Raw genomic sequence first — 55,970 nt, 5'->3', positions numbered from 1 at the left:
CGCGCGACCCCAGGTAGCGCACCAGCTCATAGGACGTGGCCCCGGTGGTGAAGAGGATGAACGGCCGGGACGCGGAGGACGCGGGGGGATGGGTGGCCATCGTGGGTGACGCTCCTGACGAAGAGGCGCTTCCCGGGGGTGGGAAGGCATGAGGAACTCCTCACGCCCGCGTCCTACCACCCGGGTCAGACATCCCCATCCGACCCCACCGGGCATCTCCCCGACTCAAAAGGAAACGGCCCCCACCGCGAGGGTGGGAGCCGCCGCCTTCAAGTATTCTCCCCAGTCCGAAAAGACAGAGGCGCGTGAGGCGCGGGGATTACTTGTCCAGCTTCTTCACCGCCGCCACCAGGGTGACGTCGCGGGCGACCATGTCCTTGCCGTCCATCACGTAGGAGGCGCGCACCTGCGAGCCTTCCTTGATGTCGTCCAGCTTCACCGCGCGGCTGCCGTTGTCCATCAGCGCGGTCCGGTCATTGGTCTTGATCTTCAGTTCCTTGTTGGTGCTGTCCACCAGCGTCAGCGTGTCACCGGACTTGCCGATCACGCGGCCGTTGACGGTGGTCGCCGCCGCGGCGCTGGTGGTGCCGGCCATGCCGGAGCCACCCGCGGCCAGGTCCTCATTCCGGTTGGCCTGGGCCTCGGCCAGGTCCTGCTCCTCGTCGCGGACGTCCTCGTTGGCGCTGGCGATCTTGTCGTTCGCGTCCTCACGCGCCTCCGCGATGTCCTCGTTGGCGTCATGCTGCGCCGACGCCATCTCCTGGTTCTCGTCCTGACGCGCCTCCGCCGTCTCCTGCGCCGCTTCCTGACGGGCCTCGGCGACATCCTCGCGCTGCGCCTGGACGTCATCCTTCTTGCAGCCGGTGACCATCGTCAGACCCGCGACCGCCGTAACCGCAATCATGAGCTTCCGCATGTGTGACCGCCCCCTGTGAGTGTGTTCTGGATGCCGGAGGATTTGTTCCCCGGCGTTGGGCAGAAACTGGTCGCTCCCCCCGTACCTGCACAGCGCTTGGCAACAAATGGAGGCATGAGCAGGGGCGGCCCGCGCACGAGGAAGGCCCTGGCCGCTCGCCTGCTGGGGAAGCGGAACAAAACGCATTCGAGCGCGAAAAATCCGTTCCGGTGCGCTGAAGCAGGCCTTTTGCGTGGGGGAGGCTGTGCGTTGACAGGGCAGAACCGCCCTTGTACTGGCACCGGCGGGTCCCGACCGAAGGGGACCGGAAGGAGCCGTGAGGCCGTGAACGTGTGGGTCAACGGAGAAGCGCGGACGCTGCCGGAGGGCAGCACCCTTTCGTCCCTGCTGGCGCTGTTGGAGCTGGGCAGCGGCCCGGGGGTGGCGGTGGAGGTGAACGCGGAGGTGGTGCGCCGCGCCCGTCATCCCGAGCACCGGCTCCAGGACGGGGACCGGGTGGAGATCGTCACCTTCGTGGGTGGCGGGTGAGTGCAGGCCCTGGAGAGGAGACGGTCATGAGCGGCATCGCGGACAAGCCTTTCACGCTGGCGGGGGTGACGTTCACCTCGCGGCTCATCGTCGGGACGGGGAAGTACCCCAGCCACGAGGTGATGAAGCAGTGCCACGAAGCGTCGGGCGCGGAGCTCGTCACGGTGGCGGTGCGGCGGTTGGACCTGAAGGCGACGGGAGAGGCGTCGCTGATGAACTGGATCGACCGCAACAAGATGCGCCTCTTGCCCAACACGGCGCTCTGCTACACGGCGGACGACGCGGTGCGCACGTGCCGGCTGGCGGAAGAGCTGGGCATGAGCAAGTGGGTGAAGCTGGAAGTGCTTGGCGACGAGAAGACGCTCTACCCGGACGTCGAGGAGACGGTGAAGGCCGCTCGCATCCTGGTGAAGGAAGGCTTCACGGTGCTGCCGTACACCAGCGACGACCCCATCACCGCGCGCAAGCTGGAGGACGCGGGCTGCGCGGCGGTGATGCCGCTGGCGGCTCCCATCGGCAGCGGGCTGGGCATCCGCAACCCGCACAACCTGCGGCTCATCCGCGAGGTGGTGAAGGTACCGGTCATCGTGGACGCGGGCGTGGGCACGGCGTCCGACGCGGCCATCGCGATGGAGCTGGGCGTGGACGCGCTGCTCATGAACACCGCCATCGCGGGCGCGAAGGATCCGGTGCGCATGGCCGTGGCCATGAAGAAGGCAGTGGAGGCCGGCCGCGACGCGTTCCTGGCGGGCCGCATCCCGCGCAAGGCGTACGGCTCCGCGTCCAGCCCCATCGAAGGGCTCGTGGAGTAGCGGTGCCCGTCCTGCCCCGCCTCGTGGTCATCACGGACTGGCGGCTGCCCCGGGCGCGGTTGCTCACCGCGCTGGAGCAGGCGCTGGAGGCGGGGCCGGACGTCGCAGTGCAGCACCGTCACCCGGAGGCCTCCGGGCGGCTGTTCCTGGAGGAGGCGCGGCTCCTGGCGGACGTGTGCCGGGGCCGGACGCTGTTCGTGAACGGGCGGCTGGATGTCGCGCTGCTCGTGGGCGCGCACCTGCATGTGCCCGCTTCTGGCCCTTCTCCCCGCGACGTGCGCCCGTTCCTGCCCGCGGACCGGTGGGTGAGCGTGGCGGTGCATGACGCGCGCGAGGCGGAAGGCGCGGTGGGCGCGGACCTGGCGCTGGTGAGCCCCGTGTTCGCTCCGGGGTCCAAGCCGGGGGATACGCGCGACACGCTGGGGCCTCATGGATTCAGGGGGCTCGCGGAGCGGTTGCCCTGCCCTGCCCTGGCGCTGGGGGGGATGACGCCGGAGCGGGCTCGGGAGGTGCCGGGGGCCTGGGGCGTCGCGGTCATCTCCGCCGTGCTGGAGGCGGAGGATCCGCGCGCGGCGGCCCGGGCGCTGCTGGACGCATGCCGGCCCCCGCGCGATTGAGGCGGCGCTATGCTGCGCGGCCGTGACGCCATCCCCGACCTCCGTTGAGCTGCGCCCCCTCGCCATCGGAGAAATCATCGACCGCGCGGCGACGTTCTGGCGCGCGCACCTGAAGCCCTTGTTCGTGCTGGTCCTGGGGTTCGACCTGCTCAACTACATCGCGGTCAAGGCGTTCACCGTCGCGATGACGCGCACGGTGGGCGTGCTGCCCGGATTGGGTGGGGCTCCCGCGGGCACGGACCCCACGCAGGCCCTGACCCAGTCAGGCATCGTGATGGGGCTGATGCTCGTGCTGTACACGTTCCTGGTGTGGAACTTCTGGGTGGCCACCACGGCGGCGGCCCGGTACGTGATTCCCGCGCGGCTGGGTGAACCGGTGCGTCCCTCGGAAGGTCTGCGGCGGGCCGTGTCGCGCCTGGGCACCCTGACCGCGACCTACCTGCTGTCCATCGCTTGGGCCGCGGGGGTGACACTCCTGCTGTGCCTGCCCGGATCGCTCGTCATGGGGATGGGCGTGGTCGCGGCCGTCACCGGGAAGGGCACTGGCGGAGGCACGGCGCTGAGCATCGCGCTGATCATCATCGGCGCCATCGTGCTGGGCCTGGGCGCGTTGGCGGCGGTGCTCTGGTACTTCCTGCGCTTCATGCTCCTGCCCCCCGTGCTGGCCATGGAGGACGTGGGCGCGTGGGCGGCCTTCAAGCGCTCCGGGGCCCTGCTGAAGGGCCGCGTCGAGCCGGGCTTCATGGGCCGGGGCACGGTGCGGGCCATGGTGCTGTCCACGGTGGTGGGCGGCATCCTCATCGCGGTGAGCCTGGTGTCGGGGCTGCCCGCGTGGATCGTCCGGCTCGCCTACGGTGGCAACCTGTTGGATCCGGCGTCCCAGGCGGCCATTCCGCAGGCGCTGCTCGTCCCCGCGGAGCTGCTGCAGGTGGTGGGGCAGTCCTTCTTCACGCCGCTGAGCTTCGTGGTGTCCGCGTTCTTCTACGTGGACATGCGCGTGCGCCGCGAGGGCCTGGACCTGGAGCGGCGCATCGCGACCGCGGAGCCGGCGACGCCGTCCCCCTGACAACCCGTGCCCGCCCTCCCTCTGCTCCTCCTGCTGGCTGCCCTGCCCCCGTGCGCTGACCGGGAGGCCGTGTCGCGCCGGCTCGAGGACACGGCGCGTTCGCGGCCCGCTGCGTTCAACGCGGAGGTGAACCGGCTGATGGAGGCGCTGGACGGCGTGCCCCTGCCGCCCGGGACCTCCGGCCAGACGGAGCCCGACCGTGCCCGGCAGCTCACCGTGTACCTGGAGGCCGTGTGCGGCCTGGACGTGGAGCCGGCCGTGTCGCCCGGAGTGACGAGCGAACCGGAGCGGCTGCGCGCCATCCTCGACCGGCCGGAGTTCGCGAGAGCCCGGCAGCGCAACAGCGACCTGCTGACGCGACTCCTGCGCGAGCTGCAGACCTGGCTGGAGGGCCTCTTCGAATCCAAGGGCGCGCAGGGCTTCGCGGTCGCCACGCGCGCGGTGATGCTGGGCCTGGCGCTGGCGGTGGTGTTGTTCGGCGTGCTTCGGGTGCGCTGGCGCCGAAGCAGGAAGACCGTCACCGCGCAGGGAGTGGAAGGTGAAGCCGCGCCCCTGGAGCTGGATACGCCTGGAGAACACCTGGGCCGGGCGCGCACCGCGCTGGAGACGGAGGACGCGAGAGAGGCCATCCGCGAAGGATTGCTGGGCCTGCTGTCCACGCTGGAGCAGCGCAAGCTGGCGCGGCCGGACCGCGTGAAGACGAACCGCGAGCTCGCCGCGGAGCTGCCCACGCGAGGCGCCCCCGCGCGCGTGACGGGTGAAGTGGAGCGGCTGGTCGGCTGGTACGACCGGGCCTTCTATTCGCTGGAGCCGGTGTCGCGCGAAGAGGCCACCCGCTTCGTGGAGTCCGTGGAGCAGCTGCACGGCTCGCTCGTGGAGGTCCGGCCGTGAGGAACGCGCGCGTCGCGGTCGTCCTGGGCTTGATGATCGCCGTGGCATTGGCGGTGGGCCTTGCCTCGCATGAGGCCCCGCCGGACTCCCCCGTGCCATCCATCACGAACCCGGGCCCGCTGGGGCTCAAGGCCCTCTTCGTCTACCTGGAGGAGCGCGGACGGGACGTCAGCGCGCAGACGACATCCCTGGACTCGATTCCCGCCGGCACGCGCACGCTGGTCATCGCCGCGCCGCAGGCCCAGCCCGTGACGAAGGAAGAAGTCGCCGCGTTGGAGCGCTTCGTCCGGGGCGGCGGCACGCTGGTGTATCTGTCTCCGCATGCGCTGGCGGAACACCAGCCAGGCATGGAGGACTGGCTGCACATCACCTCGGGCGCACTGCCCGGCACGAACCACCAGGGCCTTGCCTCCGAATGGGTGGATCCCGCCGGCGTCACCGTGGACGTGTGGCTGCCCGCGGGCGCGCTGCGCGACCTGTCGCTCCTGCGCGTGGCCCGGGACCGGAGCCTGAGGGTGGAACACGGGGACGCGGTGCCGCTGGCGGGCCTGGGCGGCGCGAGCGTGCTGTGGCGCTGGGGCCTGGGCCAGGGCGAGGTCTATGTCGCCGCGGGCCCGGACCTCGCGGAGAACCGGCGCCTGGAGCTGCTCGACAACGTGCGTTTCTGGGATGCGCTCGCCGCGCGCGGTCCCCTGCGCTTCGACGAGTTCCACCACGCCGTCATCACCCGCCCGCCCCTGTCCCAGGGCCTCTGGGTCTTCATCGCGCAGAGCCTCGCCGTGGGGCTCGTCTACGTCGTCTCCCGAGGCACCCGCTTCGGCGCGCCCCGCCCCGTGCGCGTGGAGCGGCACCGCTCGTCGCGCGAGTACGTGCGCTCCCTGGGCTGGCTCATGCGCCGCGCGAAGGTGGAGGCAGAGCTGCTGCCGGAGCTCGACACCGGCCTGCGACGCCTGATGCAGGAGCGCCTGGGCATCGCCACCTCCCTGCCGGACGCGGAGGCCGCGCGCCTCCTCGCGGAGACCTGCGGCATCCCCGCGCGCGACTACCTGGACGCGAAGGAGGACCTCGTGCGCACGCGAGAGCGCACGCCCATCCGCCCCGCCGACTACACCCGCCTCGCCCGCCGCTACGCCCTGCTGGAGCGCCGCGTGACGGGTCGCGCGGGCGACCTCCAGGAATGACGAAGGCGCGGTGTCCGGCGCGCTCACACGCTCCGGACCCGCGCCCTCCTGCCGCCCGACCGGACCTACAGCTTCTTGCCCGCCGCGAGCATCGCCTCACCCACGTGCTGGCGGATCTCCGTGACGCGCGCCTCCCAGCTCTCGTGGAAGATCTTCTCCGCGCGCTCCCGGTTCGGACCCGGGTTGTCCGCCAGCGCCGCGTTGACCTGCTTCACGTAGTCCTCCGGCGTGGTGGCGATGCGGCACAGGCCCACCTTGCGGACCTCCGGCAAATCCGACGACACCACCGGCAGGCCGGACGCCAGGTACTCGCGCACCTTCAGCGGGTTGGAGTTCAGCGTCAGCTCGTTGATGACGAACGGGTTGAGCGCCACGTCGAACGCCTTGTTGTAGCCCGGCAGGTCCGCGTACGGCTTGCGCCCCAGCATGTGGATGTTGGGCACCGCGCGCAGGCGGCTGTCGTCGCAGTCCGGCGTCGTCTTGCCCACGATGACCACCGAGCCCTCCGGGTGCGCCTTCGCGCACGCGATGATGGCGTCCTGATCAATCCAGTCCGCCACCAGCCCGAAGAAGCCGATGATGGGCTTGGGCAGCTTCGCGATGTCCTCCGGAATCTTCGTCGCCGGGTCGCACGCCTTCACGAAGTGCGAGAAGTCCGTGCCGTGGCGCACCAGCACCGTGCGCGGGTTCATGCGCTTCTTGTTCTCATACAGGCGCTCCGCGGACGTGATGCACATGTCCGCGCGGCGCAGCAGGCGCTCCTCCAGCTCCGCGATGTGCTTGCCGTTGGTGTCGCTGAACGCGGAGAACTCGTCCACGCAGTGGTACACGACGAAGTCCTCGCCCAGCGTGCCGGACACCGGCGCGGACGCGGGCAGGAAGCTCCAGGAGATGGGGCGCTCGAACTTCAGCTGCTTCATCGCGCGCAACACCTGAAGCCGCAGCAGGTGGCGGTTCGCCTGGCGCACCGTCTCCGAGCCGTAGAACGGAATCGCCAGCGGCGCGAGCACGTGCAGGTTGGGCTCCACCTCGCGGATGCCCTGGGTGAACGTCTTCAGCTTCTTGATGATCCGCTGCGCGTCGTGCGCGTTCGCCTTGGGCGCGCGGTTGCCGATGCTGTTCACCCACAGCACACGGTTGTCCCGCGCGAGGATCTTCATGATGTGGACCTTCGACAGCGGATCCCCGTCCCAGTCGTTGGAGAACACCACCAGGTCCCGCCCGCGAAGGGCCCGCTTCGACAGGTCCATCTCTTCACTGCGCCGCATCGTCTTCTCCTGAAGTCAAAAGTTCCGTGCTGAAAGCCCTGAAGCGCGCCCTCTCACTCGAAGGCGCCCCAACCCGTCCCCACTCCGTCACGCCGCGTTCACGGTTCCTGCACCTGCCATGCCGGACGGCAGCAACTCCGCGTACATGTCCAGCATCACTGGCCCCGCATCCGGAGCCGTCACCTTCGCCGGGCCCGCCGCCAGCGCGTCGCGCACCGCCTGCGCCAGCGCCCGCTCGTCCCCGGCCTTGAACAACCGCGTGCCCTCCGGCCGCGCGCACACGTCGCTGGCCACGCACGGCACGCCCAACGCCAGCGCCTCGCGCACGGAGATGGAGTCCCCGTCGTGCGTCGTGGGCCGGATGAAGACATCGCTCTGGGACAGGAGCCCCAGCGCCTTCGCGTGCTCCAGCTCGCCCAGGTCCTCCAACAGCCCCGCCACGCCCAGCTCGCGCGCGTCGCGGATGAACTCTTCAGAGCGCGTGCCCGGGCCGAACAGCGCCAGGCCCACGCCCGGATGCGTCTCCGCCACGAGCTTCAGCGCGCGGAACATCGCCTTGCGCCCGTAGACGGGCGACGGGTGGTGCGCCATCGCGAGCAGCGGACCGCGCCGGGACCGCGCGGCCTCCACCTCCGGCGTCACCGGACCGGGCCGCACCTGCGAACCACAGAAGGCCGGATGCACCACGACCTTCTCCTCCGGCACACCGCACGCGACCACCGCGTCGCGCACCGCCGGGGAGACCGCCACCACCCGCGCGTAGCCCGCCAGCGCCGTGCGCGCGAACACGCGCCGGGCCTGCGACTCCGCCAGGTAGTCAGGGATCAGCCCCGAGTGCAGCGTGATGACGCGCGGCGAGCGCGGTCCGGGCATGGTTCCTACCAGCGCCGCCAGCACCCACGCCTTCGGGTTGTTGCCGCTGGTGTGCAGGTGGACCGTCCAGCCCGCGGAGGTGAATCCCGCGAGCCGCAGGCCGAAGGCGGCGGCGCCATGTACGGGGAGGACGTCCGGAGCCGGCCGGCCACCCTTCCCGATATCAAGCACCTTCGCCTCGACCTCGCGGTCGCGCAGAAATTGATGGAGTTGACGGACGTGGATGGCCACGCCCCCGTACGGCGGCGGGTAGTCCCCGACGAGCAGCACGCGCATGAAGGAAGTCCCCTTCTCCAACGAAGCCAAGTGCCTAGCGCGAGGAAGCCTGCGCGGAGGACCGTGGGACCTGGGTGAGCTTCGGCGGCGCACGCGTGGGCAACAGGCCCATCTCGCGCTGGTAAGTGGTGAGCGGATCCGCGTCCTGGCGGATGAGCTTCGCGGGCACGCCCGCGACCACCGCGCCCGAGGGCACGTCCTTCACCACCACCGCGTTGGCTCCAATCACCGCGAAGTCGCCCACGTGGATGTTGCCCAGCACCTTGGCGCCCGCGCCGATGCGCACGTAGTCGCCAATCACCGGCGCGCCCTCCAGCCCGGAGCGTCCGCCAATCGTGACCTGCTGCGAGATGAGCACGTGACGGCCCACCTTCGCCGCCCTGTGGATGACCACGCCGATGCCGCCGTAGCCCAGCTGCGTCCCCTCGCCCAGCTCCGCGTCTTCAGGGATGTAGGAGCTGTGCAGGTAGTAGATGGCCTTGCGCAGAACGGCGGGCAGCAACGGCACCCCTCGCTTCTTCAGCCCATGCGCCATCCGGTACAGCGTCATCGCGTCGAATCCCATCACGCCTCTCCTCGCCCTCACCCGAACTCCGTGACGCCTGGAAGGTAGGTACCCACGCGTGGGGAGGGAAGTGCCCCCCACGCGTGCAATACCCGACGGTGGATCAGGCCGCCCGGCGGGGACGGAGGGACTGCAATGCGCTCCATGGGCGAACGCCTTGCGCATACAGGCCCACCACGTACCCCACCACGAAGAGCAGCCCCGCCACCGCCAGTGGCAGCACCCGCCACAGGAAGCCCGCGGGCAGGTTCACCCACGTGTCGTGCACACCGGAGCGCAGCAGGAAGATGCTCCCGCCCGCCGCGAACGCCGCCAGCGACGCCTGCGCCAGCTCCCGCCACGGGATGACGTCCTTGAGCCCCAGCTTCCGCTCGGGCGTGGACAGCGCTCGGGGCACGCGGATGAGCAGCATGCCCTTGCCCACCACCTCCGCCAGCGCCCAGGACGCGATGCCGCCCATCATCCCGAAGTGCCTCACGCCGAACCACAGGAGCGGCACCGTCACGACTGCCTTGACCAGGTACGACGCGAAGATGGCTCGCGTCTGTCCCCGGGCCCGGAGCGTCCCGTCCATGGGCAGGATGGACAGCACCACGCCCAGCACGCTCACCCGGAAGATGGGGACCGCGGACAGGAACTTCTGGCCGAACATCGCCCCCACGAACTCCGGCGCCGCCGCGAAGAGGAACGCCGCGAACGGCAGGAACACGTACGCCAGCTTGCCGGCCGCCTCCCGGAAGGCCTCCACGCCCTCCTCCAGCCGGCCCTCGCGCTCCAGCTCGCCCAGGCGCACCATCAGCACCTCGCTGGTGGGCGTGTAGAGCAGGTCCACCACCGGCAGCTGGAAGCAGCCCACCCGGTAGAGCGCGTACACCGCCGGGGCCACCACGCCCGCCACCGCGTACATGTGCGCGTTCTGCTGGGGGATGGCCAGGCACATCGCAGCCCCGAAGGGCGCCGCGTACACCAGCTGCTCCTTGAACAGCTTCCAGTCCACCAGCGGCCCGGTGGACCCGCGCAGCGACACCACCCACGTGGCCACGTAGCGCAGGCCCGCGAAGCAGGCCACGGCGATCATCATCCCGTGCAGGGAGAAGCCCAACAGGGGCGGCAGCACCATCACGCCCGAGCGCACCGCGTCCGACGCCAGGTACACCACCGCGGACGCCTTCGTCTTCCCCTGGCTGGTGAGCGAAATCTCCAGCGGGTAGCTGCCCAGGAAGAACGCCGTGTAGAGCGCCAGCGCCGCGCGGTGCTCCATCAGCGCCGGGTTGTTGAAGTAGGCCGCCACGTGGCCCAGGAAGGCCCACACCAGGCCCGCCGCCACGACGCCCGCGCCCGTGACGAAGAGCAGCGCGTGGCCCAGGTACGGCCGCTTCGCCTCCGCCCGGGGCAGGAAGTAGTAGAGGCTCTGCGCCACGCCGAACGGCAGCACGTACGACAGCGTCGTGGCGATGAGGAACAGCTGGTAGTAGGTGCCGTACTCGTCCAGGCGAAGCACCCGGGCGAGCACGAGCGGAATGGACAGCGTCAGCCCGGCGGTGAACAACCGGGCCAACACCAACGGGCCGGCCCGCCCCAGGAACGACGGGGACGGGGCCGGCTTGGGTGACGCACTCACTGGAGCTCCTCCGGCTGCGCCGCCTCCGGGGCAAGGGCCACGTTCGGCGCCACCACGACCTGCGCACCCGTCACCGCGGCCGCAACCCGCGGGTCCGTCACGATCACCGGCGCTGTCACGTCCACGACTTCCACCGGCGTCACCCGGGCGAGCGCGGCCTCCGCGGCGGCCGCTTCCTGGACCAGCACGTTGGTGGTGCCGCTGACGGCTGAAGAGAGGATGTGCGGACGGTGGCCCAGCACCGGGTGGCTCATGCCCAGCACGCCGAAGCAGTCGTCGAACTGGCACACCGTGAGCGCCGACGAGTAGTCCCCCATCATCCCCAGGCTGAAGTTCTCCCACATCACCTTGCGCTTGAGGGCGAACGGGTCGCCGCCCACGCGGTTGGGCAGGTCCTCCGTGGTGACGCCCGAGCGGAAGCCGTTCTGCTTGAGCACGCGGATCATCTCATCCGAGTACCAGCCGTTGCAGTACGCGAAGTCCTTCACCTGGACGCCGACCTCGCGCTCGATGGTCTGCTTGGACTCGACGATCTCCTTCTCCACCACCGCCGTGGGCTCCAGCGTCAGCACCGTGTGGCCCAGCGTGTGCGCGCCGAACTCGAAGCCGTCGCGCGCCATCTGGCGCACCTCGTCCCAGTTCATCACGTCGCCCTGCTCGGGCATCAGGTCCGAGCCGCCGCCCAGCTGCTGCTCCAGCGCGTCGATGATGCCCGTGAGCACGCGCGTGGGGTGCTCGCCGATGAAGTCGTCCAGCGCCGCGGACGTCGTCTTCAGCCCGGAGAGGATGGGCCCCAAGAGCTGCACGGACGGGCCCGGCATGGTGGAGTAGTCCGGACGGAACCGGCGCTCCTGCACGCAGCGCAGCAGGTGGAACAGCCGGTCGTGGTTGAAGCGCTTGTCCGTGTTGATGAACGCGGTGGGCAGGTAGGTGATGGCCGGCACGCCCATCTGCTTCAGCACCGGGTACGCATACCGGTACACGTCGCGGTAGCCGTCATCGAACGTCACCACGAACAGGTCCTTCTTCGCGGTGCGGCGGCCCTCCATTACGTCCACCGCGTCGCCAATGCTCGCCAGCTCGAAGCCCGCCGCGTGCGCCTGCTCCAGGTGACGACGGAACGTCTCCTGGGAGATGAGCAGCCCCGGGATGGAGCGCTGCAGCTCCCCCGTGAAGTCGCTCACCACGCGGTGGTAGCTCACGATGAGGATGCGCCGGCCACCCGACTGCGAACGGCGGTACGCCGCCATCGCCTTGCGCGCCCCGCTGTAGTGGAGGAATCCCGCCGCCGCCGCCTTCGCCGCCCGCCGCAACACCCTGCCTGCCATCACGCCTCCCTCGCGGCTTTCGCCGTCTGCCCGCTCCCCCCAATGGAACGGGCCCCGCGCCGCCTGTGTGCATGCTGGATGCCAGGGCAGGAAGGTGGTGGAAATCACCCGTAAGCCCGGAAAACCCCGTGCCCCCGAGGGCAGGAACGCCCCTTTGGAGGTCGTACCTGGGTGTACCAGGGCAGTCGGGCGCCCACCCGTGGCGAAAACCTTTCAGTCCCCCGGCGAAAGCGGCGGAAGAAGCAGGCGTAAAATCTTCTTGTCCTCCGGCGGGCGACCCCAGGGGTTTCACTGGTGAACACGGGCTTTTAAGGCTACGAAACGGCCCGCCGATGCCCCCTCCCCCCTCTGGATCAGCACCCGCGCTCGCCCTCCATGACGTGAGCAAGCGCTATGGGCGACGGTGGGCGCTGGCGCGGCTCACCTACGCGCTGCCCGCCGGCCGTTCGCTGCTGCTCACCGGACACAACGGCTCCGGGAAGACGACACTGCTGCGCCTCGTCGCCACCGCGCTCGGGCCCACCGCGGGCCGCGTGGAGGTGCTGGGCCGGGACGCCGTGCAGGACCGTGAAGCCGTGCGCCGCGACGTGGCGCTCCTGTCCCACGCCAGCTTCCTCTACGAGGACCTGACCGCGCAGCAGAACCTGATGGTGCTGGGGCGCCTGTTGGGCGTGGACGCGCCGCAGGACGTCGCGGACGCGCTGCTCAACCGCGTGGGCCTCAACCGCCGCACGGACAGCCCGGTGCGAGGCTTCAGCGCGGGCATGCGCAAGCGCCTGGCCATCGCGCGACTGCTGATGAAGGCACCTGCCCTGGCGCTCCTGGACGAGCCCTTCGGTGAGCTGGACCCGGCGGGCATCCAGGACATGGAGGGCGTCATCGCGGAGCTGAAGGCGGGCGGAACCACGGTGGTGCTGGCCACGCACCTCATCGAACAGGGCCTCAGCCTGTGCGAGGAGCGGCTGCACCTGCAGGACGGCCGGGCGGTGGCGGCATGAGCCCCCCGAACGCGAAGCGCCGCCCGGGCCTGCTGACGACGACGCTCGTCCTGATGCGCAAGGACCTGCTCATCGAATGGCGCACCCGCGCGCGGCTCAACGCGCTGGTGTTCTTCGCCATGGCCACGCTGCTGCTCTTCTCCTTCGCGCTGGGCCCGGACACGAAGCTGCTGGAGCGCAACGCGGGCGGCTACCTGTGGCTGGCCATCCTCTTCGCCAGCGTGCTGTCCCTGGGCGAGTCCTTCCGCGTGGAGACGGAGAACGCCTGCCTGGACGGCGTGCGGCTGGCCCCGGCGGACGCGCGCGCCATCTTCCTGTCCAAGGCGCTGGGCAACGCCCTGCTGCTCCTGGCGCTGGCGGTGGTGCTGGTGCCGGTGATGGTGGCGCTCTACGGCGTGCGCATCGTCACCGGGGTCGGTGACCTGGCGGGCATCCTGGTGCTGGGCAGCATGGCGCTCAGCGCTCCGGGGACCGTGTACGCGGCCATCTCCAGCAATGCCCGGGCCCGGGATGTGCTGCTGCCTCTGCTATTGTTCCCGCTCGTCATCCCAGCCCTCCTCTCCGCCGCCAAGGGCACCACGCTCGTACTGCAGGGTGACCCGATGCAGCAGTTGGGCTCATGGCAGGGGCTTCTGCTGGGGTTCAATCTGATTTACTGGGGCGTGGGCTTCTTGCTGTTTCCCCGGGTCATCGAGGACTGAAGATGAACAAGTTCGTCAAGTTTGGCCTGCCGGCGGTGACGCTGGCGCTGCTGGGCGCGGGCTGGTGGCTGGGCCTTGCGTGGGCGCCGCCGGACCGGGAGATGGGCGAAGTGCAGCGCATCATGTACGTCCACGTGCCGCTCCAGTGGATGGCCATGATGGCCATGTTCATCAACTTCGTGGCCGCGGTGACGTACCTGCTGCGCCAGTCGTGGAAGACGGACGCGATGGCGGAGGCCTCGGCGGAAATCGGCCTGCTCTTCGGCACGCTGGGCATGATTACGGGCTCCATCTGGGGCCGCCCCACCTGGGGCGTGTACTGGTCCTGGGACCCGCGCCTGACGTCGGAGGCCATCCTGCTGGTGTCCTACACGGGATACCTGGTGCTGCGGCGCTTCGTCGAAGACCCGGAGAAGCGCGCGGTGTGGAGCGCGGTGGTGGCCATCATCGGGGCCATCAACCTGCCCATCGTGTGGTTCTCCGTGCGCTGGTGGCGCAGCCTCCATCAGGTGCAGTCCAGCCCCAAGACGGTGGACCCGCAGATGGTGCTGCCCCTGCGCGTGTCGGCGTTCGGCATGCTGGCGCTGCTCATCGTCTTCATGGTGCACCGCTACCGCATCGCGCTCGCGGAGCGGCAGGCGGAGGTGGCGCTGCCGGAGGCGCTGCCCTCGGATGACCCCGCGCAGCGCGCGACCCATTCCTCGAAGGTGGCCTGAACATGACCTCGCTGACGTCGCTGATGCTGCTGGCCCAGGTGGGCAGCGGCCGTGTCCAGGGTGGTTGGGGGTACGTAGGCGCCTGCTACGGCATCTCCGTGGCCGCCTTCGTGCTCTACTCGGTGTCCCTCTGGGCGCGCCGTCCCCGCGCCGCTGCCGATTCGAAGGAGTGAGCCCATGACGCCCGTCAACCGCAACCGTCTCATCGCGCTGGGAGCCCTGCTCTTCGCCGGCGCCGGCCTAGGCTTCATCGCCTTCGGCAACATCGGGGACAACCTCGTCTACTACTGGAGCCCGTCGGAGCTGATCTCCAACGGGGACAAGGCCTACACGGCCACCATCCGCCTGGGCGGCGTGGTGCAGCCGGGCAGCATCCAGTGGAACGAGGGCCACACCACGCTGGACTTCCGCGTGGCGGACGGCCCGGACGCGGACGCGAAGAGCGTGCACGTGCGCTCGCTGGAGACGCCCCCGCAGATGTTCCGCGAGAAGATTGGCGTCGTGGTGGAGGGCACCTACGACAAGTCCGGCGTCTTCACGTCCAACCGGCTGATGGTGAACCACTCCAACGAGTACCGCGCGCCCAAGGAAGGCGAGGAGCCGCGCAAGTGGCAGGACACGCTGGCTGAAGGCGCCACCACCGCGACCGCGACGCCGCCGGGGGCGCCGTGAACGGAATGCTGGGCTATGGGCTGGTCCTCGCGGGCCTGGCCTTCGCCGCGTTCGGCGCCATCCTGGGACTGGTGGGCGGCATGCGCCGCAACGACGCCAGCTACCCCTGGGTGCTGCGCGCGGTGTGGGGCTTCGCCGCGTGCATGGTCGGCAGCAACCTGGTGATGGTGGAAGCGCTCATCAACCACGACTTCAGCGTGAAGTACGTGGCCCAGGTGGGCAGCCGCGCGACGCCGCTCATCTACACCATCGTGTCGCTGTGGAGCGCGCTGGAAGGATCCATCCTCTTCTGGGGCCTCATCATGGGCGTGTACCTGGCGGCGTTCGCCTGGGTGCACCGCAAGGAGCACGCGCGCTACATGCAGCTGGCGCTGGGCACCATGCTGGCCGTGGGCGTCTTCTTCGCCTTCCTCATCGCGGGCCCCGCCAACCCCTGGGGCGCCGTGTCGCCGGTGCCGGCGGACGGTCCAGGCCCGAACCCGCTGCTGCAGAACCACTTCCTGATGATCATCCACCCGCCCATGCTCTACGCGGGCTACGTGGGCATGACGGTGCCGTTCGGCGTCGCCGTGGCGGGCCTGCTGCGCGGGGAGATTGGTGAAGCGTGGATGGCGCCCCTGCGGCGCTGGACGCTCATCGCGTGGATGTTCCTCACGCTGGGCATCGTGCTGGGCTCGTGGTGGGCGTACGCCGTGCTGGGCTGGGGCGGTTACTGGGCGTGGGACCCGGTGGAGAACGCGTCGTTCCTGCCGTGGCTGACCGCGACGGCGTTCATGCACTCCACCATGGTGCAGGAGCGCAAGCGGATGCTGAAGCTGTGGACGCTGAGCCTCGCGCTGGCGTCGTTCGTGCTCACCATCCTGGGCACGTTCATGACCCGCTCCGGCATCTTCAACTCGGTGCACTCGTTCACCCAGTCGGACATCGGGCCCACGTTCCTCGTGTTCATCGCCATCCTGCTGGTGGTGTGCATTGGCCTGCTGGCCACGCGCGGCCACCTGCTGGCGCCGGAGGGCCGGCTCTCGTCGCTGATGTCGCGCGAGGCGAGCATCCTGGTGAACAACCTGGTGTTCGTGGCCATCACCTTCACGGTGCTGCTGGGCACGCTCTACCCGCTGGTGTCGGAGGCCGTGCGCGGCATCCGCGTGAGCGTGGGCGAGCCGTACTTCAACAAGATGGCGGTGCCGGGCGGCATCGCGGTGCTCTTCCTCATGGGCGTGGGCCCGGTGCTGCCGTGGGGCACGCCGGACAAGGCCACGCTGCGCCGGCAGTTCCTCATCCCCGCGGCGGTGGGCGTGGTCATCACCATCGCCTGCTACGCGGCGGGGCTGCGCGGCGTGTATCCGCTGCTCACGTTCGGCCTGGCGGGCTTCGTCACCGTCGTCACCCTGCGCGAGCTGGCGGTGCCGGTGCGCGTGCGCATGACCGAGCGCAAGGAGGGCTTCGTCACGGCGCTGACCACCGCGACGAGCAAGTCGCGCCGGCGCTTCGGCGGCTACGTGGTGCACCTGGGCATCGTGCTCATCATCGTCGCCGTGGCGGCCTCCAGCGCGTACGTGAAGCACACGTCCGGCACGCTGAAGAAGGACGGCACCCTGACGCTGGACGGCTACCAGCTGAAGTACGTGGGCCTGTCCAGCGGCGAGGAGCCGCACCGCACCTTCGTCGCCGCGCGCCTGGAGGTGACGGCGCCCAACGGCGACGTGACGGAGCTGCGCCCGCGCATGAACTACTACGAGCGGAGCACGGACCCCGTGGGCACGCCCGCGGTGCGTGAGTCGCCGAAGGAGGACCTGTACATCTCGCTGATGGCCTTCAGCGAGACGACGGGCACGGCGAGCTTCAACGTCTGGGTGTTCCCGCTGGTGGGATGGATCTGGTACAGCCTGCCACTGCTGATGCTGGGCACGCTCATTGCCGTATGGCCTTCGCGCCGGGCGGCGGCGCTGCGCGCGGACGCAGCGCCGGTGGGCGCGTCGCCTCCCCTGCCGGGCACGGACGCCGAGCGGGGTGCGGCATGAAGCGCTGGCGGCTTCCGCTGGTGTTCTCCGCGGTGGGGGCGGCGCTGCTCTTCGTCCTCTTCCAGGGCTTCGGGCGGGACCCGCACGAGGTGCCCTTCATGCTGAAGGGCGCGGCCGCGCCGGACTTCACGCTCAAGCCGCTGGACGGGGGCGATGCCGTGAAGATGGCGGACCTGAAGGGCCGCCCGGTGGTCATCAACTTCTGGGCGTCGTGGTGCGGGCCCTGCAAGTACGAGCACCCGGTGCTCGAGTGGGGCGCGCGCGAACTGGGCTCCCAGGCCGTGTTCATGGGCGTCGTCTTCGAGGACACGGAGCCCAACGCGCGCGACTTCCTGCGCCGCATGGGCGCGAGCTTCCCGCAGCTGATGGATGAGCGCTCGCGCATGGCGGTGGACTACGGCGTCGCGGGCGTGCCGGAGACGTACTTCATCGACGCGCAGGGCATCATCCGCGGCAAGCACGTGGGTCCCATCGACCCGAAGACGCTGGCCACCCGGGTGCAGGAGCTGACCCAGCCCGCGGCCCGTCCGACCGCGGAAGCCGCGCGTCAGAACTGAGTCAACTTGCGCCCGCTCGGAAGGCAGGCACCCGGGAGCCCGAGAGGGAGTCCCGGGGCCGCCTCGCGGGAGGCCTGGAATCCGTAGTAAGTCCCATCTGTCGGCGTCGTTCGCGAGGGCTTCCCCCGGCCCCTGCTCCAGCGAGGTGGGCTTCCCATGCAGTGCCCCGAGTGCGGTGAAAGCGCGGCGGACGTCCGCCTGACGTACTGCGAGAACTGCGGCGCGAAGATGCCCGCGCGTCCCGCGCCCCCGCCCCGCGCCAGCAGCGCCAGGAGCAACCGCCCCAGCCGCCCCATGACCGAGCCGGCCTATGCGGCGGAGATCCTGGACGAGGAGGAGGAAGCCCGGCGGCAGGGCAGCGGCGCTCCACCCCCGCGCGGCTCCAAGGCACAGCCTCCGCCGGAAGACGCGTACGAGGACGAGGATCCGTACACGGGCCCCCGCTGGCTGAAGGACGTGCCGGGCCACTCGCAGAGCGTGTTGGGCGTGGGGCTGGTGGCGTTCTCGCTGGTGCTGTCCATCCTGCCGTTCTTCCCCAGCGTGGGCGTGCTGGGGACCTTGCTGTCGCTGGTGGGCTGCGTGGCGCTCGTCGCGCGGGAGCTGCGCCGCGACGGCAACGCGCCCGGCTGGGTGGAATCCGTGCCGCTGGTGCTGATGCGGCCGGAGATCCCCGCCGCGTTCACGCTGCTGCTGGTGGCGCTGTCCGTGCGGCTGCTGTCCGGCTTCAACCTGCTCTTCCCCATCTGGGCGGCGGGGACGGCGCTCATCGCCGTGGAGCAGTACAAGCTGGTCATCGCGGAGCCGGACGGCGTGGCGCGCGACTTCGACCTGCGCTCGCTCCTGGGCCTCCCCCGGGTGGTGGCGCTGGCGGGCGTGGCGGTGTGCGTGGTGGCGCTCTTCCTGTCGTGGGGCAAGGTGATGGCGGACGGCTCGGCGCTGCCGGACAACGCGCCGGTGCCGGGCGGCGTACGCAGCGTGCCGGCCGAGCTGCGCGTGATTCCCACCACGCGTCCCTCGGACGACTCGCTCTACAGCGCGGGGGGCGGCGTCGCGTCGCGCTCGGGCTGGGACCTGCCGCTGTCGGAGCTGCCGCTGCTGGCGCTCCTGTCGCTGCTCGTGCTCGCGGCGCTGCGGCCGGACGTGGAGCGCCCGGCCTTCCTGCGGTGGGTGCCGGTGGGCGCGGTGAGCGTGAGCCTGCTCTGGGCGCTCGCGGGGGTGAAGCTCGCGGTGGGCCCCATCGCGTTCCTCCTGGGCCTGGGGGCGGTGGGCTTCCATGCCGTGCGCCACGCGCTGGGCCGCGACGAGCCGGCCGAGTTCCTGCCGCCGGAGGATGACCCGTACGACCCGGACCAGGACCTGGAGACCGAGCCCGACTCGGGCTACCGGGGCTAGGCCGCTGGCTTCAGTCGGAAGGGCTGCCCGGGCGGCGGGCGTGCGGCCCAGGATTCCGTGTGCAATACCCGTCAGGGGGCGGTAGTTAGGGACGGCCCCCGCTGGAGCCCTCGATGAATGCCGTCCTCGTCTCGTTGACCCTCGCCCTGAGCCTTGCCACGGGGCAGTTCGCGCCGCAGCAGGCCGCGAGTGAGCCTCTCGCGCCAGCCCAGGAGGTGCGGGTGCAGCAGCTGGCGAAGAAGCTGCGCTGCGCGGTGTGCCAGGGCCTGTCGGTGGCGGACAGCCCGTCGTCCATGGCGCGCGCGCAGCTGGACAAGGTGCGCGAGCTGGTCTCCGACGGAAAGACGGACACCGAAATCGTCGACTACTTCGTGGCGCGCTACGGCGAGTGGGTGTTGCTGGAGCCGCGCGCGGAGGGCTTCAACTGGTTCGTGTGGCTGGGGCCCGTCGCGCTGGTGCTGGGCGGCCTCTTCGTCATCCTGAAGCAGCGTCAGCCATTGCCCCAAGGCGCCGCGCCCGCGGAAGCCGCGCCGGTCCCCTCCCCTTCCACACCCGCGCCGTCCACGGACGAAGCGGACCCCTACCTCCAGGCCGTGCGCCGGGAGCTGGAGCGCTAAGCCATGCAGCCCGAGCCCACCAACTGGTTGCCCGGAATCATCGTCCTCTCGGTCGCCTTCGTGCTGGCGGCCGCGTGGCTCCTCTACATGAAGATGAAGACGGGGAGCGCGCTGCCGGACACGACTGCGAAGGCGGACGGCACGGCGGACGACCTGGCGCAGCGCGCGCAGTCGCTCATCGAGCAGCTGCGCACGCTGGAGGCGGAGAAGCACCACTTCACCGCGGAGCACTACACGGCGGAGAAGGCGCGCTTGGAGAAGGAAGCCGCCGCGGCGCTGCGCGCGAAGGACGAGCACCAGAAGCGGCAGGCGGCGGGAGTGAAGGCGCCCGCGCGCAACGTGCCGGCGCCCTCGGGTTGGGCGTCGCGCAACCCGCAGATGGTGGGCGCGCTGTGGGGTGCGGGCGTGGTGGTCTTCTTCGGAGGGCTGGGCTACCTGCTCGTGTCGGAGCAGAAGCCGCGTGAGGAAGGCCAGATGGGCACGGGCGTGACGCCGCCGGGCATGGCCCAGCAGCAGATGCAGCAGATGCCCGAGGTGAACGACGAGCTGGAGCAGGCGCGTCAGCGGCTGGCGTCGAACCCGGGCGACGTGGAGGCCGCGTCGATGCTGAGCCACGAGCTCATCCGTCAGCAGCAGTTCGACGAAGCGCTGAAGGTGACGCTGAAGGGCCTGGCGGTGGATCCGTTCAACGTGGAGCTGCGGGTGCACCGGGGCGTGCTGCGCGCGGCGTCGCAGGGCGACCTCCAGGGCGCGGAGCAGGAGCTGACGGAGCTGGTGGACACGTGGCCGGACGCGCAGGAGGCGCTCATCTTCCTGGGCAGCCTGTCGCTGCGCCGGGGCGACAAGGCCGGAGCGCTGGAGCATTTCGAACGCTTCACGGTGGAAGTGCCCAAGAACATGCAGCCGCCGCAGCTGGCCCCCGCCATCGCCCAGCTGCGCGAGCAGGTCGCGCAGCAGTAGCCAGTCACCCCAATCCGCGGATGGGCGCGCCGTCGAGGAACGCCCGGATGTCCTCCACGGCTTCACGGAAGTACGTCGTGTAGTTCCCCTGGGACACGTATCCCAGGTGCGGCGTCGCGAGCAGGTTCGGCAGCGTCCGCAGCACGTCGTCCGCGGGCACCGGCTCTGTTTCAAAGACATCCACCGCCGCGCCCGCGATGACACCCTGCTGGAGCGCTTCAACGAGCGCGGCCTGATCCACGATGGCCGCGCGCGACGTGTTGATGAGGTACGCCGAGGGCCGCATCCTCGCGAGCTCCGAGCGCCCCACCAGCCCCCGCGAACGCTCCCCCAACACCAGGTGGATGGACACGAAGTCGCTCGTCTCCAGGAGCGCCTCCTTCGACGCGGCCCGCGTCAGGCCCACCTCCGCAGCCCTCGCATCCGTGAGGTTCGGACTCCACGCGACCACGTCCATCCCGAACGCCGCACCCACGCGGGCCACCCGGCTCCCAATCTTCCCCAGGCCCAGGAGCCCCAGCCGCTTCCCGTGCAGGTCCACGCCCACGGAGTGCTGCCACGGGCCGCCCTGCCGGAACGCGGTGCTCTCCCCCACCACGTTCCTGGCGAGCGCCAATATCAACGCCCACGTCAGCTCCACCGGAGGCTCGGTCGCGCTCGCCGTCCCGCACACCGTCACGCCGCGCGCGGTGGCCGCGGCCACGTCGATGGACGCATTCCGCATCCCCGTCGTCACCAGCAACCGCAGCCGTGGCAGTCGCTCGAGGAGCGCCTTCGGAAACGGCGTGCGCTCCCGCATGACGACGAGCAGGTCGAACAGCGACAGCGCCGCGACCAACTCCTCCTCATCGGAGAAGTGCTCGCGGAACACCGTCACCTCGACCTGTCGGCTCACGGAAGACCAATCCGCGAGCCGCGTTGAAACACCCTGATAGTCATCCAGGACGGCGCAGCGCAGCTTCTCCATGGCACCCGCCAGGATCCGCCACGCCGCCACCGGGCGTCAATGCACCGCGGCCTTCCGCCGACGGAACCGGCGCACCTTCTCCACCAGTTCATCCGACAGCACACCCTTCACCGCGTTGCGCGTCTGACGGGCCCACTCCTCGGTGCGAGTGAACCACGTGCCCGCGAAGCCCGCGCCGTGCGCGCGCAGGGACACCGTCTGGCGCTGCTTCGTCACCCAGTCGGACTTGTACGTCTCCGTGCCTCGCAGGAAGTCGTACTCCGTCAGGCCCATGTCGATGGCGTCCTTGAACGTCTCGCCCACGAGCACCAGTCCCACGCTGCGGTTGCGCCACGCCGGGTCATACCCGGACTGGAAGTACACGAACGTCTGGCCATGCAGGATGCCGTACACGGACGCCACCGCCTGGCCGCCCACCTTCATCGTGTACATCCGCAGCCGGCCCCGCTCCGCCAGCCACTGCGTCGCGTCCCGGTGGAACGCCTCCACCCCGGCGCCCTTGATGCCCTGCGAACCGCCATCCGAGGACCAGCGCATTGCATGCAGCCGGAAGAAGTCCGTCATCGGCCCGGCCAGCTCGCCCGGCGCGTCCGTGCGCTCGATGCGGTAGCCGTCCTGCTTCTCCAGCCACTTGCGCCGGCGCAGGTAGTTGTCCCGGCGGCCCGTGCGCTTGAGGAACGCATCGAACGGCTCGCCCGGCACCAGCGCCTCGTACGGGCACACGTAGCGCTCCGTCACGCGCACGTCGCCAAACACCTCGCGCGCCACGCCGAGCGTCGTCGACCCCTCGCGCAGGTCCGTCAAGTCCAGCACGTCCCACTCGTCGCGCAGCCCCTGGAGCACGTTGAAGAACGCCCGTGCCACCTCCGCCTCACGGCCCTTGCGCGCCACCACGTCCAGGTAGTCGCTGCCCACGTGCGTCTCACCCAGGAAGCCCAGGCGCCGCACGCGCATGCCGTTCACCCAGCGGTGCTCCAAGCCCAGCGGCAACAGGCCCACCAGCGTGCCCAGCCTGTCCCGAGCCGTCAGCACCAGCGGCCGCACGTCAGGCGAGATGCGCCTGCACCACGGATACAGCCACTCCCACGCGTTGAACGGACCGGCCGTGCTCGCGTCCAGCAGCGCGTTCCACTCCGCCCGCATCCCCGCCAGCTGCGAGGCACTGCCCACCGCCGCCACGTCCAGCCGCGGCGCCAACCTGGGCCCCGACGTCAACTCGTCTTCGCGGATCACCGCGTCACCCTGATGCCTTTCCCGTAGCAATGCCCCGGCCCCCGGGGGCGATTGCAACCCGGGAGCCAGCTCCTGTTCCCTCACGACGCGCGCTTGCTCGGCTGGCGCGCGGACTTCAGCGCCTCCCGGACCGCGTCCGCCACCTGCCCCATGACTTCCGGCGACAGGTCCTGGTGGCACGGAATCTCCAGAATCGTGCGCCGCAGCTGCGCGACCTCCGGGAACTCCGACGGGTCGCACGCGGGATGGAAGCGCTTCCAGAAGTCGATGGCGTCGATGCCCTTCTCCCGCAGCTTCGCCAGCAGCAGCTCCTTGTCCTGCACCACCATCGGGTAGAACAGCGGGCTGACGCCCGCGGGCAGCTGGTTGAAGAGCGGCGGCGACACGTCGCGCAGCCGGCCCAGCAGGAGGAAGTAGTTGCGGCGGCGCGCCTCGACGATGGACTCCAGGTCCTGCGCCAGGGCAATCCGCTTCGTCAGCGGGCTCATGCCCAGGTCCACGTGCCGCCGGTCGAAGTGCTGCGTGCCCGTGGCCACCCGCTCGATGCTCGCCGCCTTCACCGTGCCGTGCCCCACCGAGCGCACCAGGCCGCGCAGCCCCCGGCCCACCGCCCCGCCGCGCAGCTCCAGGTTCTGCAGCAGCGCGGACACGGTGTGGCTGAAGGTGGACGCCAAGGGCGGCGAGGGCGGCTCCGGCAGGCTGTACGAACGCTTGCCATTGACGACCAGCGCACCTCCATTGGGTACCGGAAGGGTCTTGTAGAGGCAGAAGATGCCCACGTCGCCCGTGGTGCCCAGCGGCGTCGCGCCGTCCGACGACAGCAGCGACAGCGCACAGTCTTCAATCAGCGGGATGCCGTGCTCGTCCGCCAGCTTGCGCATGGCGTCCACCGGCCCCGGGAAGCCCGCATAGTGGATGAGGTAGAGCGCGCGCGTCTTCGGCGTAATCCGCTTCGCCACGTCCGCCACGTCCACGTCCCAGCGGCTGCCCACGCGGTAGAAGCGCGGAATGGCGCCCGCGTCCACCACCGCCTCCACCTCCACGCCGTGGTGGTAGGAGGGCATCAGCACCTCGCCGCCGTCCAGGCGCAGCATCTTGATGGTCAGCCAGACGGCGTTGCGCGCGAAGTAGAAGTACCGCGCGTTGGGAGACGAGAACGGCGGCAGCGCCCCCGGACGCGGCGGGGCCATCAGCATGCCCGGCCACAGCGTGGGCAGGGACGGCACGAACATCTTGTCGGTCGTCTTCACTTCTTCCATCGCGCCACCACCTCTTTCGCCGCCGGTACCCACCGGAACTTCGCCGCGCACAGGGCCCGGCCGAAGGCGGTGTCATTGAACACATAGAGCCAGGTGTGCCGCCGGACTTGATCCGTCCAGTCGCGCTTCCACACCATGTCCGGCCCCAGGAAATCGAACTCGGTGAGCCCCCGGTCCAGACAGTCCGCCAGCACCTCCTCCATCAGGAGCTGCCCCGGGCTGCATTCCTTCAGGGACTCGTCGTAGCCGGGCTTCAGCAGGAAGTAGCGCCCGCCGAACTCCAGGCCGTACTGGAACGCCACCGCGCGCCCATCCACGCGCAGGAAGTACAGCGCCAGCCGCTTGCGGTAGGCCGAGTCCCGCGCCAGCTCCGTGTAGAAGCCGCGCGTCTTCGCGTCCTGCGCCATGGCCGTGCCATTCGCGCCCTTCCAGCCGCTCTGCTCCAGCAGCAGCCCTTCCTCCAGCGTGCCCTCCAGGTCCAGCCCGCCAGAGATGCGCTCGAAGGTGACCTTCCCCCGCTCCTCCAGCTTGCGGCGCCGGCGGCGGCAGTTGGCCTTGAACTTGGACGGCAGCTTCGCGAAGTACGCGTCCTTCTTCGCGGGCAGCGGCACGTAGGGCGACTGCAATGACTCCCACTCGCCCACCGGCAGCCCGCCCTGCTTCGCGGCCTCCATCAGGCGGAAGCCAGCGCCGCCGTCCGGCACGTCCGTCAGCCGCAGCACATCCCAGCCGCCCGTCTCGCGCAGGTGCGAGAGGAAGGCCTGGGCCGCGGCATCCGGCTCCCGCGCCAGCATGTCGAAGCGGCAGGAGTGCGCGTTGGCCGCGGAGGTGAGCTGGCGCACGGGCACGCCGTACATCGACGTGCGCTCCTCCACCAGCGGCAGCGCGGCGGTGAGCGTTCCGTCCTCGCCGCGCAGCAGCAGCACGCGCATGCGCGCCCCGGCGGCGAAGTTGTCCAGCCACAGCCGCAGGAACTCATGCCGGTAGAACAGCTCGTGGGAGGTCGTCTCCACGAGCTGGTTCCACTCGGCTTCCAGGGACATGAAGTCCGCCCGGTCGTTGACTTCCACGACCTGGTGAGAGGCGGTCGATAGTTGAATGGCTTCCATGTGAGCGGGCCCCAAGGTGGTGATGGCCAATGCGGCCTACAACCCGCTGCGCGCCATCTTCAGCAGGCAGGCAGCGACCTTGCGGCTGTCGTGTCGGATCTTGGAACCTTCCTTGAGGAGGTCCGCCTGCACCGGAATCACGCCGGAGGACAGCAGCTCCCGCGTCTCCGCCGTGACCATGAAGGAGCCCTTGCGCGCATAGCGCTGGATGGCATCCTCATTGGGCGCCCGGCCGTTGACGAGCACCGCGTCCAGCACCGGCCCCACGTGGTCGATGACGGCCTGCACGTGGTCCAGGCAGTTCATGCCGTCCGTCTCACCCGGCTGGGTCATCAGGTTGGCCACCATGACCTTCAGCGCGCGCGTCTCCTTCAGCGCCTGGGCCACGCCGTCCACCAGCAGGTTGGGCAGCACGCTCGAGTACAGCGACCCCGGCCCGATGGCGATGAGGTCCGCCGAATAGATGGCCTCCAGCAGGCCGTCCACCGGCGGCGGAGAGCGGGGGCTGAGCGACACGCGGCGCACCCGGCCATGGGCGCGGCAGATATTGCGCTCGCCCACCACCTCCGTGTCGTCATGCATCTGGGCCACCAGCTGCACCGACGCGAGCGTGCTGGGCAGCACCTGGCCCTGCGCGCCCAACAGCTCCCCGGACAGCCGCACCGCCTCCAGGAAGTCGCCCTTCAGCTCCGCGAGCGCGGCGATGAGCAGGTTGCCCACCGCGTGGCCGGCGAGGCCCTTCGCGCCGCCGAAGCGGTACTGAAACACGTCCTTCAGCGCGCTCTTGCCACCCGCGAGCGCCACCAGGCAGTTGCGGATGTCGCCCGGGGGCAGCGCGCCATGCTGGCGGCGCAGGCGGCCAGAGCTGCCGCCGTCGTCGCTCATCGCCACGACCGCGGTGATGTCCACGCCTGGCTGGCCGCCCTTGGGAGCCGCCCGGCGAGACAGCCCCCTGAGCACCATGGGCAGGCCCGTACCGCCGCCCATCGCGACGATGCGCGTGGGACGGTTCTTCGGCGCCTGCAGCAGTTCGTTGCGCTCCACGGCCTGCTGCTTGTTGCGCGCGTCGTCCTGGTTCCACTGCTCTGAGAACGGTGCGTCCACGTCCATGCCCACCATGTTCCGACCCCCTCGCCCATCCCAATCCATGGCTCTCCACCCTTGGCATCCCGGCCTCCCCCGACAACCGGAGGCCGCGGACGGTCATCAACGCCTACTACTGAACCGAGCTACCGAGCACCCCGCCCCAGCAACACGTGCCGGACGGTGTGAAAGATGATGCCGACATCGAGGAACAGCGACCCGTTCTTCACGTAGTACAGGTCGAACTCCAGCTTGTTGCGCGCGTCCTCCACCGAAGCGCCGTAGGGGTAGCGGATCTGCGCCCACCCCGTGATGCCCGGCTTCACCGCCTCGCGCACGCCGTAGAACGGAATCTGCTGCTTGAGCTGCTCGGTGAACACCGGGCGCTCCGGACGAGGCCCCACGAAGCTCATGTGGCCCAGCAGCACGTTGAACACCTGCGGAATCTCGTCGATGCGCGTCTTGCGGATGAACTTGCCCACCCGCGTGACGCGGTCGTCGTTGGAGCGCGCCCACACCGCGCCGTTCTTCTCCGCGTCGGTGCGCATGCTGCGGAACTTCCAGAGCGGATACGCCCCGCCGCCCAGGCCCACGCGGTCCTGCTGGTAGAAGACGGGGCCCTTGGAGTCCAGCTTGATGGCCAGCGCCACCAGGATGAGGAAGGGCGAAGCCATCAGCAGGAGCAGCGACGCCACCGCCACGTCGAACACGCGCTTGAAGGCCCTGCGCAGCGGCGACACCGTCATCTCATCCGCGAAGGCGAAGTCACTCGCTCGCAGGAACTGCACCGGGATGCGGCGCAGCACGCGCTCGCAGAAGCCCGCCGCGTCGTACACCCGCCGCCCGTCCAGCCGGCAGCGCAGCAGCGAGTCCACCCAGTTGGCACCGCGCATGTCATCCGCGGCCTGCACCACGTAGGAGGCGTTGAGCCGAGCCGCCATCGCGTCCAGCGGCTCCTCCACCTTGCGCGGGTCCACCAGGGCCACCACGCGGAAGGAACCCTCGCCGCCGTCTTCAATGGCGCTCGCCACCGCGCGGGCCTTGAGGCCATCACCGACGACGAGCACCGCGTCGGGCTCACCCACCAGCGCCCGGATGGAGACGCGCACCACCAGGGTGCCGGCCAGGGCGCCCATCGCGCCACCCAGCAGCGTGCCCGGAGGCAGCACCACCGGCAGGGCCAGCGGCAGGAGCAGCATCACCCCGCCCGCCACCATCGCGGTGACGCCCGCGGCCTTGAGGAAGCGGTAGCCGCGCGTCCGGTCCTCGGCCGCGATGCGCAAGTCATACAGGTCCAACAGGTACAGCGTGAACTGGAAGGTGACGACGAAGGCCAGGCCCAGTCCCACCAGCGTCGGCCACAGCGTAGCGAACGGAGGCTGGGAGCCCAGGGGCGCGAAGAGGGCCGCGCAGGCCGCGGCACCCGCGACACAGGCCAGCGCGATCGCCGAGGACTCGGCGAGGAAGAACGTCAGTTTCTTGGCTGAAAAATAGTGGTGGAAAACGCGAAGCACGTGACTCCTCCAACCCCAACCCGCCGCCGCTCCAGGCCCCCCGCCCATCACACCTCATCGGTGCGAGGAGCGGGTCGGGCCACGAATCACTTCAACTCGACAACCGACTGCTACTTCTTCACGTAGTTCTTCAGGTACGGGGTCGCGTTCACTTCCGCCCCGTTGAGCACGCAGCCCACCAGCGCCGCGCCCGCCAGCTGCTCCACCGCCTGGTTCACCACCTTGGAGGGGGTGACGTTGGCGCGGATGACCATCAGCACGCCGTCCATCTGGTGGCCCAGGATGGCCGCGTCCGCGAACGGCAGCGTGGGCGGCAGGTCCACGTACACCTCGTCGAAGCCCTCACGCACCGCCTTGAGGAACTGCTTCATGCGGGCGCTGGCCAGCACCTGGGTGCTCTCCTCCGGCGTGGAGCCGGCGGGGATGACCGCCAGCCGCGTGGAGTTGAAGCGGCGCACCACGTCGCGCACGTCGCACTCACCGGCCAGCAGCTCCGCCAGGCCCACCTTGTTGCGCATGCCCAGCGTGGGGGCCACCTGCCCCCGGCGAAGGTCCGCGTCCACCAGCAGGATGCGGCGCTCCGGGTTCGCCCGGGCGGCGGCCAGGGCCAGGTTCACGCTCGTCACCGTCTTGCCCTCGCCGGGCATCGCGGAGGTGAGCGCCACCACCTTCATCGGACGCTGCTCGCGCATCCGCTCCAGGCGGTAATACAGGGTGCGGTACTGCTCGGCGGCCGCGGAAGCAGGGGCCGTGAGCGTCACCACCCGGCGGTCCACCGCGTTCGAGGAAGCCGCGCTCTCATCCACGCGGGGGAGGAAGTTCCCGGCCCGCTCCATCGTCGAATCCATCTGAGTTCTCCAATCCTTTCCGTAGGGGGTCGGCAATTAGTTCAGGGAAGTAGGCGAGGAGACGCTGTTCTTGCTCCCAGCCATCGGCATCAGAATCCGCTTCTCCGTCTTGCCTTGCATGTTCGGGACCACCGCCAGTACAGGGAGCGTGATGCGCTCGCGGACCTCGGAGCCATCGCGCAGGCTGTCGTCGCGCATCTCCAGGACGGTGCCAGTCAGGACACCCAGCGACAGGGCCACCAGGGCGGCGATAAGCAGCCCCGTCATGCGGTCAGGGCGAGCAGGCGAGGAAGGCACCCCGGCGGGCGAGATGACGTTGAACAGGCTCTTGGCGCTCTTGGCCTCCAGCTCCTGGGCGATCTCCGCCTCCACCTTGCGGCTCACCACGCTCTGGTACTTGGTGCGGGAGATTTCGTAGTCCCGGTTCATGACCGCCAGCTCCTGGGCCCAGCGCGGGGTGTTGTTCAGCCGCGCCTGGTACGCCTCGGCCTGCTTCTGGAGGTCCACGATGTCCTTCTGCACGTTGGTGATGAGCGTGGACACGCGGGTGCGCTCGTTGCGCTCGGCGAACATGCGGCCCTCGGCGTCCTTGCGCTGGGAGCTGATGTCACCCAGCTCACGCTCCATCCGCTTCACTTCCGGGTGATCCGGCGTCCACTGCGTCTTGGCCTGCGTGAGGGTGCGGGACAGGCCGCTCTCCGTGGCCTCCAGGCGGCCGGCCTCGCTGTCCGCGGCGTTGCGAGCGCGGGCCAGGTCGGAGCGGCGTGCTTCGGCGGTGCGCAGCTCCTCGGACTTCATCTGCAGCTGGGCGCCAATGCGCTCCAGGCCGCGCATGTTCATCTCCATCTGCTCGGGCAGCTCGCCCAGGTGGTCTACCTTGAACTTGGAGATCTTCGTCTCCCAGGAGGACACGGCCTTGCCCATGGCGACCATCTCCTCGGTGAAGAGGTCGGTGGCGCGGGCCGCCTGCGTCTGGCGGATCTTCAGCGTCTCCTCGGAGAAGATGGCCGGCAGGCGGTTGGCCACCTGCGCCACCACCTGCGGGTCGCGGCCCGCGTAGGTGAGCTCGAAGGCCGTCTCACCCTCGACGCGCACGGTGAGGTCCTTGCGCATCTGCTCCACCGCCGCCTCGATGCCCTTATCGGACACGAGCTCCGGGTAGAGGTTCATCTCCTCGATGGCCTTCTGCAGCACCGGCCGCGCCAGCAACTCCTGGCGGACGGTGACGAGCCGCTGCTCGATGAGCTCGCTCACCGTGCGCTGGACCATCTCCTCGCCAGGGCGCTGCGGCTCCACACGCACCACCACGGACGCTTCATAAATGCTCGGCCGGGTCATCACGATGGCCGCACCCAACACGAAGATTGCTGCAGCGATCGCCCCCACCAGGGCCTTGCGGCGCCACAGCGCCGAAAGCAACTGGTCCGCCGTCATCCCACGCTCCATGATCCGCTCCTCCATCCTCGTAGCTCTCAAAGGTTGCCTACCAAGCTGTCATGACCAGACGGAGGGCGAACACGTTGCGTGTCAGGTCCCCCGCCCCAGCGACATCCGCCGCACCCACCTGCGCGATGCGGTCGAACGCGCCCTGCAGCGCCAGCTTCCGGCTCAGCCGGTACTCGACGCCTCCACCCACCGCATAGCCCTGCGACACGTTCGTGGTGTTTCGCCACTCCGTGTAGTTCTCACCGGGCGCCGTGCCGTTCCGGAAGAAGCTGGCCGCCCCGAAGGCCGACAGCTTCTGCGTGAAACGATGCGCCCCCATCACCGACGCGTAATCCGCCCACACCGCGCCGGAAAAACCGCTCGCGCCCACCAGGTCGTGGCCCACCGCGAAGCCGAAGTCACTGCGTTCGCCCTCGCGCACCAGCTCCACCGCCACGCGGGGCATCCACCCGCCGCGCGTCGCGTCCGCAGGCAGGTAGCGCACCGGCCCGCCCCGGACGGTGAGCGTGATGGGCCGCGTCAGCCGGTAGCGCAAGGCCGCGGAAGCGCCGTGCGCCTGGCTGTAGTCCTGGTCGTACAGGAAGCCCTGGTAACGGTACTCAGCGCCCAAGGACAGCCGGCGCGTGGTGCGGTACCACAGCTCCACGGACGGGGTGTGCGCGTAGCCCGCCACCCGTCCCGGCTCGATGATGCGCGTCGCCTCGAACATGTAGTTGCCGCGCACGTCCAGCCGCTCCGACACGCGCCCCGTGAGCCCCACCTTCGTCTGTGCATAGAAGGTGGGCGCCGTGGAGCGCGCCAGGCCGTCACGCGGCAGCGACGTGGGGTCGGTGACGCGGAACACCCGCGCGCTGGCGTCCAGCCGCAGCCGCCGGGACAGCACGTCCCGGAAGCCCACGCCCGCGCGGTGGTCCACCGTCGTCGTCCCGGAGCCGTGCCGCGCCAGGAGGTCCGTGGCGTAGAAGGACTCGAGCGTCAGCTGCTCGTTCTTCACGTCCAGGCCCAGCCGCGGGGACAGCTTCGTCATGAACTGCCCGTTGGTGCCAGTCCCGCCCAGACGGATGTCGTTGTCGAAGCGCTCCTCCGCCGTGAGGCGGAGCCGAGGCTCCAGGATGGTGGCCGCCTGCGCGGCCGGCGCGGCGATGAGACAGCCTGCAATCACTGCCCGCTTCCAGTTGCCCCTCACCGCCGCCCTCCCGTCCTGACCCACGCCCACGCCCATGTTCGCTGCTTCCCGATGTCTGTCTTTGATGGCTTCGCGTCCGTCCCGCTTCACGGGACGACGACGGTGTCACCCGGCCGCAGGATGACGCTCTCGCCGTCGGGGGAGACCAGGTCGCTGTAGCGCACCGGAATCTGCCCGCCCTTGCCGTCCGTGCGGATGACGACGATGCCGTCGGAGTTGGCGAAGTCCGTGAAGCCGCCGGCCAGCGCGATGGCCTGCAGCAGGGACACGCGGCCGCGCAGCGGGTAGGCGCCCGGGTGGGCCACTTCGCCCGTGACGAAGACGCGGCTGCTGTTGACCTCGCGGACGATGACCGTCACGCGCGGCTCCTGCACGTAGGGCGTGAGGCCCGAACTGAGCGCCTCCGCCAGCTCCGTGGGCGTCTTGCCCGCGGCCTGAATCTCACCCACCATCGGAATGGAGATGAAGCCGTCGGGGCGCACCGGCACCGTGCGCGACAGCTCCTGATCGCGCCACACGCTCACGTCGAGCACGTCCTCACGGCCGATGCGGTACGGCTGATCCGCGTTGTCGACCTTCAGCGTCTGCTGGTGAGCACAACCCGACAGGAGGAGCATCCCCATCACCGTCCAGAACCCCGTGCGCCGCATTCCCATCTTCCGCTCTCCTTCGTTCACTGATGTTCCGTGCTAGCCACCGTTCACACGCCCTGAAGGGCCGGGTGGTTCGCTTCTGGCGGAGGCTCTTAGCAGCGCGTGTGCCAGCGGCTGGGGGGAGGGAAAACCCTTGGAATGCAGTGGGTTACGGCGTGCCACATCAGGCGCACATGGGCGCAACCGGGAAAAATTCCGGTCCTACCCCGGTGTTCGCCCCTGTGCTTTCTGCCGATCGCTTCCACAGGGTGGAAGAGGATTGCCCAACGTGAGCCCCGTACCTTCCACGCCCTTTCGGGCTCCCCTTGGGACCCCTGAGCCAGGGCCCTGGCACGGGACTTGATAAGGGATTGGGCGTCGGACAGCGGTAGTGGTTCAGGGGTCCAATTCAGTCCAGAGGGGGACATCGGATGGGCAAGGTGGCAGGGGCGGTGGGGGTGGTGTTCATGCTCGGAACCAGCATCGTGGGTCTGATGGGGGCCTCTCTGGGCAACGGCGTCGAAGCGGGCGTGCTGGGCATGGTCGGCCTGGCCCTGTACGGCGGCAGCTCGCTCTTGAGCGGCAGGGCGGCGGAGCCCGCGGGCGTCGCGAAGCAGGCGTAGCGCCACAAGCCAGCGCTGACTGAAGCGCTGTAGGAAGCACAGGGCCTTCGGGCCGGATCAGCGAAGTGGGGAGCCAGGCTTCCCCCGCTGCCGGCCCGTGGGCCCTTGTCGTATCCGGGCCCTGCCCTCCCCTTCACTTCAAGGCTGACGAGGCTCGGCTTCCGGAGAGTGGGAGGCCTGCGCGTCCGGCAGCGCGCGCGGCTCCTGGACGGAGGCTCGCGGCGGCACCTCCTGCTCCGGCAGCGGCTGCTGTGCGGTGCCCTGCGATTCCTGGCGGCGCAGGCGCACGGCCCGGCTCCACAGAGCGATGCCAGCCCACACGCCCAGGAGCGCGGCCGGCACGGCCACGACATGGGGCCAGTAGAGCGCCACGCCCGCGAGGGCCAGCGGCACCACGCCCGCGCCGAAGACGACCTTGGATTCGGTGCGGCCCAGCTCGCGGTGGTTGGTGACGGCGGCGCCCACGGTGTTGCCCAGGCGCACCGCGCCCGCGGCCGCTCGGCTCATGCTGCCCCGCCGGCCGCGAGTGCCACGCTGTGCACGCGGCAGCGGAGGCGCGGCGATCATGCGACGCGCCCTTCCACTGAGCACCACCTCCGTCGCGTGCTCCAGGTCCTGGAGGTACATGTCCTCCATGCACCGGGCGAAGGGGGCGTCCTCCACGGCGACGTCGATTTCGGAGTTACCCAGCCAGCTGGCGGGGTTGAGGTTGGACGAACCGACGCGCGCCCAGGTGCCATCCGCCACCGCCGTCTTGGCGTGGAGCATGGTGCCATTCCATTCATAGACGCGGATGCCGGCCTCCAGCAGGGGGCGGTAGCCGGCCTGGGTGAGCGGGCGCAGCGCGGGGATGTCACTGCTGCCGGGCACGAGCAGCCGCACGTCCACGCCGTCGCGCGACGCGGCCCGCAGCGCCTGCACATAGGTGGCGGTGCCCACGAAGTACGCGTCGGTGAGCCACAGCCGCGTGCGCGCGAGCGAAGCGATGAGCTGGTCCACGCGGAAGAGGCCCGCGCTCCAGGGCACGCCGGCCACCACGCGAAGGGACACGTCACCCATGGGCTGGGAGGCGCGAGCGGACAGGCAGCCCTCTTCATCTAGAGGAGGGCCCACGGTGCTCCACCCCTGGGCGAAGGCGCGCACCAGGTCCGCCACTGCGGGGCCGCGAATCTCCAGGCCGGTGTCGCGCCAGGGGGCCACGCCCTTCTGCTCGTCGCCCACCCACTTGTGGCTCACGCACAGGCCGGAGACGAAGCCCACCTCGCCGTCCACGGTGAGCGTCTTGCGGTGGTTGCGGCCCAGCCACGCCAGGGGCCGGTCGAACTGGAAGGGATTGAAGCAGCGCACCTCCACGCCCGCGTCGCGCAGGGTGCGCCAGTAGTGGCGGGACGCGGTGCCCTGGCAGCCCAACCAGTCATAGAGGACGCGGACCTGCACGCCGTCGCGAGCGCGGGCGGCCAGCGCGTCCGCGAAGGCACGGCCCACATCGTCATCTTCAATGATGTAGTTCTCGAAGAGGACGGAGCGCTGGGCCTGCTGGATGGCGCGCAGCCACGCGGGGTAGTTCTCGCGAGCGTCGCGCAGCAGGTGCACGTCGTTGCCCGGCACGAGCGGTGCGCCCGCGGCGCGAGAGAAGACCTGTTCGGCGAGGTTGTGCTGCCGGCCGCTGATGCCCGATGACTTCACGATGCCCACGGCGTGTCTCCTCGGGAAATCGGGGCGCGCCCGAAGGCTCTGGGTGAGGTGCGGTCCCCTCGGGACGGTCGCAAGGGCTTCGCGTGAACGGATTCCAGCGCGCTCGCGGCAGCGTCGAGGGCCTGTCTGCCCGGCTGGCCTCCCCTCGAGTCCGGGGACCGGGGGATGCGCTGTGTGGCGCGGGGGTGCATGAGCAACCTCTCTTCCTACCCTTTCCCGCGCGTCTCCGCCCAGGGGGACGGGCGAGGAGGAGACGAAGGCGTGAACGAACCAGCCCCTGCCCTGCCCCGCCTGTCGTTCGACTTCCCGGAAGGCGCCGACTTCAGCAACGGCGTGAACCACGAGTGGCTCCTGACCAACGGCCGAGGGGGCTACGCCTCCGGCACGGTGGTGGGCTGCAACACGCGCCGCTACCACGGCCTGTTCATCCCCACCTTGGAGAAGCTGGGCCGCACGGTGCTGATGGCGCGGATGGAGGAGACGGCGCTGGTGGACGGGGAGCGCTACCGGCTCACGTCCGAGGAGCACGACGACGGCAGCACGGTGGAGGACGGCGCGAGGCACCTGCGGCACTTCCACCTGGAGGGACTGATTCCCGTCTGGGAGTACGCGGTGGGGCGGGCGCGGCTGAGGCGCCGCTGCGTGATGGTGCACGGCGAGGACACGGTGTTCCTCTCGTGGGAGCACCTGTCCGGTCCGGAGGTGACGCTGCACCTGCGGCCGTTCCCGGTCATGCGCCCGCATGACGGGCCACTGTTGAAGGACGTGGGAGAGCCCATCGTCACGCTGCGAGGCCCGCTGCTGGAGCTGCGCAACGGAGAGGACGGTCCGATTCAGCGGATGCGGCTGTATGCGGACGGGCCCACGCCGTACGTGAGCCTGGCGGAGACCTCCAGGCCCCAGCACCTGCGGACGGAGAAGGCGCGCGGCTATGACTTCACGGAGGTGCAGCACTCACCGGGCTACTTCACGGCGACGCTGAAGCCCGGGGGCACGCTCTACTTCGGGCTCACGACGCAGGCGCCGGGGCACCTGCTGGAGCGGAATCCCAAGGAGGTATTCGAACGGGAGCTGGGGAGGCAGGAGCGCCTGTTGGAGCGCGCCCCGGAGCATGGGCGCACGGGAGTGCCGGCACGGCTGGTGTTGGCGGCGGACCAGTTCATCATCGATCCGCCAAGGCCCGCGGACGCCGCGTGGGCGCGGTCGATGGGATTGGACGCGAGGAGCGTCATCGCGGGCTACCCGTGGTTCACGGATTGGGGCCGGGACACGATGATCAGCCTGGACGGGCTGACGTTGGCGACGGGGCGCTACCGCGAGGCGGCGGCCATCCTGCGCACGTTCGAGCACTACGTGCGGGACGGCCTGATTCCGAACTACTTCCCGGATGGAGAAAACGAGGGCGTCTACCACACGGCGGACGCGACGCTCTGGTTCTTCCACGCGGTGGACCGTTACCTGGAGGAGACGGGAGACGAAGCGCTGTTGCGAGACCTGTTCCCGACGCTGCAGGACATCGTGGCGCACCACCAGAAGGGCACGCGCTTCCACATCGGCGTGGACCCCGCGGACGGGCTCCTGCGACAGGGACAGGAGGGCTACCAGCTCACCTGGATGGACGCGAAGGTGGAGGGCTGGGTGGTGACGCCGCGCCGGGGCAAGGCGGTGGAGATCAACGCGCTGTGGTTCAACGCCCTGCGCCTGATGGCGGGCTGGGCGGAGCGGCTGGGGCTGGAATCAGGGCCATACCGGGCCGCGGCGGAGAAGGCACAGGGCAGCTTCAACCAGCGCTTCTGGAATGAAGCAGGCGGGTGTCTCTACGACGTGGTGGACGGAGAGGACGGTCGCGAGGACGCGAGCGTGCGGCCGAACCAGGTCTTCGCCATCTCGCTGAAGCATCCGGTGCTGAAGCGAGACAAGTGGGCGCAGGTGCTGGAGGTGGTTCGTCGCGAACTGGTGACACCGGTGGGCCTGCGCAGCCTGGCGCCGGGGAGCAGGGACTACAAACCGAAGTACGACGGAGACCTGCGGGCCCGCGACGCGGCCTATCACCAGGGCACGGTGTGGGGCTGGCTGATTGGCCACTACGTGGACGCGACGTTGAAGGTGTCCCCGGACATCAAGGCCGCGAGGGCCCTGCTGTCTGGAATGGAGGACCATCTGTCGCACGCGGGGATTGGACAGATATCCGAAATCTTCGACGCGACGGAGCCCTACCGTCCGCGAGGCTGCTTCGCCCAGGCCTGGAGTGTCGCGGAGGCGCTGCGGGTGTTCAGCAAGACCAACGTGGGGTGATCAGGCTTTCTGGAGCTTCCTCAGCCATCTGGCGGACTTCGCATGCCCCTGGCTCGCGGCATCACGAAAGTGACGCATGGCGCGCGCCTTGGACCTGGGCACGCCCTCGCCGTTCGCGAACATCAACCCCAGGTTGAACGACGCGCTGGGATGCCCCTGCCCCGCCGCCAGTCGAAACCAGGCAAAGGCACGCAATGCGTCCGTCGGAAGGCCCACGCCATTGGAATAGTTGTAGCCCAGGGCCAGCTGCGCTTCCGCGTAACCGCCCTTCGCGGACATTTCGTAATACGCGTTGGCTCTCTTCAGGCTCTTGCGGACGCCCTTTCCCAGCTCATACGCAAGACCGACATTGTAGGCTGGAATCGGGTGTCCTTGGCGTGCGTGCCTCCGGTAGAGCCGGACCGCTTCCTGCTGCTGCTGGGCCTCGGTGCTTGCGAACAGGAGATACGCCAGGTTTCCCTCGGCGACAGCGAATCCCAGGGCGGCAGCCCGGCGATACCAGGCTTCCGCGAGGGTCTTGTCCTTTCGGGCACCCCTACCATTGTCATAGGCGAGGCCCAGGTTGAAGGCCGCGACATCGTCCCCCAGTGCGGCTGCCTTTTCCGTCCACATCCGGGAGCGCTTCGGATCACGCCTGACGCCATCTCCGTAGAGGAAGTGGAGCCCCACGTTCGTCATGGCCTCCATCTTCCCGAGCCACGCCGCCGTGAGGTACGCCTCGAAGAGGGCCTTGCGGTCGTCAGGCCGCGTCTCCTCGATCGTCCACGCCCTGCCCATGGCCGCATCCGCCAGGGATCTAACGGGTGGAGTTTTCCTTCGTACGCGCGTTTCCATTCCGGCCTACACGACATGAGCCAGACAGACCTGACCCGTGCGGTCATCACCCCGGCGAATGCGCGCGGCCTGAAGCGTGTGCGGCAGCTGGGTTCCCAGCTCGACTCCGTCCGCTGGGAGAGGCTTTGCTTTGACCCGTCAGGCACCCGGCTGCTCGCGAAAGCCGCCTCCCGCCTGCGGTGGTGGAACCTGGACACGGCAACGGACGTCGCCAGCGGCTCGGTGGAGCTGAAGATGGAGCCCACCGAGGCCCTCTTCCACGGCTCGACTCACATCGTGACCGCTGGGCCGCCGGTCGAGGAGGCCGCGGTCACCTGGCGGCCTCGGCTCATGGCCTTGTCCGCGACGGACGGTTCGCTCTGGCGCGAGGAAACCCTCTCCGCGCCCGCCACCGGGCTGGCCATGTCCCGGGACGGCGTGCTGCTGGCCATCCTGGAACGTGGCGAGGCCCTCCTATGGGACGTGGCGGCATGGAAACGGATTCGTGACCTGCATGGCGTTGAGTGGCACGTCACGGTCAAGGCGAGTGCATTCTCCCGTGACTCACGCTTCGCGGCCTCGATCGTGACGGATTACGACCACGGCCAGGCGTATCTCTACCTCTGGAATCTGAAGGCGAGCTCTCATCCCTGGGTTCATCCCCTTGGGTTTCAGTTCGCGGCGAGCGTTGCATTCCACCCCACGCTGCCCCTGCTCGTCGCGAGAGGCGTCCACGAGGTCGTGGTCATGGATGTGAATGAGCGTCGCGTCCTGCGGATGTTCAACGACTACAGTCATTACGTGAGCAACCTCGACTTCAGTCCGGACGGAGAGTTGATGGTCTCGTCTGCTGGCGACCGAGGCTTCGCGCTCTACCACTTCGATACCGGCGAGCTGTTGTTCAGCCATTCTGAAGACAACGACCTTGAGACGGCAGATGCCGTCTTCTCACCCGACGGCCGTTTCATCGCCTGGGCTCAGGGGGATGGAACCGTGGACCTGTGGGGTGTGGGCCCCGTGGCTTGACGCTCCAAAACCAGACGTGCCATGAACTCCTCCGAGGTGGCGGGAAGGCCACTTCAGGGGGGAACATGATCAGGCTCATCCGGCCCATCATCGACGGCAACGCATTGGAGGCCCTGGCCATCTTTGTCGTGGTCTTCGTGGTGTGGTGGGTGTTCTCCCTCCTCACCGCTCCCAAGACCGGACACGCGGAGCCAGACGACCCTTCTGGCTCGCCGGGCTACGCGAAGGTGGCGCTGGGGCTTCTCGCGGCGGCGCTGGTGCTGTGGGGGCTGTTCGCGCTCAGAGACAGCGATGGCCCTCCCGGTCCCAAGGGTGGGCTCCTCCACGTCGTGGCCACGGGCCCACAACCTGACCGCGACATCGTCCTGCGCGTGGATGACCAGCCCGTGGCGCCGGTGCTCCGCCTCGACCATCACCTCGCGTTTCCGGTCCCCAGCGGTCGACATGCCGTCTTCCTGAAGGACTCGAGCGTCGACAGCTCCCGCGACTTCGAGGTCGATATCCGCGAGGGCGAGGCCCTCGTGCTGTCCGTCCATCCGGACCTTTGCCCCGTGCAGATCGACATGTCGGCACTGACCTACGGCCGACCGGCGCGCTCCACTCGGACACCGCTGGACGGCGTCGTCATCCGGACCCTGCCCGTGGTGGAGGTGTTCACCCGGACAGAGAGCCCCATTTGGCTTCCTCGGGGAGCGGTCCTCTCCTTCAACGAACTGCCGGATTCACTTTCCCCGGGGTCGAGCGCCAGCATCCTGATTCCCCTTCCCTGCTCCATGGCTCAAGACGACAGGACCCTCTGGGCCGAGGCGCGGAAACGCTTCCCGGGACTCGACGACGCGGCCCGGCGTGTGGGCTACACGGAAGCGGATCCCACACGGCGTGAAGTCGCGGCGATGGACGAGGAGCGGGTCTTCGAGCTCTTCAAGCAACAGGGCGCGGCGCTGGCGCGCGAAACGCCCCCCTGAGCTAGGGTGCGCCGCCATGGCGACTCTGCGGTACTGGTTGATCAAGAGCGAGCCCTCCGTCTACGCGTACGCGAAGCTGGAGGAGGACGGCAGGACGGAGTGGACGGGCGTGCGCAGCTTCGAGGCGCGCAACAACATCCGGGCCATGACGCCCGGGGACCTGTGCCTCTACTACCACTCCAATGAGGACAAGGCCGTCGTCGGCGTGGCGTGCGTCCTCTCCAAGCCGGGCCCGGACCCCACCGCCCCCGGCGAGGACTGGGCCTCCGTGGACGTGGGGCCCGTGGTCGCCTTCACCGCGCCGGTGACGCTGGCCACCATCAAGGCCACGCCCGCGCTCAAGGACTTCCCGCTCATCACCCGCAGTCGCCTCAGCGTGACGCCCACCCCCGTGGAGCACTTCGAGCTCGTCCTCAAGATGGGCAAGACGCAGCTCCCGACGACCGCCGCCGCCAAAGCCAGGCCGAAGCCGAAAGCCAAACCCAGAGCCCGCCCATGAGCGCAGCCCGCGAAGTCCGCGCCGACTTCGACCGAGCCTCCATCGTCGTGTATCAGGCCTACGCGGACGCCATCGCGGACGTGGCCGTGAAGCAGCAGAAGTTCGGCCCGCCGTTCTCCGTGGGCCGGATGACGTGGATCAAACCCAGCTTCCTGTGGCTCATGCACCGCTCCAACTGGGGCCGGAAGAGCGGCCAGGAGCGCACGCTCGCGGTGCGGATCAAGCGCTCCGGCTGGGAGGAGGCCCTGGCCTCCGGCGTCCTCACCGGCTTCGAGCCGAAGGCCCACGGCTCACCGGACGCGTGGCGCAAGGCCTTCGACACCGCGCCCGTCCACATCCAGTGGGACCCGGAGCGCACGCTGCGCGGCGCGGGCCTGCCCCACGACAGCATCCAGGTGGGCTTGAGCCGCGCCGTCATCCAGCGCTTCGTGGATGACTGGACCGTGTCCATCACCGACCTCACGCCCCTGGTCCAGAAGCTGCGCAAGCACCTGGACGACGGCCGCGCGGATCAGGCCACGCGCCACCTGCCGAAGGAGTCCGTCTACCCGGTCCCTTCGGACCTCGCCCGGCGCCTGGGAATGTGACGGCGCGTCAGAGGAGTCCGCTCCTTCGACGCGAGTTGTTATGTTCCGAGCATGGCGGACATCCCCTCCCTGGAGACCCTGCGGACCCAAATCGAGCGCATCGACGAGGACGTCCTCGATGCGCTCCAGCGGCGCATGGCCCTGGCCGACGACGTGGCGCGCGCCAAGCTGGTGACGGCCTGGCCCTTCCGGGACCCGCAGCGCGAGGACCTGCTCCTGCGCAAGCTGCGCGGCCGGGCGGCGGAGCGAGGCCTGGATCCGCACGAAGTGGAGCGCCTCTACCGCGTCATCCTGGACATGTCCGTGGCCCGGCAGCAGGCCCTGGTCACCCGCCTGGACACTACGCCCCTGCGCGTGGGGTACCTGGGCGTCGAGGGCTCCTACAGCCACCTGGCCGCCCGCCAGCGCTACGGCCACCGGCCGGGCGGCGTGCTCCTCGCCGGCTTCGACACCGCCCGCCAGGCCGTGGAGGCCCTCAAGCAGAGCGAGCAGGACGTGCTGCTGCTGCCCATCGAGAACACCACCGCCGGCAGCATGAATGAGACGTACGACGTGCTCGCCGCGGGCGATGGCGTCATCACCGGCGAGGTGGTGAGCCAGGTGGACCACCGGTTGCTGGGCGTGAAGGGCGCGAAGCTGGAGGACCTGCGCGAGGTGCTGTCCCATCCGCAGGCCCTGGCGCAGTGCGAGGACTTCCTGCGCACGCACGTGCCCTGGGCCCGCACCGTGCTTGGGCCAGACACCGCCGTCGCCGCGCAGATGGTCGCGGATCGCAATGACAGGACCGTGGCCGCCATCGCCAGCGAGTCCGCGGCGGGCCGCTTCGGGCTCGAGGTGCTCGCCAGCGACCTGCAGCCCGGCTCGGACTTCACGCGCTTCGTCGAGGTGTCACGCCAGCCCACGCCGCTCGCGCCGGACGTGCCGTGCAAGACGTCGCTGCTGGTGGTGCTGGAGCACCGCCCGGGCGCGCTGGGCCAGGTGCTGCAGCGGCTCACGCAGCGCGGGGTGAACCTCTCCAAGCTGGAGTCGCGCCCCATCCCCGGTGCGCCGTGGAAGTACCGCTTCTACCTGGACGTGGAGGGCCACGCCGCGTCCGCCTCGGTAACGGCCGCGCTGGAGGACCTGCGCCCGCTCACGTCGTCCCTGCGCGTGCTGGGCACCTACCCGCGCGCGGAGCCCATCGATGGCTGACGCCGCCCCCCGCCGCATCGCCTTTCAAGGTGAGCGCGGCGCGTACGGCGACGAAGCCACGGGCGCCCTCTTCGGCGCCGCCGTAACGCGAATCCCCTGCCCCACCTTCCGCGCCGTCTTCGAGGCCGTGGCCGAAGGCACGGTGGACGGCGGCGTGGTGCCCATGGAGAGCGCGCTCGCGGGACCGGTGGCGGAGGTGGTGGACCTGCTCTTGGAGTTCGCCCCGGCCCTCTCCGGCGAGCTGCGCCTGCCCGTGCGTCACTGCCTGCTCGCGCCGCCGGGCCGCACGCTGGAGGGCCTCACGCGCGCGCTGTCCCATCCGCAGGCGCTGGCGCAGTGCGGAGGCTGGCTGAGAAAGCACCACCTGCACCCCATGCCCGAAGCGAACACCGCCGTGGCCGCGCGCCGCGTGGCGCAGGAGGTACTGGAGGGCACGGCGGCCATCGCCAGCCGGACCGCGGCGGAGCTCTACGGCCTCACCGTGCTGGCGGAGGGCATCGCGGACTCGCCGGACAACGCCACCCGCTTCCTCGCGGTGGGCCCGGCCGTGCCGCCCAACCTGGGCTCGCGGTGGAAGACGTCGCTGGTGCTCACGCTCGACGACGGCCCTGGCGCGCTCGCGGGCGTGCTCACGGCCTTCGCCGCGCACGGGGTGAACGTCGCGCGGCTGGAGTCGAGGCCCGGCGGCGTCCGCGCCTGGGACTACCGCTGGTGCCTGGACGTGGACGGCGCGGTGGAATCCGCGCCCGTGAAGGCGGCCCTGAGCGAAGCCCGGAGCATGTGCACGTCGCTCCGGGTGCTGGGCAGCTACGCGCTCAGCGACTGACGGCCTTGGCCGGAGCGGCGGCCTGCGTCCCGTCGCCGTTGCTCACGGCCTCCGTGTACGCGGCGCGCACGATGTTCGTGTAGCGCTGAAGGGCGCCCAGCTGCTCCAGGCGCAGCGCCTGCGGCCCGTCGCACAGCGCCTTCTCCGGCGTCGGGTGGAAGTCCACCAGCACCATGGACGCGCCCGCGATGAGGCCCTGGCCAATGGCGTGGAAGATGTCCGGCAGCCCGTCCGGCGGGGCCTCCGCGCGGCCAATCGCATGCGAGGGATCCACGCACACCGGCATGCGCGTGAGGCGGCGCACCACCGGCACGTGCGCGAAGTCCACCATGTTGCGGTGCGGATCGCCCAGGTGCGTCTTCACGCCGCGCAGGCAGAAGACGATCTTGGGGTTGCCCTCGCTCGCCACGTACTCGCACGCGTTGAGGGACTCCTCCAGCGTGATGCCCATGCCGCGCTTGAAGAGCACCGGGAAGGCGTGCTGCTGACCAATCTGCTTGAGCAGCTCGAAGTTCTGCGCGTTGCGCGTGCCCACCTGGAGCATCACGCCCGTGGGCGCCCCGGACTTCTTCAGCGCGTCGTTGATCTCATCGATGTGGCGCGGGTGCGTCACCTCCATCGCGACGACCTTGATGCCGTGCTTGCCCGCGGAGTCGAACACCCAGGGCAGGCACTTCGCGCCCAGGCCCTGGAACTCGTACGGGTTGGTGCGCGGCTTGTACGCGCCCATGCGCGTGGTGTTGATGCCGCAGCGAGCGAGCGCCGCCATCATCGCGTCCACGCTCTCCAGCGAATCCACCGCGCACAGCCCGGCGAACAGGTTCACCGAGTTGTCGCCGAAGCTGACGCCGTTGTACTCGAAGCCCGCCGTGGTGCGCTGGCCACCGTGCCGGCCGATGATGCGGTACTTCTGCGAGACGCGGACCACCTGACGCACGCCGGGCAGCTGCTGGAACGGCTCCAGCGGCACCTGCGACGTGGAGCCCAGCAGATACAGCTCCGTGATGGTGGACTCGGCGCCCTGGACGACGTGGGCACGCGGGGTGACGCCCTCGTACTGCGAAGCGAGTTGGAGGACGGCGTTCACGACGGATTCCGGGGAATCCGGCTCGAGCATCACGATCATGCGGGGGGGTCTCCTGGTGGGGGGCCGCTTCGGCATTCAACACCGGCATCCCGCCCTTTCCCTCCGCATTTGTATGGAATTTGACGCGAAGCGCCTCAGGAGGAGGCGGGGCGCAGCCGGGTCGCCAGCAGGGTGTAGTGCTCCTGCTGGGTAGGGTCTCCCAGGTGCTCCCACACGTCGGCCAGGGCCTTGGCTGCCTCCACGTAGGCAGGGGACAGTTCCAGCGCCAGTTCGAAGACCTGGCGGGCCAGCCGGTACCGGGCCTTGTCCGGCCGCCGGCCCTGGGTCAGCAGCGCGTTACCCAGGTGGTAGACCTCGATGGCGGCGGCCTCGCGGTAGCCGGGGGTGGGGTTGAGTTGCACCGCCCGGTGCATCAGGAGGGAGGCGGCTTCGGGCTCCCCCAGTTCCAACTGGCAGAGGGCCGCCTCGCGGTGGGGGTCCGCCGCGGAGGGATCCAGCTCGATGGCGCGCTGGAAGCCCTTCAAGGCCTCGTCGGTACGCCCCAGCTGCTTGAGGGCGAAGGCCTTCGAGGTGAGCGCGGGGAAGTGGCGCGGATCCACGGCGAGGACCTGCTCGAACGACTGGAGCGCAGCCTCGTGGTTGCCGGACATGGAACGGTGGACGCCCTCGTTGAACGACGCCAACAGCAACGACCTGGACATCTTCGGTTCCCCCATCGGACAGGGTTCGCAAGGCCGCGCGCTTCACGCGGCCCGAAAGCGCAAGCCTGTCACCGGGGGCCCACGCCTCGCAAAGGTGCGCCCCTTCCCCGGCTGATGGCACCCATCGCGTTCGGCTGATGACGCGGGCGGCCTCCCGCATGACGCAGGTTTCCGTCGTCCGGAATTCGCCACTGTCCCCGGCCGGCCCTCCTGCGCTACGTCGCCGGAAGTCCAGGGTGGACTCCTCCCCGAGGCCCTCATGCTGGTGTTCGAGATCGTCATCGCGCTGCTGCTGGGAGGCGCGGGACTGGCGGCGCTGTCCCGGCGGCTTGGCACGCCCTACCCCGCGCTGGTGGCGCTCGCCGGGGCGGTCCTGGCGCTCGTGCCGGGCAGCCCGGAGCTGGTGTTGGATCCGGAGCTGGCGCTCACCCTGTTCGTCGCGCCGGTGCTGCTGGACGCGGCGTTCGACGCGTCCCCTCGCGACCTGCGCGCGAACTGGCGGCCGGTGGCGAGCCTGGCCCTGGGGGCGGTGGTGCTCACGGTCATCGTCGTCGCGGTGGCGGTGAAGTGGATGGTGCCGGCGATGCCCTGGGCCGCGGCCATCGCGCTGGGCGCCATCGTCGCGCCTCCGGACGCGGCGGCGGCCACGGCGGTGCTGAAACAGCTCAAGCCCCCGCATCGGCTGATGGTCATCCTGGAGGGCGAAAGCCTCTTCAACGACGCGAGCGCCCTGCTCATCTACCGGCTCGCGCTGGGGGCCGTGGCCGCGGGCGGCGTGCTGGGCTGGAGCGCGGTGCCCACGCTGCTCGTCGTCACGGTGGCCAGCGTGCTCCTGGGCGTCGTGCTGTCGCGGGTGAGCCTGCGCATCAACGCCGGCGTCGAGGACGTGTCCACGGCGGTCATCACCCAGTTCGGCAGCACGTTCGCGGTGTGGATCCTCGCGGAGCGGCTGCACCTGTCCGGCATCCTGACGACGGTGGTCTACGCGATGACCATCTCGCGCACGGCCTCCGTGGTGACGCCCGCGAGGATCCGCATCCCGTCCTACGCGGTGTGGGAGGTGGCGACGTTCGTGTTGAACGTGCTGGCCTTCGTGCTCGTGGGCTTCCAGTTGAAGGGCATCGTCGCGCGCTTCGACCGGGAGACGTGGCTGGAGTACGGCGCCATCGCGGCGGTGGTGACGGGCGCGGCCATCCTCGCGCGCATCGCCTGGGTGATGGGGGCGGCGGCGTTCAACCGCTGGAGGCAGCGCAAGTCGAAGTCCAGCCCCGTCACGCTCTCACCGAGCGCGGCCGTGCTGGTGGGCTGGTGCGGGATGCGAGGCATCGTGACGCTCGCGGCGGCGCTGGCACTGCCCACTGGGCATGACGGGGTCGCGGCCTTCCCCTACCGGGACCTCATCCTCTTCACGTCCTTCTCCGTGGTGCTGGGGACGCTCGTGGTGCAGGGAATGACGCTCAAGCCCTTGATGACGCGGCTGAAGCTGGACGACGACGGAGAGGTGGACCACGAGGTGCGGCTCGCCCGGGTGGAGACGCTGCGCGCCGGGCTGGAAGCCACGAACGAGTCAACGGGGACGGAGATGGCGACCCTGGTCCGGCGCCGGTACGAGCTGCAACTGCGGCGCGCGCGGCAGCTCCTGGATGAACACGCCCTCATGGGCTCCGCGAGCCCCAGCTCTCCCTGGGGGCCGCCCACCGCGGACGCGGAGACGGTGCGCAGCGCGATGGCCGCGGGACGGAAGAAGCTTGCGGAGCTCCGGGCGAACGGCACCATCGGGGACGCGGCGTTCCAGCAGGTGGAGCAGGAGCTGGACTGGTCGGAGCTCGACCTGCAACAGCTCCTGAGGGCGGAGTCACCCGAGTAGTTCTCAGCCGCGCGCTTCCTCCTCCATCGCCGCGAGGAAGCCCGTGGTGAAGTCCGGGTAGCGCGGTGTCCAGCCCAGGGTCTCCAACTTCGCGGCGCTGATGGCGCGGTCGCCGCGCAGGGACTCATGAAGGGACTCGAAGGGCACGCGCGGCGGCATGGGGAGGCCCAACTGCTGACAGAGCCAGGAGGCCGTCTCCTCCTGCGTCGCGGGCCGGCGGTCGGCCACGCAGTACACCTCGCCAGGCGCGCCACGCTCGAGCACCACGCGCACCGCGTCCACCAGGTCATCCACGTGGATGCGCGACAGCCGTCCTCCGCCTGAGTCCGGGATGCGCAGCGTGCCCGCCTTCAAGCGTCCGGACGTGCCGCGCCCCGGGCCGTAGATGCCCGCGATGCGCATGGCGTTCGCGCCCAGGGGAAGGAAGAGTTCCTCCGCCTCCAGGCGTGCGCGGGAGACCGCGGAGGTCCTGTCGACCGGCGTGGACTCATCCACGTGTCCGCGAGCGGAGCCATAGACACCCGTGGAAGACAGGTAGACGAGCCGGGACGGACGCGAGCGGACCAGTGCTTCCGCGAAGCGGGCATCCAACCCTGCTTCGGGAGGAACGGAGTCCACGACGTGCGCACCCTCTGCCCGTGACAGCGCGTCGTCAATCGACACGACGCGAGCACCCGCGCCCTCGAGCACCGAACGGCGAGCGGCGTCCCGGGTCGTGGCCAGGACCTCCCGGCCCGAGCGGGCCTCCGCCACCGCGAACCGCGTGAGCGTGTAACCACAGCCAAGCAGGAGGAGCGGAGCGGTCATGGCCTCCGCGATACCGGGCAACGCCCGCCCCGCGCAAGGCCCACGCCCAAAGTGAACGGCCCTCCTCCCGTCATCCGGAAGAAGGGCCGTCATTTCACGTCGTCAGTCGCGGCCTAGAACTCCGCGCTCGCGCGAGGGTCGATGATGCCGCACTCCTTGATCTTGTAGAGCAGCGCCTTGTAGCTGATGCGCAGCTTGCCCGCCGCGCGGCGCTTGTTCCACGCGGTGCGCTGGAGCATCGCGAGGATGGCCTCGCGCTCCGCGAGCATCGCCGCCCGCTTGCCGATGTCCTTGAGCGACAGCTCCCCGGCCGGAGGCGGCGGAGGCGGAGGCTGCGGAGCATCGAACGGGTTCGCGTAGCGCTGCGGCGCCACGGCGTTGAACGGCGTGGCATCCGTCATCACCGGCGGAGGCGTCATCACCACGCCGCGCGCGGGCATCTCCAGCACCTGCACACCGGCGCCCGAAGCCGTCGCGTGCGCGGACGGAGGAGCCGCGAAGACGCGAGCGGACTCGTCCACGTAGCGCGACGGAGGCGGGCTGAACTCGTCCCCACCGCCGAACGACGTGGGCAGCGACGGGGCGCTCGCCGGAGCACGGCCGCCGCCGCGGATTTCATCCAGCACCAGGGTCGGGTCCTTCAGCACGCACAGCCGGCGCACCATGTTCTCCAGCTCGCGCACGTTGCCCGGCCACTCGTAGTCGCTGAACGCGTGGAGCACCTCCGAGGGCAGCTCGGACACGTTCGTCATGAAGCCCTTGCCGTACTTCTTGAGGAAGTGGTCGGTGAGCGGCACCACGTCCTCGCGGCGCTCGCGAAGGGGCGGCAGGCGGATGGCCACCACGTTGAGGCGGTAGTACAGGTCCTCGCGGAAGTTGCCGAGCGAGATCTCCTTCTCCAGATCGCGGTTCGTCGCCACCACCACGCGGCTGTCCACGCGGACGCTCTTCTTGCCGCCGACGCGGAAGAACTCCTCGTCCTGCAGCACCTGGAGCAGCTTCGCCTGGAGGCGGATGGCCATCTCGCCAATCTCATCCAGGAAGATGGTGCCCTGATCCGCCAGCTCGAACTTGCCCGGCTTCTCCGCCGTGGCGCCCGTGAAGGCGCCGCGCTCGTGGCCGAACAGCTCGCTCTCCAGCAACTCACCCGGCAGCGCCGCGCAGTTCACCTTGATGAACGGCCGGCCATGGCGCTGGCTGCGCGCATGGATTTCGCGGGCAATCACTTCCTTGCCCGTGCCGGACTCACCCAGCAGCAGCACCGGCACGTCCGTGTCCGCGATGCGCTCCACCAGCGCACGCGCGCGGCGCATGGCCGGCGACGTGGAGATGAGCACGCGGGCCTCCGCCGCGGCCTCCGCGGGCGTCAACACCACGCGAGGCGCGGGCGCGGTCGCCTGCCGCTCCGGAACGCGGGTCCCCAGGGCGCGCGCGAGCACGTCCTGCAGCTCGTCGTTGCCAAAGGGCTTCGCCAGATAGTCGGAGGCGCCCATCTTCATCGCGCGCACCGCGTCGTCAGCGCCCGACAGCGCGCTCAACACGATGACCGGAGCCGCGCCACCCGTGCTCCGGTAGCGGCGCAGCACCTCCAGACCACTCATCTCCGGCATCACCACGTCCAGCAGCACCGCGTCGAACGAGCCGCCAGAGAGCATCTCCAGCGCCTGCGAACCGCTCGACGCACAGCGCACCTGGTACCCCGAGCTCCCCAGCAGCTCGGAAAGGAACGTGCGCACCGACTCCTCGTCATCCACCACCAGCACCGCGATCCGATCCATCCCCACGCCTCCGCTCGCCCTGTGCATCAAACCCTCGTGAACTGAATCAAACCGACATCAGACGGGCTGGACCGGCTGCCCGCCGAAGCTCGCGTGTACGCCTCAAGGTCTGCAGTGCCGCGCCCAACAGCTGGGTGGGAGCCCCCACCGTGTCCGGGAAGCTCACCGCTCCCAGCTCCAGCGCCGTACGCACCACGCGACCCTCCATCTGGAACCGGGCGGCCTCGAACCGGGCCTCCACCCGAGCCAGCACCTCCGGCACCGACTCCGCGGGCGTGCCCGGCAGCAGCATGGCGAACTGACTGTCGCCCACCCGCGCCACCGCGTCCGCCTCGCGCACCGTCTGCCCCAGCACCACCGCGCTGTAGACGAGCAGCCGCTCCGCCATGCTCTTGCCGTGCTCCTTGCGAAGCGCACTCCAACCCGTCACCTCCGCCGCCACCACCGAGAATGTCCCGCCGTAGCGCTCCGTCCGCCGTGCCTCCAACCCGATGAGGGCCAGCAGGAAGGGCCGGTTGTAGAGCCCCGTCACCGGGTCGTGCAGCGCCAGCGCCGTGCCGGCCTCTTCACCCGCGGCCGCGCGCTCCACCGACTGCTTGAGCCGCATCTGCGCGTGCAGCTTCATGGACAGCTCCGCGCCATCCACCGTGCGAGGCACCACGTCCACGCACTGCCCCTTCTCCACGCAGAAGCGCCACGCGTCCCGGTCGTGCGAATCCACCAGGTACATCATCGGCACCGTGCCCTTGCCCACCTGACGCAGGCGCCGCGCCGTCTGGATCGCCGCGTAGTCCGGCGGCTGCGCGGCCAGCAGTACGGCATCCGGACGGATCACCTCGAACAGGGGCACCGCCGCGTCGAAGCGCGTCAGGGGCACCACTCGGAAACCGGCCTCCCCCAGGAGCGCCCGGGTGCGCTCCAGGTCCTCCGCGCGAGGCTCCACCAGCAGCACCGTAGGCGGCTGGCCTGACTTTCCCGCTCCCTTGCGCTTCACACCCACCGCCGTGCCCTCCCTTCCAGCATTTTCTGCCCCGCCACCCTGCCCGCCTGCCCAGATTTACAGCCCCGCTACTTTCGCGCCCTACGTATCCCCTTGGATTTCTTAGGGAAGGGCACTTCGTTACCCACCCTGGCCCACGGTTTTAGCAATGGGTATGCCATTCATCACCTCGCGGATCCGGACTTCCAGGGTTTCCGCGTCGACGCGGTGCTTGAAGGCGGGCACCCCATCAATGAGGACCACGGGGATGTCGTAACGCCAGGCCTCGAAGAGGTCCGGGCTCTGGAGGATGTCGGTGACGTAGAGCTCGAACGGCAGCCGGGTCCGCACCTCTTCGACCACGGCGAGGGCCTTCTCACAGAGGGAACACCGGGGTTTCGAGTAGATATCGACTCGCATGCGTTGCAGGATGGGCGCTCGATGCGCGGCGTGTGTGGTGATTTTTCGACGATGCCCCTCAAGGACCTGGTCGTCCACCTCGGGAATCGCCGGGCCACCGGCACCCTGAACGTGGAGCGGGGAGACGTGCGCAAGCAGCTCCTGCTGCGCGACGGCAACGTCATCACCGCCAGCTCCAACCAGCCCCGCGAGTACTTCGGCCAGTTCCTGATCAACCAGGGTCACCTGACGGAGGATCAGCTGGAGCGCGCCTTCTCCACGCAGGCGGAGACGCACATCCTGCTGGGGAAGATCCTGATCATGACGGGCACGGTGTCGGAAGCCACCGTGCGCACGGTGCTCTCCCACAAGTTCCGGGAGATGCTGCTGGACGCCTTCACCTGGGAGGAAGGCGGCTTCGACTTCCGCCCCACGGACGATGCGCAGGAGCTGGAGGGCCTGGACGTCAGGGTGGACCTGCTGGACGTCAGCCGCGAGGGTGAGTTCCGCGAAACGGCGTGGCAGGCCATCCGCGCGGTGTTCCCTTCCGGCCGCGTGCGCCTGGAGGTGGACGAGCGCAAGCTGACGGACCGCAAGGCCGGCAGCATGGACGAGCGCATCGTGCAGCTCGCGAAGGAAGGCCTCAGCATCGACGGCATGGCGCTGGCGCTGCACGCCACCGACTTCTTCCTCTACCAGCGGCTGTACGCGCTCTACCGGCAGGACGCGCTGCGGGTGTCCGACGAAGCCCCCCTGCCCGCCCCGGACCCCGGAGCGCACACCGTCGTCGTGGTGGAGGAGGACGACGAGGACGACCTGAACGCAGGCGGCGTCATCGGCTCCGAGTCCTCCTCCGACGAGGTGCTCCAGGCCGCCCAGCTCTTCCTGGACGCGGGCAACCTGCGTGACGGCGAGGCGCTGGCCCGCCGTGCGCATGAAATCGCGCCCAGCGAGCACACCACGAAGCTGCTGCGCGAAGCGGAAGGCAGGCTGCTCACGGAGCTGCGCAAGGCGCTGATGGAGCCGTCGCGGGTGCCGGCACTGATGGTGACGCCCGCGCACCTGAAGACGCTGCCCCTCACGTCACCGGAGCGCTACCTGCTGTCGCGCATCGACGGGCGGCGGGACGTGGCCGCCATCGTGCACGTGTCGCCCCTCCAGGAGCTGGAGGCCCTGAAGTTCTTCCAGGGCTTCGTGGACACGGGGCTGGTGAAGCTCACCGCGCGTCCGCTGTCCTGACGTCCCGCTTCAGTGCTTGCCGGCGGCGCCCGCGGGGGCCGTCAGCTCCACCGGCGCGGGGATGCGCTCCAACGCCAGACGCAGGGCCTCGCGGCCGAGGTAGGAGCCGCGGATGCGCCACTTCGGGTCATTCACGATGAGGGCGGCCACGGCCACGCGCGGGTTGTCCTTGGGCGCGAAGCCGACGAACCACGAGTAGTCGTGGAAGGGCTCGCGGTCCGCGAGCGTGCCCGTCTTGCCCACCGCGTCCTTCACCTGGAAGCCGCGCTCGCGGAAGACGCCGCGCGCGGTGCCGTGGGTGACGGTCTCCTCCAGCATCCGCGTGAGCTCGTGCGCGGCGGTGGGGGTGAGCACGGGCTCCGGCTCCGGCAGGGGCATGAAGGGCTCCGGCTCCACCAGCACGGGGTCCACCCAGCGGCCCTCGTTGGCGGCCACCGACGCCAGCAGCGCGCCGTGCAGTGGGGACAGGTACACGTCGCCAAAGCCCGCGCCGGTGTTGGCGAGCGCGAAGCCGTCCTCCGGGATGTACGCGAGCGACACGTCCAGGGGCTGGGCGAAGGGAATCTCGCGGTTGAAGCGCAGGCGCGCCGCCATGCGCTTGAGGGAGTCCGCGGTCAGGTGCTTGCTGGTCATCTTGGCGAAGATGACGTTGGCGCTCTTGCCCATGGCCAGCGCCAGCGAATAGCAGGCGCCGTCGCGCTCGGTGTCCTCCAGCTGCCGCTCGTTCAACCGACGCTTGCCGCCGTGGAAGCAGGCCTCGGTGTCGGCCGACACGCCGGCCTCCAGGAGCGCGCTGCCGGTGACGATCTTGAAGATGCTCGCGGCCGGGTACACCGCGCGGATGGGCAGCCCGCGCAGCTCCGGCTTCGCCTCCGAGTGCTCCGCCATCGCGAGCACGCGGCCGGTGGCGGGCTCCAGCACCACCGCGGCGCCGTAGGGCACCTGGTAGTTCTGCATGATCTTCGTGAGCGACGCCTGAAGGCCGGGGTCGATGGTGAGCACCTGATCCGGCGCGTTCTTGCCGCCCTTCACCACCAGCTTGTTGCCCTCCAGCTTCGCGCGGGCCACCAGGTCCTGCGCGCGCGGCAGGCCCTGGAGCTTGCCGAACGGCGGCGCCTTCTCCCGCGAGGGCACCGGCATCGGCGGCACCATGCCGGGCTCCAGCGCGGCGGCGTCCTTCGAAGCCAGCGCCTCCGCCAGCGCGCGGGCATCCACCGGGCGCGAGTCCTCGGGCGGAGTGGCCGCCACGGCTTCACCGGCGGTCCCGGAGTCTGGAGCCTGCGCGGCGCTCGCGGAGCCCCCCGCGTCCGGCGAAGCTGCCTGAGCGCGCTGCTCGGCCTCCACCTTCTCCACGAGCGCACGGGCGCCCACGGGCCCCGCGTCCGTCCCCAGGGCGCTCACCGACTGCGCCAGCACCTGGGCATCCGACGGGGCGGCGGGTGACGGCGCGGTGTTCGCGTCCGGCCCGGGCGCGGAGGCGCCCAGGAGCAGCGTGAGGGGGAACAGCGGCAGGGCGGCGAAGAGGCGGCGAATCGTCATGCGTCGGGGCTCTCCTTGGGGGGCAGGGAGCAAGCCGCCGGATCCTAGTCGCTGAGAGCGCGCTGTCCACGGCTTGCCTCCTCGACTGCTGCCTTCGTCCGCGAGAAACCTGGGAAGGTGCCCGGAGGTCCAGTAGGGTCCTGTGCACCTTGGACGGACTCAAAGAGACATTGGTGATCTGGGCAGCCGAGCTGCGTCGGGCCATGAAGAGCGGCCGGGCCATCGTGCTGCTCGGCCTCTACAGCATGTTCTCCGCGCTGGTGCTGCTCGTGGTGGGCTTCGTCACCCGGGAGCTGCAGGCCCAGGTGAACGCGAAGCTCGCCGAATCCGGCGGGGACTCGGAGATGGCCGCGCAGGCCGCGGAGCAGATGCACCAGGGGGTGCTGGGCTTCCTCGCCAGCAACGACGCCGCGATGATGGAGGCGCTGGCGAAGGTGCCCATCGTGGTGCTCATCGTCTTCAAGATCACCCTCTTCTTCCTGCCCGCCTACGTCGCGCTGATGGGCTTCGACCAGGTGAGCGGCGAAGTGGGGCCGCGCTCCATGCGCTACCTCACGGTGCGCGCGCGCCGCTCGTCGGTGCTCCTGGGCAAGTTCCTCTCCCAGGCCACGCTGCTGGTGGGGCTGGTGCTGATCATCGACCTGGCCATCTTCATCTACGCGCGCATCATCAACGACGACTTCGCCTTCGGGGTGCTGGTGCTCAACCTCCTGAAGTTCTGGAGCGCCACCATCGTCTTCTCGCTGGCCTACGTCGCCCTCACCACCCTGTGCTCCAGCCTCTTCCGCAGCCCCGCGGTGAGCCTGGTCTTCAACTTCATCCTGCTCTTCGTCTTCTGGCTGATGGACTCCGTGGGGCGCTCCGTGAGCGAGGAGAACGTGCTGCGCTTCCTGCGCTACCTGTCCCCGTCGTACTACTCGGGCAACCTGCTGCACCCGAAGCTCGCCGAGTTCGCCATGAGCGGCGCGGCCTACGCGGCCTTCGCGGCCGTCTTCCTCTTCGGCGCCTACGGCGTCCTGCGCTCGAGGGACCTGTGAGCGACCTGGCCATCCAGCTGAACAACGTCTCCAAGCGCTTCGGCGCCAAGGTCGCCGTCAACGCGGTGAGCCTCCAGGTGCGGCAGGGCGACGTCTTCGGCCTCATCGGCCCCAACGGCGCCGGCAAGACGACCACCTTCTCCATGATGTGCGGCTACCTCTACCCGTCCGAGGGCTCGCTCCAGGTGATGGGCGTGTCCCCCACCGCGCCCGGCGCCCTCAAGGGCCGCGTGGGCGCGCTGCCCCAGGACGCGGTGCTGCCGCCCGGCTGGGAGGTGGGCGCGCTGCTCATGTACTGGGCCCGCCTGTCGGACCTGCCCCAGCCCGAGCACGAGGCCCGCGGCGCCCTGGAGAAGGTCGGCCTGATGGAGGCCTGGAAGGTCCAGACCCAGGCGCTCAGCCACGGCATGGCCAAGCGCGCCGCCATGGCCCAGGCCCTGATGGGCCGCCCGCCGCTCGTCCTGTTGGACGAGCCCACCGCCGGCCTGGATCCGCGCATCGCCGCGCAGGTACGGCAGGTCATCAAGGACATGAAGGGCACGCAGACGGTGGTCGTCTCCAGCCACAACCTCCAGGAGCTGGAGGAGCTGTGCGACGCGGCCGCCATCCTCGACAAGGGCTCGCTCGCGCAGGCCGGCACCATGTCGGAGCTCACCGGCCAGGGCGCCGAGTTCCGCGTCCAGATCGCCCGGGGCGACGTCATCATCCCCGAAATCACCTCCATGCCCGGCGTCACCGACGCACGCATGGAAGGCACGGACGTGCTGCGCGTCCGCTTCGACGGCCAGGCCCACAAGGCCGAGGAGGTCATCAGCCGCACCGTCGGCCACCTCCTCCAGCACCAGGTGCTCATCCTCGGCGTCAGCCGCGGCCGCCGCCTGGAGGACCGCGTCCTTCAGCTGCTGTAGGCCCGCACCCCACGGACGCTCACCCCGCCTTGCGCACCCAGCCCACATAGTGGGTGCCACGGCGCTCCATGCGGACGAGCTCGTTGCCCGTCGCGTCGCACCACGCGGGCAGGTCCGCCTCCAGCCCGCGGTCGGTGGAGACGAGCTCCACCAGCGTCCCGGGCGGCAGGCGGCGCATCGCCTTGGCAATCTCCAGGATGGGCACCGGGCAGAGGGCCCCGGACGTATCCACGCGCACACCGGCTTCCATTCGCGCGCATCCTGTCATGGGGCCTGGAACCCCGCCTGCCAAAGCGACACGACACGCGCGCTGAGAGGGAATTTTGGTGTCCCCAACGTCGTTGTCCGCCCCTTCGAGGCCTCTGGATAACGGGCGGACGCAGGCGGTCATCGCGGCTTGCGTGTCTGGAATTCCCTCTGTTAAGTACCCCGCCCTTTCCCTACCCAGACACCCGCTTGGGGCCCGGAGTCGGACCTATGGCGCAGGAGCATTCCCAACCCATGAAGCCCAATGTCATCGTGGCCCTGCTGGTCGGCCTGGTGCTCGGGTTCGTTGGCGGCCGTGCCGCCACCGGCTCGAAGCCCTCCACCGGCAATCCCCCCCCCATCGCGCAGGCGGGGAACAAGCCCGCGGCGCGCGCCGTGGACCCCACCGTCTTCAAGGTGCCCGTCGAAGGCGCCCCGACGAAGGGCAGCGTCAACGCGCTCGTCACCATCGTGGAGTTCTCCGACTACGAGTGCCCGTTCTGCAGCCGCGCGCACAACACCGTCGAGCAGCTCCAGAAGGACTACGGCAACAAGCTGCGCGTCGTGATGCGCCAGAACCCGCTGTCCTTCCACCCGCACGCCAAGCCCGCGTCCCTCGCGGCGCTCGCGGCCGGTGAGCAGGGCAAGTACTGGGACATGCACAACCTGCTCTTCGCCAACAACAAGAAGCTGGATGGGGAGAGCCTGGAGGGCTACGCCAAGCAGATCGGCCTGGACGTGGCGAAGTGGAAGACGGACATGGCGGATGAGCGCCTGGGCGCCACCATCGAAAAGGATCAGGCCCTGGCCCAGCAGATGGGCGCCAGCGGCACCCCGGCCTTCTTCATCAACGGCCGCTTCCTCTCCGGCGCGCAGCCCATCGACAACTTCAAGGCCCTCATCGACGAGGAGCTCGCCAAGGCCGAGGGCCTGGTGAAGAGCGGCGTCGCGCCGTCGCAGGTCTACGCGCGCACCATCGAGAAGGGCGTTGATCGCGCCCCGTCCCGCCC

General features: G+C 69.8%; 56 protein-coding genes (1 of these 56 running past the window's edge). 29 read left to right on the top strand and 27 right to left on the bottom strand.

Translation table 11 applies throughout. From position 1 onward, the window contains the following. Both D7X99_RS19460 and D7X99_RS19455 read right to left on the bottom strand, forming a co-directional pair. Window positions 1-100: the beginning of a serine/threonine-protein kinase gene (locus D7X99_RS19460; RefSeq protein ID WP_121779080.1), read on the bottom strand. Its footprint begins 1,034 nt before the window's first position; the window shows 100 of its 1,134 coding nt (coding positions 1-100); the start codon lies at window positions 98-100; its stop codon lies beyond the left edge, outside the window. A gap of 219 nt (window positions 101-319) precedes the next feature. After that, entirely contained in the window at window positions 320-904 is a 585-nt protein-coding gene (locus D7X99_RS19455; protein ID WP_233613533.1) for a hypothetical protein, read from the bottom strand. Between the two features lie 336 nt (window positions 905-1,240). On the opposite strand from D7X99_RS19455, the gene thiS reads away from it, so the two are divergent. Genes thiS through D7X99_RS19425 form a run of 6 tightly spaced genes read left to right on the top strand, consistent with a single transcriptional unit; the run spans window position 1,241 to window position 6,011 of the window. Then, window positions 1,241-1,444 carry a sulfur carrier protein ThiS gene (thiS, locus tag D7X99_RS19450; protein WP_120530083.1) on the top strand — a complete coding sequence of 68 codons (204 nt, stop codon included), beginning with the start codon at window positions 1,241-1,243 and terminating at the stop codon, window positions 1,442-1,444. 26 nt (window positions 1,445-1,470) lie between these two features. Continuing rightward, window positions 1,471-2,256, top strand: coding sequence for a thiazole synthase (locus tag D7X99_RS19445; protein WP_120598755.1), 786 nt, complete (start codon window positions 1,471-1,473; stop codon window positions 2,254-2,256). Window positions 2,257-2,258: 2 nt separating this feature from the next. Beyond that, window positions 2,259-2,873 carry a thiamine phosphate synthase gene (locus tag D7X99_RS19440; RefSeq protein ID WP_121779078.1) on the top strand — a complete coding sequence of 205 codons (615 nt, stop codon included), beginning with the start codon at window positions 2,259-2,261 and terminating at the stop codon, window positions 2,871-2,873. Between the two features lie 22 nt (window positions 2,874-2,895). Beyond that, window positions 2,896-3,939: a hypothetical protein gene (locus D7X99_RS19435; RefSeq protein ID WP_121779077.1), complete on the top strand. Its 1,044-nt coding sequence runs from the start codon at window positions 2,896-2,898 to the stop codon at window positions 3,937-3,939. 6 nt (window positions 3,940-3,945) lie between these two features. Next, window positions 3,946-4,830, top strand: coding sequence for a DUF4129 domain-containing protein (locus D7X99_RS19430; protein WP_121779076.1), 885 nt, complete (start codon window positions 3,946-3,948; stop codon window positions 4,828-4,830). After that, window positions 4,827-6,011, top strand: a complete 1,185-nt coding sequence (locus D7X99_RS19425; protein ID WP_121779075.1) for a DUF4350 domain-containing protein — start codon at window positions 4,827-4,829, stop codon at window positions 6,009-6,011. The genes D7X99_RS19430 and D7X99_RS19425 overlap by 4 nt, the downstream gene beginning before the upstream one ends. Before the next feature lie 65 nt (window positions 6,012-6,076). Here D7X99_RS19425 and exoP read toward each other — a convergent pair whose 3' ends face one another. The 5 genes from exoP to exoL form a co-directional block, all read right to left on the bottom strand. After that, window positions 6,077-7,279 (bottom strand): spore coat polysaccharide biosynthesis glycosyltransferase ExoP, encoded by a 1,203-nt coding sequence (gene exoP, locus D7X99_RS19420; RefSeq protein ID WP_121779074.1) that lies wholly within the window; start codon window positions 7,277-7,279, stop codon window positions 6,077-6,079. Between the two features lie 87 nt (window positions 7,280-7,366). After that, complete coding sequence (locus D7X99_RS19415; protein WP_121779096.1) at window positions 7,367-8,428, bottom strand: glycosyltransferase family 4 protein; 1,062 nt, start codon at window positions 8,426-8,428, stop codon at window positions 7,367-7,369. A 34-nt stretch (window positions 8,429-8,462) separates the two neighbouring features. After that, window positions 8,463-8,993 carry a serine O-acetyltransferase gene (locus D7X99_RS19410; RefSeq protein ID WP_121779073.1) on the bottom strand — a complete coding sequence of 177 codons (531 nt, stop codon included), beginning with the start codon at window positions 8,991-8,993 and terminating at the stop codon, window positions 8,463-8,465. A 103-nt stretch (window positions 8,994-9,096) separates the two neighbouring features. Beyond that, the gene (locus tag D7X99_RS19405) at window positions 9,097-10,614 is read right to left on the bottom strand and encodes a lipopolysaccharide biosynthesis protein (RefSeq protein WP_121779072.1); all 1,518 of its coding nucleotides are present in this window, start codon (window positions 10,612-10,614) and stop codon (window positions 9,097-9,099) included. Further along, complete coding sequence (exoL, locus tag D7X99_RS19400) at window positions 10,611-11,864, bottom strand: spore coat polysaccharide deacetylase ExoL (protein ID WP_306414462.1); 1,254 nt, start codon at window positions 11,862-11,864, stop codon at window positions 10,611-10,613. The genes D7X99_RS19405 and exoL overlap by 4 nt, the downstream gene beginning before the upstream one ends. A 410-nt stretch (window positions 11,865-12,274) precedes the next feature. Here exoL and ccmA point away from each other — a divergent pair, with 410 nt between their 5' ends. From ccmA to D7X99_RS19355, 10 genes are all read left to right on the top strand, one after another. After that, a complete protein-coding gene (gene ccmA / locus D7X99_RS19395; protein ID WP_120596000.1) occupies window positions 12,275-12,940 on the top strand; it encodes a heme ABC exporter ATP-binding protein CcmA in 666 nt (221 codons plus the stop codon). Next, entirely contained in the window at window positions 12,937-13,641 is a 705-nt protein-coding gene (locus D7X99_RS19390) for a heme exporter protein CcmB (protein WP_120595999.1), read from the top strand. Before ccmA ends, D7X99_RS19390 begins: the two co-directional genes overlap by 4 nt. Window positions 13,642-13,643: 2 nt before the next feature. Then, window positions 13,644-14,357: a cytochrome c biogenesis protein CcsA gene (gene ccsA / locus D7X99_RS19385; protein ID WP_120595998.1), complete on the top strand. Its 714-nt coding sequence runs from the start codon at window positions 13,644-13,646 to the stop codon at window positions 14,355-14,357. A gap of 2 nt (window positions 14,358-14,359) precedes the next feature. After that, window positions 14,360-14,530: a hypothetical protein gene (locus D7X99_RS43165; RefSeq protein WP_167548723.1), complete on the top strand. Its 171-nt coding sequence runs from the start codon at window positions 14,360-14,362 to the stop codon at window positions 14,528-14,530. 4 nt (window positions 14,531-14,534) lie between these two features. After that, complete coding sequence (locus D7X99_RS19380) at window positions 14,535-15,029, top strand: cytochrome c maturation protein CcmE (RefSeq protein ID WP_120620874.1); 495 nt, start codon at window positions 14,535-14,537, stop codon at window positions 15,027-15,029. Then, a complete protein-coding gene (locus D7X99_RS19375) occupies window positions 15,026-17,050 on the top strand; it encodes a heme lyase CcmF/NrfE family subunit (RefSeq protein WP_121779070.1) in 2,025 nt (674 codons plus the stop codon). The genes D7X99_RS19380 and D7X99_RS19375 overlap by 4 nt, the downstream gene beginning before the upstream one ends. Then, window positions 17,047-17,607, top strand: a complete 561-nt coding sequence (locus D7X99_RS19370; protein WP_121779069.1) for a redoxin domain-containing protein — start codon at window positions 17,047-17,049, stop codon at window positions 17,605-17,607. The genes D7X99_RS19375 and D7X99_RS19370 overlap by 4 nt, the downstream gene beginning before the upstream one ends. A gap of 156 nt (window positions 17,608-17,763) precedes the next feature. Beyond that, window positions 17,764-18,999, top strand: coding sequence for a zinc ribbon domain-containing protein (locus D7X99_RS19365; protein ID WP_147476187.1), 1,236 nt, complete (start codon window positions 17,764-17,766; stop codon window positions 18,997-18,999). Between the two features lie 113 nt (window positions 19,000-19,112). After that, window positions 19,113-19,616: a cytochrome c-type biogenesis protein gene (locus tag D7X99_RS19360; protein WP_121779067.1), complete on the top strand. Its 504-nt coding sequence runs from the start codon at window positions 19,113-19,115 to the stop codon at window positions 19,614-19,616. 3 nt (window positions 19,617-19,619) lie between these two features. Next, window positions 19,620-20,576 carry a tetratricopeptide repeat protein gene (locus tag D7X99_RS19355; protein ID WP_121779066.1) on the top strand — a complete coding sequence of 319 codons (957 nt, stop codon included), beginning with the start codon at window positions 19,620-19,622 and terminating at the stop codon, window positions 20,574-20,576. Between the two features lie 4 nt (window positions 20,577-20,580). Here D7X99_RS19355 and D7X99_RS19350 read toward each other — a convergent pair whose 3' ends face one another. The 10 genes from D7X99_RS19350 to D7X99_RS19305 form a co-directional block, all read right to left on the bottom strand. Next, complete coding sequence (locus D7X99_RS19350; protein ID WP_121779095.1) at window positions 20,581-21,543, bottom strand: D-2-hydroxyacid dehydrogenase family protein; 963 nt, start codon at window positions 21,541-21,543, stop codon at window positions 20,581-20,583. A gap of 36 nt (window positions 21,544-21,579) precedes the next feature. After that, complete coding sequence (locus tag D7X99_RS19345) at window positions 21,580-22,776, bottom strand: GNAT family N-acetyltransferase (RefSeq protein WP_121779065.1); 1,197 nt, start codon at window positions 22,774-22,776, stop codon at window positions 21,580-21,582. 80 nt (window positions 22,777-22,856) lie between these two features. Further along, on the bottom strand, window positions 22,857-24,035 hold the full coding sequence (locus D7X99_RS19340; protein WP_199756353.1) for a DegT/DnrJ/EryC1/StrS family aminotransferase: 1,179 nt from the start codon (window positions 24,033-24,035) through the stop codon (window positions 22,857-22,859). Further along, complete coding sequence (locus D7X99_RS19335) at window positions 24,023-25,144, bottom strand: GNAT family N-acetyltransferase (RefSeq protein ID WP_121779094.1); 1,122 nt, start codon at window positions 25,142-25,144, stop codon at window positions 24,023-24,025. The genes D7X99_RS19340 and D7X99_RS19335 overlap by 13 nt, the downstream gene beginning before the upstream one ends. Window positions 25,145-25,180: 36 nt before the next feature. Further along, window positions 25,181-26,263 carry a gluconeogenesis factor YvcK family protein gene (yvcK, locus tag D7X99_RS19330; RefSeq protein ID WP_121779063.1) on the bottom strand — a complete coding sequence of 361 codons (1,083 nt, stop codon included), beginning with the start codon at window positions 26,261-26,263 and terminating at the stop codon, window positions 25,181-25,183. Window positions 26,264-26,373: 110 nt separating this feature from the next. Continuing rightward, window positions 26,374-27,741 (bottom strand): polyisoprenyl-phosphate hexose-1-phosphate transferase ExoE, encoded by a 1,368-nt coding sequence (gene exoE / locus D7X99_RS19325; RefSeq protein ID WP_121779062.1) that lies wholly within the window; start codon window positions 27,739-27,741, stop codon window positions 26,374-26,376. 110 nt (window positions 27,742-27,851) lie between these two features. After that, a complete protein-coding gene (locus D7X99_RS19320; RefSeq protein WP_120564433.1) occupies window positions 27,852-28,589 on the bottom strand; it encodes a CpsD/CapB family tyrosine-protein kinase in 738 nt (245 codons plus the stop codon). 36 nt (window positions 28,590-28,625) lie between these two features. After that, complete coding sequence (locus D7X99_RS19315; protein WP_121779093.1) at window positions 28,626-30,035, bottom strand: Wzz/FepE/Etk N-terminal domain-containing protein; 1,410 nt, start codon at window positions 30,033-30,035, stop codon at window positions 28,626-28,628. A gap of 37 nt (window positions 30,036-30,072) precedes the next feature. Next, the gene (locus tag D7X99_RS19310) at window positions 30,073-31,257 is read right to left on the bottom strand and encodes a hypothetical protein (RefSeq protein ID WP_121779061.1); all 1,185 of its coding nucleotides are present in this window, start codon (window positions 31,255-31,257) and stop codon (window positions 30,073-30,075) included. 50 nt (window positions 31,258-31,307) lie between these two features. Beyond that, a complete protein-coding gene (locus tag D7X99_RS19305; RefSeq protein ID WP_121779060.1) occupies window positions 31,308-31,877 on the bottom strand; it encodes a polysaccharide biosynthesis/export family protein in 570 nt (189 codons plus the stop codon). 407 nt (window positions 31,878-32,284) lie between these two features. Between D7X99_RS19305 and D7X99_RS19300 the strand changes: the two genes are divergently transcribed. After that, window positions 32,285-32,476: a hypothetical protein gene (locus D7X99_RS19300; protein ID WP_120578558.1), complete on the top strand. Its 192-nt coding sequence runs from the start codon at window positions 32,285-32,287 to the stop codon at window positions 32,474-32,476. 138 nt (window positions 32,477-32,614) lie between these two features. Here D7X99_RS19300 and D7X99_RS19295 read toward each other — a convergent pair whose 3' ends face one another. Continuing rightward, window positions 32,615-34,171 carry a phosphatidylserine/phosphatidylglycerophosphate/cardiolipin synthase family protein gene (locus D7X99_RS19295; protein ID WP_121779059.1) on the bottom strand — a complete coding sequence of 519 codons (1,557 nt, stop codon included), beginning with the start codon at window positions 34,169-34,171 and terminating at the stop codon, window positions 32,615-32,617. A gap of 261 nt (window positions 34,172-34,432) precedes the next feature. On the opposite strand from D7X99_RS19295, the gene D7X99_RS19290 reads away from it, so the two are divergent. Then, window positions 34,433-36,466, top strand: coding sequence for an amylo-alpha-1,6-glucosidase (locus D7X99_RS19290; RefSeq protein ID WP_121779058.1), 2,034 nt, complete (start codon window positions 34,433-34,435; stop codon window positions 36,464-36,466). Here the strand turns inward: D7X99_RS19290 and D7X99_RS19285 are convergent, their stop codons facing one another. Then, window positions 36,467-37,300 (bottom strand): tetratricopeptide repeat protein, encoded by an 834-nt coding sequence (locus D7X99_RS19285; protein ID WP_233613531.1) that lies wholly within the window; start codon window positions 37,298-37,300, stop codon window positions 36,467-36,469. 15 nt (window positions 37,301-37,315) lie between these two features. Between D7X99_RS19285 and D7X99_RS19280 the strand changes: the two genes are divergently transcribed. The 6 genes from D7X99_RS19280 to D7X99_RS19255 all read left to right on the top strand — a co-directional run bounded on the left by D7X99_RS19280 (window position 37,316) and on the right by D7X99_RS19255 (window position 42,373). Then, the gene (locus tag D7X99_RS19280; protein ID WP_121779056.1) at window positions 37,316-38,305 is read left to right on the top strand and encodes a WD40 repeat domain-containing protein; all 990 of its coding nucleotides are present in this window, start codon (window positions 37,316-37,318) and stop codon (window positions 38,303-38,305) included. Window positions 38,306-38,370: 65 nt separating this feature from the next. Next, entirely contained in the window at window positions 38,371-39,270 is a 900-nt protein-coding gene (locus D7X99_RS19275; RefSeq protein ID WP_121779055.1) for a hypothetical protein, read from the top strand. Between the two features lie 16 nt (window positions 39,271-39,286). Then, a complete protein-coding gene (locus D7X99_RS19270; RefSeq protein WP_121779054.1) occupies window positions 39,287-39,769 on the top strand; it encodes an EVE domain-containing protein in 483 nt (160 codons plus the stop codon). Next, window positions 39,766-40,356, top strand: a complete 591-nt coding sequence (locus tag D7X99_RS19265) for a DUF4291 domain-containing protein (RefSeq protein ID WP_121779053.1) — start codon at window positions 39,766-39,768, stop codon at window positions 40,354-40,356. Before D7X99_RS19270 ends, D7X99_RS19265 begins: the two co-directional genes overlap by 4 nt. A 51-nt stretch (window positions 40,357-40,407) precedes the next feature. Next, window positions 40,408-41,547, top strand: a complete 1,140-nt coding sequence (pheA, locus tag D7X99_RS19260; RefSeq protein ID WP_121752211.1) for a prephenate dehydratase — start codon at window positions 40,408-40,410, stop codon at window positions 41,545-41,547. Continuing rightward, the gene (locus tag D7X99_RS19255; RefSeq protein ID WP_121779052.1) at window positions 41,540-42,373 is read left to right on the top strand and encodes a prephenate dehydratase; all 834 of its coding nucleotides are present in this window, start codon (window positions 41,540-41,542) and stop codon (window positions 42,371-42,373) included. Before pheA ends, D7X99_RS19255 begins: the two co-directional genes overlap by 8 nt. Here D7X99_RS19255 and D7X99_RS19250 read toward each other — a convergent pair. Together D7X99_RS19250 and D7X99_RS19245 are read right to left on the bottom strand one after the other, a co-directional pair. Then, window positions 42,363-43,499 (bottom strand): 3-deoxy-7-phosphoheptulonate synthase, encoded by a 1,137-nt coding sequence (locus tag D7X99_RS19250; protein WP_120578547.1) that lies wholly within the window; start codon window positions 43,497-43,499, stop codon window positions 42,363-42,365. The two genes, D7X99_RS19255 and D7X99_RS19250, sit on opposite strands and share 11 nt — an antisense overlap. A 95-nt stretch (window positions 43,500-43,594) precedes the next feature. Beyond that, window positions 43,595-44,161 carry a tetratricopeptide repeat protein gene (locus D7X99_RS19245; protein ID WP_120578559.1) on the bottom strand — a complete coding sequence of 189 codons (567 nt, stop codon included), beginning with the start codon at window positions 44,159-44,161 and terminating at the stop codon, window positions 43,595-43,597. Between the two features lie 259 nt (window positions 44,162-44,420). On the opposite strand from D7X99_RS19245, the gene D7X99_RS19240 reads away from it, so the two are divergent. Next, window positions 44,421-46,028, top strand: a complete 1,608-nt coding sequence (locus D7X99_RS19240; protein WP_121779051.1) for a Na+/H+ antiporter — start codon at window positions 44,421-44,423, stop codon at window positions 46,026-46,028. A gap of 3 nt (window positions 46,029-46,031) precedes the next feature. Here D7X99_RS19240 and D7X99_RS19235 read toward each other — a convergent pair whose 3' ends face one another. The 4 genes from D7X99_RS19235 to D7X99_RS19220 form a co-directional block, all read right to left on the bottom strand. Beyond that, window positions 46,032-46,835 (bottom strand): NAD-dependent epimerase/dehydratase family protein, encoded by an 804-nt coding sequence (locus D7X99_RS19235; RefSeq protein ID WP_121779050.1) that lies wholly within the window; start codon window positions 46,833-46,835, stop codon window positions 46,032-46,034. Window positions 46,836-46,948: 113 nt separating this feature from the next. Continuing rightward, entirely contained in the window at window positions 46,949-48,613 is a 1,665-nt protein-coding gene (locus D7X99_RS19230; protein WP_121779049.1) for a sigma-54 dependent transcriptional regulator, read from the bottom strand. Between the two features lie 46 nt (window positions 48,614-48,659). Next, window positions 48,660-49,613 carry a diguanylate cyclase gene (locus D7X99_RS19225; protein ID WP_169826274.1) on the bottom strand — a complete coding sequence of 318 codons (954 nt, stop codon included), beginning with the start codon at window positions 49,611-49,613 and terminating at the stop codon, window positions 48,660-48,662. Window positions 49,614-49,733: 120 nt separating this feature from the next. Further along, entirely contained in the window at window positions 49,734-50,012 is a 279-nt protein-coding gene (locus D7X99_RS19220) for a glutaredoxin family protein (RefSeq protein ID WP_121779047.1), read from the bottom strand. Window positions 50,013-50,033: 21 nt separating this feature from the next. Here D7X99_RS19220 and D7X99_RS19215 point away from each other — a divergent pair, with 21 nt between their 5' ends. Next, window positions 50,034-51,230, top strand: a complete 1,197-nt coding sequence (locus D7X99_RS19215) for a DUF4388 domain-containing protein (protein ID WP_121779046.1) — start codon at window positions 50,034-50,036, stop codon at window positions 51,228-51,230. Window positions 51,231-51,239: 9 nt separating this feature from the next. On the opposite strand, the gene D7X99_RS19210 is transcribed toward D7X99_RS19215, so the two are convergent. Next, on the bottom strand, window positions 51,240-52,769 hold the full coding sequence (locus D7X99_RS19210) for a penicillin-binding transpeptidase domain-containing protein (protein WP_121779045.1): 1,530 nt from the start codon (window positions 52,767-52,769) through the stop codon (window positions 51,240-51,242). 170 nt (window positions 52,770-52,939) lie between these two features. Between D7X99_RS19210 and D7X99_RS19205 the strand changes: the two genes are divergently transcribed. Together D7X99_RS19205 and D7X99_RS19200 are read left to right on the top strand one after the other, a co-directional pair. Continuing rightward, window positions 52,940-53,806 carry an ABC transporter permease gene (locus D7X99_RS19205; RefSeq protein ID WP_255429432.1) on the top strand — a complete coding sequence of 289 codons (867 nt, stop codon included), beginning with the start codon at window positions 52,940-52,942 and terminating at the stop codon, window positions 53,804-53,806. Next, window positions 53,803-54,714, top strand: coding sequence for an ABC transporter ATP-binding protein (locus D7X99_RS19200; RefSeq protein ID WP_121779043.1), 912 nt, complete (start codon window positions 53,803-53,805; stop codon window positions 54,712-54,714). Before D7X99_RS19205 ends, D7X99_RS19200 begins: the two co-directional genes overlap by 4 nt. A 19-nt stretch (window positions 54,715-54,733) precedes the next feature. Here D7X99_RS19200 and D7X99_RS19195 read toward each other — a convergent pair whose 3' ends face one another. Beyond that, window positions 54,734-54,964, bottom strand: a complete 231-nt coding sequence (locus D7X99_RS19195; protein WP_120578537.1) for a sulfurtransferase TusA family protein — start codon at window positions 54,962-54,964, stop codon at window positions 54,734-54,736. A gap of 251 nt (window positions 54,965-55,215) precedes the next feature. Here D7X99_RS19195 and D7X99_RS19190 point away from each other — a divergent pair. Next, a partial coding sequence (locus D7X99_RS19190) for a DsbA family protein (RefSeq protein ID WP_233613529.1) occupies window positions 55,216-55,970 on the top strand: 755 nt, incomplete at its 3' end.

It is taken from the genome of Corallococcus sp. AB032C (genome assembly GCF_003668935.1).
GTDB classification, from domain to species: domain Bacteria; phylum Myxococcota; class Myxococcia; order Myxococcales; family Myxococcaceae; genus Corallococcus; species Corallococcus exiguus.
Note: the sequence above shows the minus strand (reverse complement) of the source record. Positions and strands in the feature narration are given on the sequence as shown.

Coding starts and splice junctions, on each gene's coding strand:
- D7X99_RS19455 (WP_233613533.1), bottom strand. CDS start 904: ATGATTGCGGTTACGGCGGTCGCGGGTCTGACGATGGTCACCGGCTGC.
- D7X99_RS19445 (WP_120598755.1), top strand. CDS start 1,471: ATGAGCGGCATCGCGGACAAGCCTTTCACGCTGGCGGGGGTGACGTTC.
- exoP (WP_121779074.1), bottom strand. CDS start 7,279: ATGCGGCGCAGTGAAGAGATGGACCTGTCGAAGCGGGCCCTTCGCGGG.
- D7X99_RS19415 (WP_121779096.1), bottom strand. CDS start 8,428: ATGCGCGTGCTGCTCGTCGGGGACTACCCGCCGCCGTACGGGGGCGTG.
- D7X99_RS19410 (WP_121779073.1), bottom strand. CDS start 8,993: ATGGGATTCGACGCGATGACGCTGTACCGGATGGCGCATGGGCTGAAG.
- exoL (WP_306414462.1), bottom strand. CDS start 11,864: ATGGCGGCGTACCGCCGTTCGCAGTCGGGTGGCCGGCGCATCCTCATC.
- ccmA (WP_120596000.1), top strand. CDS start 12,275: ATGCCCCCTCCCCCCTCTGGATCAGCACCCGCGCTCGCCCTCCATGAC.
- D7X99_RS19390 (WP_120595999.1), top strand. CDS start 12,937: ATGAGCCCCCCGAACGCGAAGCGCCGCCCGGGCCTGCTGACGACGACG.
- ccsA (WP_120595998.1), top strand. CDS start 13,644: ATGAACAAGTTCGTCAAGTTTGGCCTGCCGGCGGTGACGCTGGCGCTG.
- D7X99_RS43165 (WP_167548723.1), top strand. CDS start 14,360: ATGACCTCGCTGACGTCGCTGATGCTGCTGGCCCAGGTGGGCAGCGGC.
- D7X99_RS19380 (WP_120620874.1), top strand. CDS start 14,535: ATGACGCCCGTCAACCGCAACCGTCTCATCGCGCTGGGAGCCCTGCTC.
- D7X99_RS19370 (WP_121779069.1), top strand. CDS start 17,047: ATGAAGCGCTGGCGGCTTCCGCTGGTGTTCTCCGCGGTGGGGGCGGCG.
- D7X99_RS19365 (WP_147476187.1), top strand. CDS start 17,764: ATGCAGTGCCCCGAGTGCGGTGAAAGCGCGGCGGACGTCCGCCTGACG.
- D7X99_RS19360 (WP_121779067.1), top strand. CDS start 19,113: ATGAATGCCGTCCTCGTCTCGTTGACCCTCGCCCTGAGCCTTGCCACG.
- D7X99_RS19355 (WP_121779066.1), top strand. CDS start 19,620: ATGCAGCCCGAGCCCACCAACTGGTTGCCCGGAATCATCGTCCTCTCG.
- D7X99_RS19350 (WP_121779095.1), bottom strand. CDS start 21,543: ATGGAGAAGCTGCGCTGCGCCGTCCTGGATGACTATCAGGGTGTTTCA.
- D7X99_RS19340 (WP_199756353.1), bottom strand. CDS start 24,035: ATGGAAGAAGTGAAGACGACCGACAAGATGTTCGTGCCGTCCCTGCCC.
- D7X99_RS19335 (WP_121779094.1), bottom strand. CDS start 25,144: ATGGAAGCCATTCAACTATCGACCGCCTCTCACCAGGTCGTGGAAGTC.
- yvcK (WP_121779063.1), bottom strand. CDS start 26,263: ATGGTGGGCATGGACGTGGACGCACCGTTCTCAGAGCAGTGGAACCAG.
- D7X99_RS19320 (WP_120564433.1), bottom strand. CDS start 28,589: ATGGATTCGACGATGGAGCGGGCCGGGAACTTCCTCCCCCGCGTGGAT.
- D7X99_RS19315 (WP_121779093.1), bottom strand. CDS start 30,035: ATGGAGCGTGGGATGACGGCGGACCAGTTGCTTTCGGCGCTGTGGCGC.
- D7X99_RS19310 (WP_121779061.1), bottom strand. CDS start 31,257: ATGGGCGTGGGCGTGGGTCAGGACGGGAGGGCGGCGGTGAGGGGCAAC.
- D7X99_RS19305 (WP_121779060.1), bottom strand. CDS start 31,877: ATGGGAATGCGGCGCACGGGGTTCTGGACGGTGATGGGGATGCTCCTC.
- D7X99_RS19300 (WP_120578558.1), top strand. CDS start 32,285: ATGGGCAAGGTGGCAGGGGCGGTGGGGGTGGTGTTCATGCTCGGAACC.
- D7X99_RS19285 (WP_233613531.1), bottom strand. CDS start 37,300: ATGGAAACGCGCGTACGAAGGAAAACTCCACCCGTTAGATCCCTGGCG.
- D7X99_RS19280 (WP_121779056.1), top strand. CDS start 37,316: ATGAGCCAGACAGACCTGACCCGTGCGGTCATCACCCCGGCGAATGCG.
- D7X99_RS19275 (WP_121779055.1), top strand. CDS start 38,371: ATGATCAGGCTCATCCGGCCCATCATCGACGGCAACGCATTGGAGGCC.
- D7X99_RS19270 (WP_121779054.1), top strand. CDS start 39,287: ATGGCGACTCTGCGGTACTGGTTGATCAAGAGCGAGCCCTCCGTCTAC.
- D7X99_RS19265 (WP_121779053.1), top strand. CDS start 39,766: ATGAGCGCAGCCCGCGAAGTCCGCGCCGACTTCGACCGAGCCTCCATC.
- pheA (WP_121752211.1), top strand. CDS start 40,408: ATGGCGGACATCCCCTCCCTGGAGACCCTGCGGACCCAAATCGAGCGC.
- D7X99_RS19255 (WP_121779052.1), top strand. CDS start 41,540: ATGGCTGACGCCGCCCCCCGCCGCATCGCCTTTCAAGGTGAGCGCGGC.
- D7X99_RS19250 (WP_120578547.1), bottom strand. CDS start 43,499: ATGATCGTGATGCTCGAGCCGGATTCCCCGGAATCCGTCGTGAACGCC.
- D7X99_RS19245 (WP_120578559.1), bottom strand. CDS start 44,161: ATGTCCAGGTCGTTGCTGTTGGCGTCGTTCAACGAGGGCGTCCACCGT.
- D7X99_RS19240 (WP_121779051.1), top strand. CDS start 44,421: ATGCTGGTGTTCGAGATCGTCATCGCGCTGCTGCTGGGAGGCGCGGGA.
- D7X99_RS19235 (WP_121779050.1), bottom strand. CDS start 46,835: ATGACCGCTCCGCTCCTCCTGCTTGGCTGTGGTTACACGCTCACGCGG.
- D7X99_RS19230 (WP_121779049.1), bottom strand. CDS start 48,613: ATGGATCGGATCGCGGTGCTGGTGGTGGATGACGAGGAGTCGGTGCGC.
- D7X99_RS19220 (WP_121779047.1), bottom strand. CDS start 50,012: ATGCGAGTCGATATCTACTCGAAACCCCGGTGTTCCCTCTGTGAGAAG.
- D7X99_RS19215 (WP_121779046.1), top strand. CDS start 50,034: ATGCGCGGCGTGTGTGGTGATTTTTCGACGATGCCCCTCAAGGACCTG.
- D7X99_RS19210 (WP_121779045.1), bottom strand. CDS start 52,769: ATGACGATTCGCCGCCTCTTCGCCGCCCTGCCGCTGTTCCCCCTCACG.
- D7X99_RS19195 (WP_120578537.1), bottom strand. CDS start 54,964: ATGGAAGCCGGTGTGCGCGTGGATACGTCCGGGGCCCTCTGCCCGGTG.